Below are 57,671 nucleotides of genomic sequence, written 5' to 3'. Positions count from 1 at the left end.
TTACTGTAATCAATATTGTAGGGACAAAATTAACGATTACAATGAATATGATTTTTTTAGGATTTCAATATTTCGTATTGCTTTTGTTCTGCATCTTATGTGTAACCTCCCTTCTCAATGGGAATGGAGAAGGAACTATACTTTCGTTAAAACCATTCATAAATTCTGACTCATCAATTTTAGCTGCATTTTCTGGCGCTGCAGTTCTTTGTTTATCTTTCTTAGGATTTGATGCTTTAACAACTTTCGCAGAAGAAACGATTAATCCAACAAAGACGATTCCAAAAGCGATATTTTTTGTAATTGCTTGTTCTGGTATTTGCTATATTATTGTTTCTTACCTTGCACACTTAATACATCCGGATTATTCATCTTTTCAAAATCTAGATACAGCAGCTGCTGAAATTGCGAGAATGATAGGCGGAAATTTATTTAATGCTATATTTCTTGCAGGAATGATAGTAACTTCTTTTACTTCAGCTTTGACTTCTCATGCTAGTGTTTCACGTATTTTATATGCAATGGGAAGGGATTCGGTATTGCCGAAAACCTTCTTTGCCTATATACATCCACGCTTTCACACACCTATCAAGAATATTATTTTAGTGAGCATTTTTGCTCTAGCTGCACTATTTACCGATCTTGTTACCATTACTTCTTTCATTAATTTTGGTGCACTAATTGCATTTACGTTTGTAAATCTCTCAGTTATTGCTCATTACTTTGTTAAAGGACGTCAGAGATCTTTAAAATGTACAATTTTATATTTTGTGATCCCGCTAATTGGTGCGAGTATAACACTCAAGTTATGGAGCGACTTGGATAAGATGTCTATGATACTAGGCGGAATATGGGCCTTTGTTGGGATTGTTTACTTACTCTATATAACGAAATTATTTCGAGTTCAACCACCACAAATGAATTTTGATGAATCACAGAAAGAAGATGGACAAGAATTATCGATTTAGGAGGAGAATGATGACGAAAAAAGCAGATGTTATTTTAAGTAGTGACGCTGTATTTACAGGAATGAAAGAAACCTTTATCCCGGCTTCTGTTGTGGTTAAAGATAATAAAATTATTGCTCTTGTTCAAAAAGACAACATTCAAAAGTATGTTGATACTGACACAATGATTTATGATTTTGGAAATCAACTTATTATGCCTGGGTTTCATGACTTTCATATTCATCTTATGTTAGGGAGCTTAGTACATAAGGGAGTACAGCTTATTCATGCACGTTCAGCTAAGGAAGTTGCAAGGCTTGTAAAGAAACATGCTGATACAAATAAAGATGCGCCTTGTGTGATTGGAAGTAGTTGGGAACAGAATTTGTGGGAGTCTCAGGAAGAACCTCATCGGAATATATTAGATGAATGTATTGCAGACAGGCCGGTATTTTTATATCATGCTGAATTTCATTGTGCATGGCTAAATAGTAAGGCTTTAGAAATGGCGGGGATTCATAGAGGAACAAAAAATCCGCCGTATGGAGAAGTTGTGAAAGATCGGAATGGCGAGCCAACAGGAATTTTAAAGGAAAATGCAGTAGGATTGGCAACAAATGTATTACAGTTTAATCTTGAACGAAATCGAGCATTGCTCCAGAGCTTTTTAATAGAAGCTGCAAAATATGGCGTAACATCTGTACATGATTTATTGAGAATACCTGAAATGGGTGTGGAAGAAGTAGAGCTATATGATGAATTTGAGAAGGAAGGTAAGTTAACAACAAGAGTCCATTTTGTGGCTCCTCTAAATGGTAATTTAAAATTAGCAAAACGTTTAAATGAAACGTATCGCTCTAATATGGTTCGATTTTGTGGATTTAAACAATTTATAGATGGTGTTACAACAAGCTATACAGCGTACTTATTAGAACCATACTGTACTCAAGAGACAAATGGCTATACAACTTATCCTCCAGAAATAATAAAAAAATGGACAGTCGATGCGGATAAAGAAGGATTTCGTGTAAGGTTTCATGCGATTGGGGATGGAGCTGTACGTTTAGCATTAGATGCTTTTGAAGAGGCGCAAATGCGAAATGGTAAAAGAGATGCAAGACACGCAATTGAGCATGTTGAAATGATTCACCCAAGTGATATTGAGAGGTTTCAAAAATTAGGGGCACTTGCTTCTATTCAGCCAGAACATATTAATCTTACAAGTAGAGAAGTATATAAGAATTTAATTGGATCAGAAAGAATGCAGCACAATTATTTGATGAAAACATTAATGGATTCAGGTGCAATGCTTGTATTTGGAAGTGATTACCCTGTAGTTACATTAAATCCGTTACCGGAAATTTATAGGGCGGTAACAAGGTTAGATGATGAAGGAATAGAGTGGAATTTACAGGAGAGAGTTTCTTTAGCTGAAGCTTTAAGGGCGTATACATATGCTCCTGCATATGCTTCATTTCGTGAAGATGAACTTGGAACACTGGAAGTAGGAAAATTAGCTGATATTGTTGTATTGGACAGGAATCTATTTGATGTGCCTGTAACAGAAATTAAAGAGGCCTCAGTTATTTTCACAATGGTAGACGGAAATGTTGTCTATCAGGATGAAAAACAAGTTGTCCAAAATTAATATTAGGGGGAAAAGGATAATGAGTACGATTATAATCGGTCTAGTTCAATTAGCATGTGAGGAGGATATCAAGATAAATACAGAAAAAACGATTGAAAAGGTAAGAGAAGCAGCAGATAAAGGTGCCCAAGTCATTTGTTTACAAGAGCTTTATCATGCCGAGTACTTTGCTCAAAATGTTTCGGTTCATAATTATGAATTAGCTATTTCTTTTGAGCATGATGCATTACAAGTGATGCAAAAATTAGCGGAAGAATTACATGTTGTTTTAATTGTTCCTTTTTATGAAAGGGTAGCACAGGGAATTTATTTTAATAGTGCAGCGGTGTTTGATGCGGATGGTAAATATTTAGGGACAACACGTAAAAATCATATCCCAGATGGACCAAATTACCATGAAAAATATTATTTTACACCAGGAAATACGGGTTATCCCGTATATAGTACAAAGTACGGGAAGATAGGAGTTGGGATATGCTGGGATGAATGGTTCCCTGAAGTAGCACGGATTTTGACATTAAAAGGTGCAGAAATATTGTTTTATCCGTCAGCAATCGGTTCTGAGCCGGATCATCCAGAGTTGTCTACAAAACCAGTTTGGACAAAAGCTATTTCAGCTCATAGTATTCATAATGGTGTATTTGTTGCTGCTGTAAATCGAGTAGGGAAAGAGAAGGATATGAGTTTTTATGGAGGGAGTTTTATCAGTAATCCAATGGGGGAAATCATTTGTTCCTTAGAGGAAGAGGAAGGGGTGTTAATTCAAAAAATTGATACGAAAGAAATTAAAGCGGCACGTAATCTATTACAGTTCTTAAGGGATCGTCGTACTGATACGTATTCACCATTGTTAGAACAAGAAGCAATACAGTAAGGAAAATGTTCAAGAAAAAGGACCCTCAATACGAGGGTCCTTTTTCTTGGGTTTATTATTCCATCATACGTGCAATTTTCTTAGAGAACATAAGAAGTACTAAGCCAAGTACAATTACGATAATACCAATGCTTGCGAATACTTCTAGATATCCTAAAGATTGTGTGAAGGCAGCAAGTGCACCAGCTAGATAGTTCGCCATACCAGAACCTGCTAACCATACTCCCATTAATAGAGATGCTAATTTTACAGGAGCAATTGCACTTACCATTGATAGTCCAATTGGTGATAAGAATAATTCACCAATTGTATGGAACAGATATGTGAAAACGATGAATAATAAATTTGCTTTCGTAGCAATGTTTGCTTCATCACTACCAGTTTTCAAAACAGCTAATGTTAAAACAAGATAACCAATTCCTAGTAAAATCATACCAAGTGCCATTTTTGTAGGAACTTTTAAGTCACCATTTTTTGTTTTAGATAGCTTTATCCATAACATAGATATGAATGGTGCTAATAGTACGATAAATGCTGGGTTAACAGATTGGAACCAAGATGTTGGAACTTCCCATCCGAAAATTGTACGATCAACAAAAGTGTTTGTATATAGTGTTAAAGAACTACCGGCTTGTTCAAAACCTGCCCAGAAGAAAACAACGAAGCAAGTTAAAATAACGATTGCCCAAGTACGGTTCTTTTCTTGTTTTGTTAAAGGTTTTTTCTCAATTACTGTTGCGTTTTTGTCTTTTGATTTTTTACCTACAACTGTTGTTCCTGCCTTGCCAAGGTAACGAGGAGCTAATAGATTAAAGAAAATCTGTCCGATGATCATACCGATACAAGCTGCAAGGAACCCGTATTTATAACCCATAACCATAACGCCGTTAGCACTTGTTTTGAAGAAGTCTTCTGCTAGGAAACCACAAATTAATGGTGCAAAGAACGCTCCTACGTTGATACCCATGTAGAAGATTGTAAAAGCACTGTCGCGGCGTGAATCATTTTCGCCGTATAGTTCACCCAAAAGAGTAGAAATATTTGGTTTGAAGAATCCATTACCAATAACTAATAATCCTAATCCTAAAAAGAGTCCAGTTTTTGTATTCATTGAAAATAGTACAAAGTTACCAAGTGCCATAATAATACCACCAAGGGTAATTGCGTGACGTCTTGTAATAAAGTGGTCAGTTAACCATCCACCAATAATTGGTGTGAAATATACTAAAGCTGTGAAAATTCCGTATAATTGCACTGCAAAAGCCTTATCAAATCCAAGACCTCCGCTGACAACAGTTGTTGTTAAATAGAGAACTAAAAGTCCACGCATTCCGTAGTAACTAAATCTTTCCCACATTTCTGTTAAGAACAACAAATATAATCCAGGTGGATGTTTTTTTGGTGATTGTTGTTCCTCAGCTTTTTTTAACTTTAAAGCTGCATCCATTTTTGCTTCCCCCTAATCCTGTATAACGGATATTTATGTAATCATTTTAATTTACAAAATATTTAGAAGTCAATAGAATTATATGGCAATAGAAAGAAAAATTTTGAAATAATCTATTGCAACTTCATCCGTTCCTGTATTTTTCCCTTAAAATTAGATAATAAGCGTTTTCAAATGTTATATTTGAATTCCAAAAGAAAACAAAATAATGATTAATCAGAAAATTTAGATTAAAATAACTCTTCTGATATAGAGAAAATATATTTTATTTACTATTACAATATAACATATTGAGAATAAAAATACAAAATGAAATAATGTGACACTTCTATGAAATAAAAAACAGCTCCCGAAAAGGGAGCTGTTTTAAAGAAAGAATTTATTTTGCAAAGCGTTTTTCAATGTCATCTAGCATTAAGTTTGCAGCCATTGCACCGCCAGCTGTATTCCAAATGATATCATCAACTTGGTATACTTTATTATTTTTTGAAGCATTTAAGTTTTTGAATAGAGGATCATTGATATATTCTTTCTCTAATTCAGAACCTTTTTTCTCATTTCCTTGATTGTAAGTGAAGTAGAAGATGATATCGCCATCCATTGCAGGGATACGCTCTTTAGATACGTTACGTTCTGCAAAGTCATTTTTGTTTTGATCACCAGGACGCTTGAAACCAAGTTCTTTTAAAATAACCCCAGAGAATGTATCTCCGTGATAAATACGAACATCACCAGGCATAAAGCGTACCATAGAAATTTCTTGATTTACTTTATCTCCAAGTTTTCCTTTTAAGTCTTTGATACGTTTGTCGTAATCAGCTAATACCTTTTGACCTTCTTTATCTTTATTCAATGCTTTTGCATAAAATTTAAAGTTATCTTTCCATTCACCACGTAATGTTTCTGCAAAGACAGTAGGAGCGATGCCATTTAGCTGCTCGTACACTTTTTCTTGACGCATTTTGTTGCCGATAATTAAATCAGGTTTTAAAGCAGCAATTGCTTCGACATTGACTTGACTTTCGTTACCGACAGATTTTACATCTTTCATTTTATCTTTCATATGTGGATACCATGAGTCGCTAGTAGGCGGATTTACAGCACCAACTGGTGTAACACCAAGAGTAAGTAAAGCTTCTGCTCCTTCATTTGTTAAAATAACAACACGTTTTGGATTTGCAGGAACTTCTGTCTTACCCATTGCATGTTCTACGGTAACCATTTCTTTCTTTTCTTCTTTTTTAGGCTCCTCAGCCTTGTTATCAGATTTACCACATGCCCCTAAAAGAAGTGAAAATGATAACACAAATACAAATAATACAAATGATTTTTGTTTGATGAAATTCATTATGTATCCCCCTAAATATTGAGAATAATTTTCATTGTCGAAATTGATATTACGGTTTTGAAAATATAATGTCAATAGTAATAATTGACATTAATAATTGTTATCATTGACAACGTAAATTAAGTTGCAATACACTAACAACGTATCATTATACATTGAAGGAGAAACGCTGCATGTTATTAAAAACAAATCAAGCAAAATGGGTTGGATTATTTGTTGGAATCATTGCAGTTATTACTTGTATTTGGGGGAGTATTATTTTTGGATATACAAATACGAGTTGGAAATTAGCATTGGATGCCTTTTTCCATTTTAATGGTTCGAATGAACATATTATTATTCAAAACGTGCGTTTACCACGTGCGCTTATTGCTGCTAGTGTCGGTGCTAGTTTAGCCATCGCTGGTTGCTTTATGCAAACTTTAACAAAAAATCCACTTGCTGCTCCAGATTTTATCGGATTAAACTCAGGTGCTGCCTTTTTCATTGTTGTAGCCATTGTTGTTTTTTCGATTTCATCTTTGTCAGCGTTTACGTGGATCGCTTTTTTAGGTGCAGCAGTTGCTGCGGCACTTGTGTTTGCATCTAGTTCCTTAGGGAAAGAAGGGACAACTCCACTTAAGTTGACTTTGGCAGGGGTAGCAATTAGTGCTTTATTCTCGTCTTTAACACAAGGTTTGCTCGTATTAAATGAGAAAGCATTGGAAGAAGTATTATTTTGGCTAGCTGGTTCTGTACAGGGGAGAAAGTTAGAAATATTACAGTCTGTGTTCCCTTATTTATTAATAGGATGGATTTCCTCTCTTCTAATGGCTGGAAAAGTAAATACATTAATGATGGGAGAAGATGTTGCAAAAGGGTTAGGGCAACGAACCCTTTTGATGAAATCACTGGTGTTACTCATTATTGTATTATTGTCAGGTGGTTCTGTAGCGGTTGCCGGTCCAATTGGATTCGTGGGGATTATTATACCTCATTTTGCAAGAGCGCTTGTTGGCGTAGATCACCGTTGGAGAGTGCCGTATAGTGGTCTATTAGGTGCTATCTTACTATTACTTGCAGATATTGCTGCAAGATATGTGATTATGCCACAAGAAGTACCTGTAGGGGTTATGACAGCATTTATTGGTGCACCATTCTTTATTTATATCGCACGTAAGAGAGGGCTTAGCAAATGAAGAAGTATATTCCGTTTCGTATGGGAAAAGACGGCCTCTCGTTTTTAATGTATAAACGAGCTTGTCTCGTCTTGTTAGGTTTATTAGTTGTTTTAATAGGATTATTCTTTGCAAGTGCAGGTATGGGGGAAATGAAAATCGCCCCATATGATGTATGGCAAGCAATTACTGGAAACGGTGATACGATGTCTAATATGATTGTAAATAAGTTCCGTATGCCGCGTATTTTAATTGCAATCCTTGTAGGAATAGCTCTTGCTGTAGCTGGATGTATTTTACAAGGGCTCGTTCGAAATCCGCTTGCTTCTCCTGATATTATTGGAATTACGGGTGGGGCAAGTGTAGCAGTTGTACTATTTCTTGCATTATTTAGTGATAAAAATAATGCATTAACAGTAAGCATTCATTATATGCCGCTAGCGGCCTTTATTGGTGCAACTATCGTTGCCTTTTTTGTATATTTATTCGCATGGAGAAATGATGGATTATCGGCGATTAGTCTTGTTCTAATAGGTGTTGGGTTTTGGGCACTAACGAAGGCTGCTACAACATTATTCATGCTGTTAGCACCAATCTATCAAGCGAGTCAAGCAAATGTGTGGATCACTGGTACTGTTTATGGATCTTCTTGGCAAAATGTAGGAGTGTTAGCACCTTGGGTTCTTATTTTAACAGTGGTTGCATTTATATCGGCGAGACATTTAAATGCACAAGAACTTGGTGATGATATTGCTGCCGGACTTGGTATTCGTTTAACGAAATCACGCTTTTTCCTCTTGCTCCTTAGTACAGCATTAATTGGTGGAGCAGTTGCTTTTGCAGGTGGAATTGGATTTGTTGGTTTAATGGCACCGCATATTTCAAGAAGATTAGTTGGTTCTTTATATGGTGCGCTACTTCCAGTTGCTGCTGTTGTTGGTGCAATTTTAGTACTTGCTGCCGATTTAATTGGGCGCACAGTCTTTGCGCCGCTTGAAGTCCCAGCAGGTGTATTTACATCAGCAATCGGTGCTCCGTATTTTATTTATTTACTTTATAAAAGTCGAAATTCATAAAGGTAAAGAAGTACATAGACGATTTCTTGTCTACTAAGAAAACGGAGTAAAGGGAGATGAACATGCAAAAAGCATTAGAGACTAAAACGTTAACATTGTCTTATGGAGAAACAATTATTATTAATGAGTTAAATCTAGAGATCCCAAAAGGGAAAATTTCGATTTTTATCGGCTCTAACGGTTGCGGAAAATCAACTTTATTACGTTCGCTTGCTCGTTTATTAAAACCAACAGCAGGTGACATTTTACTAGAGGACAAAGCAATTCAAAATATGCAAACGAAGCAAATAGCTCGGCAAATGGCAATTTTACCGCAAGGTCCTCAAGCTCCAGAAGGCCTAACTGTGCTTCAGCTTGTAAAACAAGGGCGTTATCCATATCAAACATGGCTCAAGCAATGGTCAGAAAAAGATGAGGAAATGGTACAAAAAGCGCTCGCAGCAACAGGTATGACTGAATTTGCTGAGCGTGATGTTCACGCACTTTCAGGTGGACAACGTCAGCGTGCTTGGATTGCGATGACGCTTGCGCAAGATACGGATATTATTTTGTTAGATGAGCCAACTACATATTTAGATATGACTCATCAAATTGAAGTGCTTGATTTATTATTTGAATTAAATGAAACAGAACAAAGAACAATCGTTATGGTACTACATGATTTAAACTTAGCTTGCCGCTATGCAGACAATATTGTAGCCATTCAAGATAAACAAATTTATGCGCAAGGTAAGCCAGAAGAAATTATTGACTGTAAGCTAGTTCGTGATGTATTCCGCATGGAGTGTCAAATTACAACAGATCCTTTATTTGGAACGCCGCTTTGCATTCCGCAGGGAAGAGGAAGATGTTTACTTCCGCAGGTAGCGCAGGCAGTGAAATGAAAAAAGCGATGAAATTTCATCGCTTTTTTATTTTTTACAAGAAAATAAGAGAAAGAGAGGAATACGCAATCTCCGCTTGTATTCTTCTTCATTTTGAAAATGCTTTCGCTTTGGTGTTGCTTCTCGTAAATCTGTAATCGTAAATCCAGCTCGTTGTAAGAGAGTGAAGTATTGTTCAGTGGTGCGGTGATATTTGATTACCTCTTGACCAATCCATGGTTCTATACGTTTTCCACTTTTAAAATAATCGTCAATGAGCCAACTTGTGCGTTTACCACCAGATTGTAAGCTCTCAAAAGAAGAAGTAATAATGGGATGTTGCACACTAAAGGTGAAAATCCCATCTGTTTTTAAGGTTTGATAGATGTTTTGAAAAATAATATCGAGATCTTCAATATAGTGAAGAGCGAGTCTAGATGTAACGAGATCAAAAGTAGAAGAAGGGTACGTATAGTCTTTGAGGTTCATGAAATAGACAGTGCCATTTACGTTTTCTAGTTGCTGTACAGCTTCTGTATACATAAGGTGAGAGCCTTCAATACCTGTGTAAGAAAGACATCCTTTTTGCAATAATTCCACACCAAATTTAGCATCACCGCATCCTAAGTCAAGAATGTTCTTCCCTTTCATATCCCCGATGAGCTGCAATAAGGCAGGTTTTTCAATTGCTTCATTTGGATTATCTTTTCGATATCTGCGCTTCATATACTGTTCAAAAAAAGAGTCATTATTATATACTTCAGATTCTGTAAAGGCCATTTTCTCAGCTCCTAAAAATATTTTTTTCATTCTATCAAACAATTGAAGTAAATCATAGATTTCTTGTATTTAATCCTATATAATTAAAAGTTGTAAGCGTTTTCTTTAAACTATTTTTCTATAACAAATTTCGAAAACGTGTTAAGCTAGTAGAGGGATTATTGGAATTATTGAGATAATAATCCGCTTACATGAACGATGGGGAGGCTTCACGATGTCTAGTAAAACACTTGCAAACTTTTTAGAAGAAAATTTAGAGGATTTAAAAGCAAAGGGGCTTTATAACGTAATTGATCCGCTTGAAGGTCCAAATGGACCAATCATTACAATTGGCGGGAAAGAATATATTAACTTATCTTCAAATAACTATCTTGGTTTAGCAACAGATAATCGTCTGCAAGAAGCAGCAATTGGTGCAATTCATAAATATGGCGTTGGTGCAGGAGCAGTTCGTACAATTAACGGTACTCTTGATTTGCATATCAAATTGGAAGAAACAATTGCCAAGTTTAAACATACAGAAGCAGCAATTGCGTATCAATCAGGATTTAACTGTAATATGGCAGCGATTTCAGCTGTTATGGATAAAAATGATGCAATTCTCTCTGATGAATTAAATCATGCGTCTATTATTGACGGCAGTCGTTTATCAAAAGCAAAAATAATTGTTTATAAACATTCTGATATGGAAGACTTACGCAAAAAAGCAACTGAGGCCAAGGAATCAGGTCTTTACAATAAATTGATGGTTATTACAGATGGCGTCTTCTCAATGGATGGTGATGTTGCGAAACTACCAGAAATTGTTGAGATTGCAGAAGAACTAGATTTAATGACATATGTGGATGATGCGCATGGTTCAGGTGTACTTGGGAAAGGTGCAGGTACTGTAAAACATTTCGGTCTTTCTGATAAAGTAGATTTCCAAATTGGTACATTATCAAAAGCGATTGGGGTAGTCGGTGGATATGTAGCAGGAAAGCAAAACTTAATTGATTGGCTAAAAGTTCGTTCACGTCCATTCTTATTCTCAACAGCGCTAACACCAGCAGATGCAGCGGCTTGTATGAGATCGATTGAAATTTTAATGGAAAGCACGGAATTACATGATCGTTTATGGGAAAATGGTCGCTATTTAAAACAAGGCTTAAAAGAGCTTGGATTCAACATTGGAGAAAGTGAAACACCAATTACGCCTTGTATCATTGGCGATGAAGTATTAACACAAGAGTTCAGTAAACGTCTAAATGAAGAAGGCGTCTATGCGAAATCTATTGTGTTCCCGACTGTAGCAAAAGGTAAAGGTCGTGTTCGTAATATGCCAACAGCGGCTCATACGAAAGAGATGCTTGATGAAGCGATTCGTACGTATGAAAAAGTGGGAAAAGAAATGGGAATCATCTAATATAATTACATCTTTTGAAAGCTTGCAAATGAGGAGTGGGGAAAATGAAAAAAATTCTAGTAACCGGTTCTTTAGGGCAAATTGGTTCTGAACTTGTAATGAAACTTCGTGATGTATACGGCGCATCAAACGTTATTGCAACAGATATTCGCGAGACGGATAGTGATGTCGTAAAATCTGGCCCATTTGAAACGTTAGATGTAACCGATGGTCAGAAACTACACGACATTGCGAAACGTAATGAAGTAGATACAATTATTCATTTAGCAGCTTTACTTTCAGCGACTGCAGAAAAGAATCCGTTATTTGCTTGGAATTTAAATATGGGCGGACTTGTAAATGCATTAGAAGCAGCACGTGAGCTGGAATGTAAATTTTTCACGCCAAGTTCTATTGGTGCATTTGGTCCAACAACGCCAAAAGATAATACACCGCAAGATACTATTCAGCGTCCGACTACGATGTATGGGGTAAACAAAGTAGCAGGAGAATTATTATGTGATTATTATCATCAAAAATTTGGTGTTGATACGCGCGGAGTACGTTTCCCAGGCTTAATTTCTTATGTAGCTCCTCCAGGAGGCGGTACAACGGATTATGCAGTTGAAATTTATTATGAAGCAATTAAAAAAGGTGCTTACACCTCTTACATTGCGGAAGGAACATACATGGATATGATGTATATGCCAGATGCACTGCAAGCGATTGTTTCTTTAATGGAAGCAGACCCAAGTAAGTTAATACATCGAAATGCTTTTAATATTACTGCGATGAGTTTCGAACCAGAGCAAATTGCAGCAGCAATTCGTAAGCACATTCCGACGTTTACAATGGATTACGCTGTAGATTCAGCTCGTCAAACAATCGCAAACAGCTGGCCAAACTCAATTGATGCAACAGCAGCGAAAGAAGAGTGGGGCTTTAAAGCAGAATATGACTTAGATAAAATGACAGCTGATATGTTAGCAAAGTTAAAAAAAAAGTTAACAGCTGAGTTAGTGCTTAGTTAATGAAGGGAACCGATTCAATTGAATCGGTTCTTTTTGTCAGCATATCTAAACGGAGTCTAGGGAAGGAATAAGGTTTCTTGTTATATAGATTTTACTTTATTCGTATCTAGACTTTCTGATTCGGTGCTAGCTTCGGGATATTGTTGCTTTGTTTCTTCATATTGTTTTTCATATTCGTAACTAAATGCTTTATGTGTTTTTTGATCTTTCTCCCAAGGAGTCGACTTTCCTAACTTTCTGTTAGTGGAAGAACCGTAAGGACCCTCGGGAAACTCTTCGGGAATGACATATTCATGTCTTGCTTCAGCAGCTGTAACATCCGTATATTGCTCATCCTTTTTGGGGGACAAATGAAACATCCTTTCAAATATATTTGATAGTAGACTTCTTCCTTAATATACCCAAAAAGATTTCTATAAATTTTTCATTATTCAGAGAGAAATAAGGAAGATAGGTGAGGGTAGTTCAATCTGTGTCAGATTCTTCATAAATTCCTGTGCAACCAATCCTAATTCCTCATTCGCTTCTTGATGAATTTCTTTATGTATTTTCATAATTAGGAGTATAGGGAATTAACATTTTATCGAAATTTGAACCAGGATTAGATACGTAAAAAATACAATAGGAGGAAATACACATGAAAAGAGTCGATGTTGTATATGCATTAATCTATAATCAGGAGAAGGACCAAATATTAATGGTACATAACGTTGAACAAGATGCTTGGTCATTGCCGGGCGGTGCAGTGGAAAAAGGAGAAACATTAGAAGCAGCAGCTGTAAGAGAAGTAAAAGAAGAGACAGGATTAACTGTAGAGATACGGGGGATTGCTGCAATAAATGAAAAGTTTTTTACTGAGGTAGGCAACCATGCATTGTTGATTACTTTTCACGCCAATGTGATAGATGGGGATATTGCTGTGCAAGATGCAGGTGAGATTTCAGTAATAGAATGGGTCGATATGAAAACTGCAAATGAGCGCTTCCCATATTATGATGGAGGGCTTGAATCATTATTAAAGGCATCCATCTCATACAAATTTCAAAGAGAAACAAAATAGTAAATAAAATTTTATCGGCGCTTTTTCAAATATATCGATCGCTCGACAAATAAAGACTAAAAAACAGGAGCCAAAATCAGCCCCTGTTTTTCTATTCGATCGTCTTCAGTAATAATTTCTTCAATAACGGCTTAATCTTCAATCGTAAATCTTCAGCATGATTCGCAACTAAGAAATGATGGTTATAAATATTTTTCATCAGTTGATATGTCGCCTCTTTTGCTTCGCCTTCTTCGATGAAAATCCCGATGACTTCCATGCCGCTTTTACGAGCAAGTTTAACAGCTTCGTGTGTATCTAAAATACCATCTTGTTGGTAGTCTAATGCCGATGGTTCACCGTCTGTAAATACGAGCAGGAATTTGTGCTTCTCTGATCGTTTTGCCAGTTTTTCTGAAACGATGCGGATAATGTAACCGTCACGATTGTCTTCTTCTTCGCGAAGTTGCATAATTTCTGGTCCAACGTTTGGAAGCGTTGAGTTTTTATATGTTACAACTTCATGAATCACGTTTGGTTTATCTTCTGGCTTTGCACTAGAAGCATCTTCCCAAAATCCACTAATCGCATGCGGGATTTTTAAGGATTTTAATGCTTCGTGGAAGAGAACAACGCTTTTCTTTGTTTCTTCCATTTTGTTATACATAGAGCCAGAGCAGTCGACTAATAGTTGAAAGGCAACGTCAAGTTCTTGTGATTCTTGCCCTTTCTTATAAAACATACGAGGTTGTTTCTCTGTATAAATACGCAGAAACTTTTTGCGAAGTCTTCCGTAATATTTATCACTATTCGCGTTTGTTTTGTTCTCAATTGTCTTCTCAATAATTTTCTTTAATTCTTTTACGTCTTTATTAATGACTGATTTGATGGCTTGATAGTCTTTCTTGTCATCAGGATTTGGCTTGCGCGCTTCTTTAAATGTATGAGAGGCACCAACATTATATTTACCGTATATGCCTTCATTTTGACTAGATGCATGGGAAGCTCTTGCTTCTTCTGCATTAGCCCCATCAAAGTTAGATTGCGTACTTTTTTGCGAAGTCCCTTGTACAGAACCAAGTGCTTGATCGCCATCTTCTGATTCACGAGCAGTATCACCCATCATATTTGTTTTTGTTCCGCTTTCTAATTCAAAGCGTAAAAAGTTCTCGTTTTCGTTATTTTTATTTTCACGATGCCATGTCGAGAAGCTTTCATTAATTTTATTTTTATTCTCATCATCTACGATTTGAGTATCATCATTTGCTAATTCTTCGACGCGACAGTTTTTTTCATCTGCAATGACAGATAAGTAGAGTGGGGCATGTCCGAAATAGTTATTGATCATATCATTTTCTAGAAGACCTTCTAGACGATAGCGAATTTTTTCAACGACGTACATAATCTCTTCCGTATTACGTGTTTGGAATGTTTCGTGTAAAATCGTTTCAATTTGCTCGAAATATTCATTGTTGAACATTTCATATTTATCGCTCGTTAATGAAAGATAACATAAACAAAATAGACGATCACCGTGATAATTACGAACGCGGTTTATTTCATTTTGTGAGCCGAAGTAATTACGATACATTTCTTTTCGGCGCTTAAAAATATGTTTTGTGCCAGGGCGTAAGCTTTTTACGATTTCCTCAACACGTAAATCTTCTAATAAAACAAATAATTGTGTTAAAAACTTTTTAAGAGGAGATTCTTGTAATTCAATTGCATAAGAACGAATTAAAGTCATGTCCGAGTAATGTTTATTGCCGAGTGCTTTTAAAAACACTTCGCTTTTTAATCCGATTACGGTATCTTCTTCTTTTCGATCATCCCAAAAGTGACTAATGACAACCTTTTTTTCTATTTCGTCGTAGTATGCTTTATAGCCATACTCAAGGTAGGCATCGTCTTCTTTTAGAAGGGCATACATTAAATTTTCCATTTGAAGAAACAGCGACGCATCAATTTTTTTGTCACTAAAAATTTGTCTCATGAATTATCCCTCAAAAAAGTAGCTTTCTGCTAATTCACGGACAGTCATTTGTTCTGTTTCATCATTTAATTTTGTAATAATGCTGCGCTCAATTGCGCGCATAACAGGAATATATACACCTAAATCACATGCGTCAATAATACCGCGAATACTTGCTGCTTCTTCACTTACGCGTCCGTCACGAGCAAGAGGCATAAGGTCACTTGCGAATGCTACAAATTTTTCAATCGTTGCAACGTCATTTAATTTGGATTCAGCTAGTAATAACTCTTTTAATGTATCACCTTGAATATAAGGAACTTCAATGATAACGAAGCGGTTTTTTAATGCTTCATTTAGCTCGCTTGTTCCAACGTAACCTTCATTAATTGCCGCAATAACGCGGTACTCCTCATCACCATATACAACTTGTTGTGTAAACGGGTTTGTAATCATTTTACGGTAATCTAATGCACCGTGAAGAAGAGGAAGTGTTTCAGGTTTTGCCATATTGATTTCATCGATATATAAGAAATGTCCGTTTTTCATTGCTTTCATAAGAGGACCGTCAACGAAGGAAACTTCAGATGCACCATCTTTTGTTTGTAAAGTGTTGTATCCTAAAATACCTTCGACATCTAAATCGACAGAACAGTTAATGCTGTGCATTGGTTTTTGGAATAAGGAAGATAGCGTTTCAGCAAGAACAGTTTTTCCACTTCCAGTCGGTCCTTTTAGTAAAATATTCTTACCTAGAAGAAGTGCTGTAATCGCATCTTCAATAATGCTATTATCTGATGCTTTATACATTTTTGTTCCGATTAAATGTGCATTTTCACCAGCTGCTTGTTTATTTTTTTCGTGAATTGTTGCTAATTGCTGTTTTAAATCAGCATGTATATGAAATTGTTCTAACATGTATTTCCCACCTAACATTATTTTCATAAAGTAAACAATACATCTTATGATAACGTGTTTTTATATGGTATGCAAAGAAAAGGAGAGAGGGAAAGCATGGCATGATAAAGTGAAACTTTAATCAGTGGGGCTTCATCCCCCACTGATTATTAGCCCTCACCAATCGGGCTTTTACGAGAAGTTTATCTCCCAACTAACTTTTTTGCTTTTGTCGAATTTTGAAGTGGAAGTATTATTGCCCGCAAATAGCGGGGAAAAGAAAAAAGTAATCAAATTTAATTTGATTACTTTTTAGAAATTTATAGCAAAGGTGAAATGAGTCGCATAAGTGATTCGAGCATTCGCTTTCCAATATTTCGTTTTTTGAATGAATTCCATTTAATTTCTGTAGACTCTTTAAAATCTTGTTCGAAATCACGTTTTATATCTAAAACTGTTTTCGATTCATATAGCACCGCAATGATTTCATAGTTAAGCTCAAAGCTACGAATATCCATATTTGCTGTACCAATTGTAGCAATTTCATCATCAACAAGTACAATTTTGGCGTGCATAAAGCCATCTTTATAGCGATAAATGGAAGCCCCTGCTTTTAAGAGCGGAGTAAAGTATGATTGAGACGCTTGATCACTAATGATACTATCGCTTTTGCCTGGATATAGAACGCGGACATCAATTCCAGCAGTGGCGCTTAAACGCAATAATGTTAATGTTTCTTGATCTGGAATAAAGTAGGGCGTTGCGATCCAAATGTATTTTTTCGCAGAGCCTATAGCGGCTAATAAAGCATTACGAATACTTGTATCATCGGAACTTGGACCACTTGCGACAATTTGAACGGCACCTTCTGCTTGGTGAATACCTTGTCCTGGAAAGTATTCTCTATTCATAAATGAATCCCAGGAATAGTTATTTAAACCGCTAGAAGCATAAAGCCAATCTTCTAGAAAAACAGCTTGCAGTTTATATAATGCTTTTCCTTCTATTTTTAAATGACTATCGCGCCAAATAGGGAACTTTTTCGAACGGCCAAGATATTCATCCCCAACGTTGAGTCCGCCTGTAAAACCAATTACGCCATCAACAATAACAATCTTGCGGTGATTTCGATAATTGACTGTTTCAAGTAGCCATGGTGAAAGAATAGAGTCAAATTCTAAGATTTCAATCCCAGCTTCTCTCATAGGACGTAAGAAGCGATTACGCAATGTGTTGCTTCCAAGACCATCATACAGAAAACGTACAGCTACACCATCTTTTGCTTTTTTGATTAATGTATCTCGAACTTTAGTCCCGATTTCATCTGATCGATAAATATAATATTGAATATGAATATGGTGTTTAGCATTTTCAAGAGACTTTATAATTTCATTAAAAGTTTCCTCTCCGTTTGTTAAGAGAGTTGTTGTTGTTTCGTTGGCGACAGGTCCGGCGCCAAATTTTTGTATGGCTTTCGTTAAATAGGTAGATCGTTCACTTAATGAAGAAGGCGGGCTCACGTCTAAACGCTTATTCTCTAAAATTTCACGGAATAACTTTCTTTGCTCTTCTGATCGATGCAAATGCTTCTTTCTTCTCCAGCGACTTCGTCCAAAAAGTGAGTACAAGAGTACACCAATAACCGGAAGAAGCGCTAATACTAAAAACCATGCTAGTGTACTTTGTGGAGAGCGATTTTCGATAAAAATAACGAAGGAAATTCCTATAATCGTAATCGACCACAGTACACCAAGAAATTTATATAAAGATATGACCTCTTTATTTAAGAGCATAAGAACAATTGCTACAAGTGTAAATACAAATAGTAATTGAACGACACGATTTTTCATATGTATACATTTCACCCATTCTTTCTCACGTATTACTTTATAGAAATTTAGTACAATACCTTCATTATAAAACGTTTTGTTTTATCTGTACAAATGTGGATAAAATGCCCATGATTTCCGCACTTGTCCTGCATATGGTGGTAAGAAATAAGGTATAAAGGAGATGGGAAATCACGGCGGACACCATCATGGTGGACATCACGATCATCATCAACATGGTCATTATGGTGGCGGAGGTACATTTTTTTAGGTAGTTTTGCCGGAGGGGTATTAGGAGGACTGACAGCTGGAGCATTAACGAGTGGTGGAGGTTATTATCCGGCGTCATACCCAAAAACATATCCAACGCAATATCCATACGGGAGATATTAATAAATTGGTAACCCAAAACAGACTATTTTAGTCTGTTTTTTAAGTATGTAAGGAACAATATACGTTTAGGGAAAAAATAACAATGGGATTTTATTTGTAATCGTAAACAATAGGAAAGAAGCATTTTAATATGAAATGGAGTTAGAGTTATATATATGCAAAAATATGTGCAATTGTATAAACTACTTTTTGTTTTTACAGTATTATTTGGAAGTTGTTCTCCAGTGAGTAAGAAGCCTTCTTCATCAGTAAAAATGGATGGAAAATCAAGTCAATATAAGATTCAACAAGTGAAACAAGAAACAGCAAAACCTTTACCAGAGAAAATTGTCTTATCACATGTACCGTTTATCAGACAGCTTCCTGAATTAAAAAGGGGTTGTGAAGTAACGAGTTTGGCGATGCTACTTCAGTCAGCCAATGTTCAAATAGATAAAATGAGGCTAGCGAAGGAAATACATAAAGTTCCGTTTTGGATTGGAAATAAACATGGGCATCCAAACGAGGGGTTTGTTGGGAATATTTACACGTATTCTTATCCTGGATATGGGGCATATCATAAGCCAATTTATAAATTGGCACAGCAATATTTAGGAGAGCGAGCAATTGATTTGACGGGAAAAGATATAGAGAGCATCTATACACAGATTCGTTCGGGGATACCAGTTTTAGTAATTACAAATTCTACTTTTCAACGTCTTTCCGATGGTCATTTTCGTAATTGGGAAACGCCGCAAGGAATGGTTCGTATTACGTACTATGAGCATAGTGTGCTCGTAACCGGATATGATAAAGAAAAAGTATATTTTCATAATCCGCTTGGAACAGAACCACATGTGGCTGTTTCCAAAAATGAATTTCAAGCAGCTTGGGAGCAAATGGGTAAGCAAGCGATTAGCTATAAAAAAGAGCTTAAGTAATCGTATTTTACTATTTAGGTTCAAAGTTTGTTGTTTTCTCATTTTAACCAGGAATCCCCCTTCTTCTAAATGAAGTGAAGGTGGGGGAAGTTCAATAGTAAAAAAGAGTTTCATGTGAAACAATATATAGTGAAACTTTAATTAGTGGTGGTTTTCTTCATCCTCACTGATTATTAGTTGGAAGTTTCTTAGGAATACAAGAAGCTGTGGGAAACACTCCAGTATATTTTGGAATGTAGCTCACAGCTTCTGTTGTATTAGCTAGCTTTATTATTAGGCTGTTCTGAAGGAGAAGTAGATGGATTTTTCATCAGAATTGGATAGAGGACGAGTCCTAATACAAATAATCCAATGCCTAAGAAAAATGTTTTTAAGTCAGCTGTTCCGGTTTTAATTACCCAAATAGAGTATAGGAGTGCAAGTACTGTAATGATTCCATCCTTTACTCGAGAGCCTGGTGTTATATCGTATGTTTCTCCTGTTACAACAAGCTTTAATTGGTATAGGGTAGAAACAAGATATGGGATTAAATAAGCTAAAGTCGCAACAACAATGGCAAAATTATAAGCTTCTGAAACAGTGCCAGATATTGTTGAGAACAAGAAAATTTGCGTCATAATATTTGTAACAAGCAGTGACTTTGAAGGACTTCCTTTTTTATTCGTTCTTCCAAAGAATTTTGGGAAAAGTCCGTTCTTTGCTGCTTGATAAGGTACTTCCGAACTAACAACAATCCAGCCAACAGTAGATCCGAATAATGATACAAGTGCAAGTAGTGCCATAATGTAAGCACCTTTATTACCGATGGCTAGGTTTAAAGCATCTACTAAAGGTTTTTGCGACTCTTTTAAAGCGTCTTGCGGAAGAGCACCCATCGTTAGGAGTGTAATTGCCATGTAAATAAGAAGAGCAATAATTAACCCGAAAATTGTTGCTTTTTTTACATCGCGCTGTGATTTTGCGCGATTCGATAGCATAACTGCTGATTCAATTCCTATAAATGCCCAAAGAGTTGCAATAGCAGCGGCATTAACTTGTCCGCCTAATGGAATCGATTTCCCAGCCTCATTCATAAATGTTTGACCATCGCCAAAGTTAGAAGTATTGAAAATAAATAATGTAATGACGATGAACATTGTAAATCCGATAATCTTTGCGATCGTTGCAAGCAGATTCATGTTGCCAGCTCTATCAATGTTTTGAGAAAGAATATATTGAATACCCCATAGCATAATGCTACATACAGTAAATGTTAATCCTTTTCCAAGTTCTAATGAAAATCCGTTTAGTGAAAAAAGAACTTGCTTACTTTGTAAAACTGGGAAGAATGTAGATAGGTATCCTGCAAATGAAATAATAACAGAAGCAGTTGCAGCCCAGTTCGCAGCCCAGTATCCCCATGCTATACTATATCCAGCAACTTTACCTGCCTTTTGAGAAGTAAACATTGCTTGTGCGTAACTTTGTGGCCCAGCTTTTAAATCTGGTTTACGTACGGCAAGGTTTCCAAATACAAGAGCAATCATAAATACACCAAGTCCTGTAATACTCCAAGCAAGTGTAGATCCCATGGGACCCGATACTTGTGCTAAATTTGCTGGAAGCATAAACACGCCACCGCCAACCATATTTCCAACAACAAATGCTGTTAAAATCCATAAACCCCATTTTTTCGTTTCCATGTTTGTTTATCTCCTTTGTAGTAGTTTTGCTTATTCATCATCTTTTTACTAGCCTTTTTGAAAACAAAAAAGAGCCATGTAGATAAAAAATACCTACATGGCTCTTTGCCTAACGTAGGTACAACGGGAATAACCCTTGTACCTACGCGTGAATTTTTCCGCTAGGTTTCAAGGGTTTACGTATGATGATGATGTTTTTGTGCAAATGTAACTACAGTTGTATTCGTAAGCATAGTTCTTTGCTCCCTTTCTCCTCTGATTTTGAAGTTAGTATACTACATGTTTTTTAGAATGAAAAGAGAAATATGAAAAAATTTATAAAAATTCGTATTGGTGACTAAATATTTATATAGATATTTCTTGTGCTGGGAAATATATGAACTCAAATTTGAAAAAGGCATAATCCCTTTCTTTTTAGGTGGGAGAGAGCGTCCGGTTATGCGTAGAAGCAGTCACATCCTTTTTTTACCCCATGCCATGTAAAACATAAGGAGAAAACAAGTGGAGGATAGGTAGGGGATAACTACCCGTAAAAGACCGATTGGTTTAACTAACCATCAGTGGGGGATGAAGACCCTACACTGATGGAAGTTTCACTTTATATATTGAAAAATCAATATAGATTTATACTACTATTTGGAAGCTATCATTATATTTTTACTTGTCTTCCATGCACAGATTTTTGCAAAGGCAAATCATTGGCGTGCTCTAAGTAGTTTTGAATACTTGGTTTGTATTTTCTAAAGAATACATATGTGACAAGATAAAGAAGTAGTATACCGCCAATCCAAAAAGGAGATTTTGATAAAAATGCTAAAAAGATTAGTCCTGTTACAGGTGATGTAAGAATTCCGAAACTTGTAATCAGAAGGACACCTGCCGGAATGGTTACTCCAACTTGTTGTGCAACTTCTGTAAAGATAGGTGCGGTGTACGTTGCCATATAAAGACCTAAGCTAAACCAAATTGCACCAATTAGAATTGATTTAAAAATATTTCCATTTGTAATCGCTACTATTCCTTGAACCATGTAAGGGAGCGCAATTAAATCGACAATAGGAAGGACTTCATTTCCGGGTAAAATTAATGCTAATACAACCATGATTGGAATGAGTAAAATACCAGTTGTTAATGTTGCAGTTTCACCATATCCCATTGCATCATTTACACCTAAATACCAATCTCGGGATTTATTTTTATCTTTGTTAATATTTTTTTTCGCTGACTCTGTAAGGGGTAAAAATGCTTGAGCAAAAATCCCCGAAACCTTTGGGAAAATAGTCATAATAGCGGCAGTTGAGATCCCGACAGTAGTAATTTGTCCCCATGCTTTTAATGTATGAAGAGAATGGAAATTTCCTAATATTCCGATACAAACACCGAGAAATAGTCCTAGAAAAATGGGTTCTCCAAATAATCCTAATTTTTTCTTTAATACTTCGGGGTTAGCATTTACTTTTCCAACACCGAACTTTGTTAGCAGGCTGTTTAGTCCAATCGCAAAGGGAATGCTCCCAACATGATGTAACTGTAAAATCGCACAACGCGGGTATTGAAAATATGTAGACCATCTTTTGGACAATAATTCTGCGAAAAGAAGGCTATACAGATTAAGTGTAATCATGCAAGCTAAAGCTAGCCATAAATTACTTGTAACTAAATAAATCATGGAACCCCATACCATATAGGAATAATTGTTCCATAAATCTCCTGGTTGGAAAATATTCGTCCATTTAAGTAGGAATAATCCAACTTGCAGCAATAGTGCGAGACCTACAAAGATCATCCCGACTTCCGTAGAATAGGCAACAATTGAGCTAGCTTGCCATCCGATATCAAATACAGGGAGGCTGACTCCTGTACTTTTCACCATATTTTGAACAACAGGCATAATAATAGGGATATAAGCATTTAGTAAAAGAGTGAATCCTTGTAAGCCAATACCTGCATATAAAGCAGAATAAAAAGCTTTTTTACGATTTACCTTTAAAGCGATCGCGATTATAAAAATAACAATTGGCACAAAAACGGATGCGCCAAATGTATCAAAAATCTTCTTAAGAAATTCTAGTTCCATTTGTATCAATCCACCCGTCTTATGAATTTATAATGTCTTCTTGTTTTAAAATGTTATGAATAACTTGTTTTACTTCTTCTAAAAAACTTTCTTCATCAAAACCAGTTAAAAATCCAACAGCATTAATCGCTGGAATAGAGAGACCTTGAGGGATAGGTGTAGTATAAGCAATAAAATCATATTGTCTTTCTTCTAAAAATTGTTCGACTTGTGTAGGTTTTACCTCAGTTGTTGTAATTGTAATATGATCCTCACTTAAAGCCTCTTTTAGCTTTTCTGAAACCATAGTTGAGCTTACTGTCCCTGAACCGCAAACTGTTAAAATGTGAAATATTCTCATGTTTTTTCCTCCTTAAATAGTAAGAGTAGAAATAGATTCTATAATCTCTGATTTTGTAGACGCAGTAGCTAGTTGTTGCAGCAGCTGTGGATGTTGAATAAGTTTCATAATTTCTTTAAGTATTTGAATGTGTTGCCTACCATCTTGTAGCGCAAGTAAGAAAAGAACTTGCACATTTGTTGTTTCTTTTTCCAAACTCCCCATAAGAGTAAAAGGGATAGGTGTTTCTAATGTAATTACACTGATGACAGATTGTGTAATATGTGAAGGATCTGTATGAGGGATGGCTACCCCAATTTTTTCAGTAGGAAGACCTGTTGGATGATGCATTTCTCGTTCTAGCACAGCTTGTGAGAAGCTTTCTTTTACAAATCCCTTCATAAGTAAGTCGGTGGAAACCTTTTCTAAAATTTCTTTAAATGTTGTATCTGAAAGTTTTGGGTAAATAAACTGTTCGTGGAAAATATCCAAATAACTTCGTCTCCTCCCTAGTTGTAATTTAGTGTGTAGTAATAAAAAAATCACCCCTTTCTATGCGAAGAAAGGGATGATTACTTTGATTAGAAAATCATCACCTTATCTGTCGCCTTTAAACGCAGGAATTAGCACCTTCCTAATAAAATAGGGGTTGCCGAGGTTTCGTAGGGCCGGTCCCTCCACCTCTCTTGATAAGGAGTAAAAGTATGAAAATAATAAAAAAGCCTACTTTACAAGAAGAAGGCTTTGAAATATACAATATCGCTTCTTCTTATCTTTTAGAATTTAGATTCTAAAGGAATTGGCACCTACCTAAATAAAATAGGGGTTGCCGAGGTTTCATAGGGCCGATCCCTCCACCTCTCTTGATAAGAGTTTATAAATTATGATTTTTGTGAAATATGTAAATATTATAGGGTTAATGTGTAAAATAATCAAGAGGAAAAACTAATTTTCTGTCATGCTATAATACAAGTAGAAATAGAAGGTGACAAGGGGATATTCAAAATGATGAGTAAGTATGAGCAGATTTATACGGAGATAAGTGATTCCATTGATAATCGTAAGTTAACAGAGGGATGTAAAATTCCATCTGAAACAGAATTGATGAAGCAGTATGAAGCGAGCCGTGGGACGGTAAGAAAAGCTGTTGATTTATTACAGGAACGTGGATATGTACAGAAAATTCATGGTAAAGGCGTTTTCGTTTTAAAACGAAAAAACATTGAATTTAATTTTGGTGGTATTGTGAGTTTTCAAGAGGAGAATGAACGATTAGGGCGTCAATGTATAACAAATGTGGTAGAGATGGAGCAATTGTCAGCACCGAAAGAAATAGCAAAATTATTAAATGTGAAGGCGAAAACGCAGGTAGATCATATTAAACGTGTTCGAAATATTGATGGGGAAAATGTAATTTTAGATGTAAACTATTTTGTATCTGAATATATCCCTGAATTAACAAAAGACATTGCTGAGAAGTCGATTTATAAATACATTGAGAAAGTATTAGAATTACATATTAGTTATTCACATCGCGTTATCGAAGTGCAACCTTGCACAGATGATGATCGGAAGTATTTAGATTTAAATGGAACAGATTATGTTGTTGTTGTGAAAAACTTTACTCATCTTTATGATGGTAGTCAGTTTGAATATACAGAATCACGCCACCGACTTGATATTTTTCATTTTTCAGATGTGGCGCGGAGAAAATAAAGAGATGAAACGATAGATGTTTCATCTCTTTTTGTGTATTTCGATAAAAAATAATACAAACTCGTACATACGAGTGTTGACTAACTTATATATACGAGTTAATATGTAATTGTAAACGGTATCAAAAAAAGAAAAGAGGGACGGGATATGGGGAAAGATTATCGTCAAACAGCACAAGAAGTGCTGAATTATATTGGTGGTAAAGAAAATATTGAACAAGCAGCACATTGTGTAACAAGGCTTCGTATCGCTTTAAAGGATGAAAGTAAAATAGATAACGATAAATTACAAGCGGTTTCATTAGTAAAAGGAGCGTTTCATAACGCTGGTATATTTCAAATTGTTATTGGTCCAGGAGATGTAGATCGAGTATATGCAGAATTGATAACGCTTGCAGATATGAAGGAATCGACAGTAGCGGATGTGAAGGATTCGGGAAATCAAAAATTAAATCCGATGCAAAAATTTGTAAAGGTATTTTCTGATGTATTTATGCCGATTTTACCAGCAATTGTTACAGCCGGTTTACTTATGGGGATTAATAATTTATTAGGAGCGAAAGATTTATTTTTTGAAGGGAAGAATTTATTAGAAGTATATCCAAACTTAGGCGGGCTATGGGATTTAATTAATATGATGGCAAATACCGCATTTGTATTCTTACCAGCACTTGTTGGTTGGTCTGCGACAAAACGTTTCGGCGGCAGTCCAATACTCGGGATTGTAATGGGGTTAATGCTTGTACATCCTGATTTATTAAATGCATGGAATTATGGAAAAGCATCGGCAGGACTAGATGGACAAAAAATTGAGTACTTTAATATTTTAGGATTGTTCCAAATTGAAAAAGTAGGATACCAAGGACAAATTTTACCGATTTTAGCAGCAGCATTTGTATTAAGTAAAGTTGAAATTTTCCTTAAGAAACGTGTGCCAAATGCAATTCAATTATTAGTCGTACCGATTACAACAGTCGTTGTGACTGGTGTATTAGCGTTAGGAGTTATCGGTCCAGTTACACGTCATATTGGTGATTTATTAACAGCTGGTTTAGTTGGTGTATATGAAACAGTTCCTGCACTTGGCGCAGTATTATTTGGCGCATTATATGCACCACTCGTAATTACAGGTATGCATCATATGTTTATTGCGATTGATTTACAGTTAATCGCGCAAAATGGCGGCACATTCATTTGGCCAATGATTGCACTTTCTAATATCGCGCAAGGTAGCGCAGCGCTGGCAATGTTTTGGATTTCAAAAAATCAAAATGATAAAAGTATGGCATCAACATCAGCTATTTCAGCGTACTTCGGTATTACAGAACCAGCAATGTTTGGTGTGAATTTAAGAAATAAATTTCCGTTTTATGCAGCTATTACGGGATCGGCAATTGCTGCAGTATTTATCACGTTAAATGGTGTATTAGCACCAGCGATTGGAATTGGTGGTTTACCAGCCTTTATTTCTATCATTCCGAAATCGATTCCAATGTTTGTGGTTGGGATGATAATCGCAGTAGTAGTTCCATTTGTTTTAACGTGGTTATTTGCAAAGCGAGTAAAACAGAAGTAGGAGGCAGTTTAGCATGAAAGATTGGCATAAAAGTGTTGTCTATCAAATTTATCCGAAAAGCTTTAATAGCTATTACAATACAGAGACAGGCGATATAAAAGGTGTAACAGAGAAATTAGATTATTTACAAAAACTTGGTGTTGATTATATTTGGCTTACTCCCATTTATCGTTCACCGCAAAATGATAATGGTTATGATGTTAGCGATTATTATTCTATAGATCCATCTTATGGAACGATGGAAGAGTTTGAAGAACTGTTAGCAGAAGCGAAGAAGCGTGAAATTGATATTATGCTTGATATCGTTGTGAACCATAGTTCAACGGAGCATAAGTGGTTTCAGGAAGCGCGCCATGATAAAAATAGCCCGTATCGTGATTTTTATATTTGGCGTGATGAAAAGAATAATTGGCAGTCTAAGTTTGGCGGCTCCGCTTGGGAATACGATGAGAAAACAAAGCAATATTATTTGCATCTATTTGATAAAACACAAGCTGATTTAAACTGGGAGAATGAAAAACTTCGTGAAGAAGTATACGAAATGATGCGCTTTTGGCTTGAAAAAGGTGTAACAGGATTCAGGCTGGATGTTATTAACTTAATTTCAAAAGAACAGCATTTTTTAGATGATGAAGGAACACTAGCTACTAGTGATGGACGTAAATACTATACAGATGGACCGCGTGTTCATGAATATTTACAGGAGATGAACCAAGAAGTATTTGCGGGGAAAGATGTAATTACAGTTGGAGAAATGTCATCTACAACAATTGATAATTGTATTAAGTATTCGAACCCAGAGCGGAAGGAATTAAGTATGACATTTAGCTTTCATCATTTAAAGGTAGATTATCCAAATGGTGATAAATGGACAAAATCTGATTTTGACTTTACACAGTTGAAAGAAATTATGTCGAAATGGCAAATTGAGATGCAAGAAGGCGGGGGATGGAATGCTCTGTTCTGGTGTAACCATGATCAACCGCGCATTGTATCCCGTTTTGGTGATGATAAGCGGTATCGAAATGAATCAGCAAAAATGTTAGCAACGGCGATGCATATGTTACAAGGGACACCTTATATTTACCAAGGTGAAGAAATTGGAATGACGAATCCTGGTTTTGACAATATCGATTTGTATCGTGACGTAGAATCTTTAAATATTTATAAAATGAAACAAGAAGAAGGTATGTCGAACGAAGAAATCATTGAAATCTTACAACAAAAATCTCGTGATAATTCACGTACACCGATGCAGTGGAACGTAGAAGAAAATGCTGGTTTTACAACAAATACACCTTGGATTTCTGTTGCAGAGAATTACAAGGAAATTAATGTAGAAAAGGCGATAGAAGATAAACATTCTATCTTCTATTACTATAAAAAACTGATTGGACTTAGAAAGAAATATGATGTCATTACAGATGGTAAATATGAAATTGTAGACATGAAAAATCCTTACATTTGGATATACACACGCAAGCTAGAAGATGAAGTGCTACTCGTTGTAAATAATTTTTATGAAGAAACAATTATGTATTCTGTACCAGAAGAAGGAGTTACAGACAATGAGATGAAGCAAGAAATATTAATATCAAATTATGAGGATTCAGGTGAAGATATTAGAAATCTTGTACTTAGACCGTATGAATCCATTGTGTATCGACTTACTAAATAATTGAAATAAGAGGTTGTATGCTCATAGCATACAACCTCTTATTAATTTAAAACACCGCTATATACATTTTTACTTCTACTTTAGGAGTAAACTGCACCTTTGGATAATCTTTTTTTTAATTTTTTTTCTTCCATAGGTCTGGGTGATAAGCAATAAGTTGTCTTCCGATACCAAAGGCATCACAATGAGATTTTTGTAACGTTGCAATAATTTTTTTTGATTCTTTTGTGAGCTGCTCGGATAATTCCTTATTCAATTTCTCTCTCTCTTTTGTTTTATGTAAATGATTTTTTGGATATTCGAGGACAATGATTCGCAAGTTAAGTTTAATATTTACATGAACGTTACCGTTTTTGTCTGTTGTCACTTTTAATTTTCTTTTTACCCTTCGATTACTTACTTCGAATGTCACATAATCAGATAGATTAGCCGAATCTTTATTCGTTAATTTTTGCTTATTATGAAAAATTTATGCTTAGATTTATTGGTGGGAATCTGTATAGTCGCAAACAATTGGAAATGTAATGATAGATAGTGTTTGTCTATTGGTATTAATGGTTTTATGGGGAATGTATAACATTAACAATTGAATGTACATATAAATTTACAAATGAATTATATCTATACTAGATTAACGATATGAATATATATCTTTTGTACTATAAAGATTACGTCCAATGGTATGTACAATTACATCATTTGATGAATAGGAAATTTATAAAAATCGACTTATACTAATATTGTGTCTTGCCTGTTTAGGTGTAGTACACAGCCGGTGATTGGCTAGTGGAAGTTCTTCCATTTTGCCAGTGCCGGTTTTTTGTTGGATAATAGAGAAAATATATTTTTATAAAGAAAGAAGGGGCTGTTTTGAAAGATGTAGATTCTATTTCTATGAGAGAAAAAGTTGCTAGTTATTATCTTTATTTCATTTCTTTTCTTGGTTTGATTACTATAACTATATCTTTACTTGAAATTAAAATCCCTTCTCATCCAACAATACTAGTATTGCTAGTAATATTTATGGGGATTGCGGAGTATTTTCCTGTACGATTCTGGAGAGGAACTAGCTCGCTTACCTTTCCGATTATTTACGCTATGAGTTGGCAGTTCGGAATACATATAACTATTATTGCAATTGTATTTGTTACGCTAATTATTCATCTGCATCGTCGTTCACCGATACAAAGAATGCTATTTAATAGTACCCAGCATGCTCTTAGTTTGATCTTGGCAGAATGGTTTTCCAATGAATGTCTGTCTTTATTGATTAGCAGAATGGATATGTCATTCCTGTATGAGAAATTAATATTCTTGTTATTGTTTTGCGTGTTTTTTTGTTTTTTCAACAACCGTTTTTACGATTTGTTAATGGTACTCCTTCCTCAGCCGTATTCGATACATCAATGGTATAAAAAAACCATAACGGTATTTCTTTGTGAAACTTTTGGTTTATCTTATGCTGCTCTGATGCATTTATTAATTAGTACATATAGTGTGGAAATAAACGAGATTACAGTATTGTTTTTCTTTTTTCCACTTGTAGCAATTTCAGTTATCAGCTCTTTTTCTGTGCGAATTAGGATGGAGAAGGAACGATTATACGAACTGTTTCTTATTACAACAGAAATTAGTCGTGGGCTAACCGGAGGAAACTTGAAGCATATCAAACAAGCACTTAAAGGTTTTTTTGGAATACAAGCATATGTAATATGGACAAAAGATGAAGGAAACTGGAATCTTTTATTAAAAGATGGGAAAGTTCGATTTGATATTTCTGATCATTCAGATAAAACAGAGGCATTTGAGGAAATCTCTAAAAATCTTGTTTTTAATGATTGGAAAACTGGTACGGCTCCTGGAGATGAAATATTTGATGATGTCATACGCTCGCTTGTATATTTTCCTCTTATTGTAAATGATGAATTAGTTGGAATGTTTGTTGCAGGAAAAAGTAGAAATGCGGGTTTTTTTCCTGAGGATGTACAGTCTTTGGCTACGTTTTCTAACCAATTAGCTAACGTAGTTAAAACAAGGATATTAATTTCTGAACAGGAAAAAAGAATGATTTTAGAAGAAAGAAATAGAATTGCACGTGAAATTCACGATGGTATCGCACAAGCATTGGCCGGAGTGATATTCCAACTAGAATCCGCTCAGAAAAAATATCGTGATAAACCAACTGATATGCAGCAAGTAGTGGAGAAAAGTATAAGGAAATTAAGGGGAAGCTTAGGCGAAGTTCGTTATTCTATTTATGCTTTAAAGCCGTATCCAACGCAACAATTAGGACTTAAGCAAGCGATAGCAAGTAAAATAAAATCTGTAAAACAAGAATATGAAATAGACATTACATACCATGAAAGAGGTCATTCTCGCACAATCAGTTTTTCTAAAGAAAGAGTTCTTTTTGATACATTTCAAGAGAGTTTGCAGAACATTGTTAAACATGCACAAGCAGAAAAAGTTGATATTCTGTTAAGCTATCAGCGTGAGCACGTACTTTTAAAGGTGAAGGATAATGGAATTGGTTTTTCACTATTTGAGTCTATGGTTAAAACAAAGTGTGAGCCGCATTATGGTATATTACATATGAATGAACAAGCTGAACAGCTAGGGGCTACTTTACAGATTGATAGTTCTGTAGGGAAGGGGACAGAAATTACATTGTTAATTCCAGATTCACAAACAAGGGGTGCGTAAAATGATTAAAATATTAGTAGTGGATGATCATGCTTTTTTACGAGATGCAATTCGTAGCATACTAGAGGTTGAATCTGATATAAGAGTAGTTGGGGAAGCGATTTCTGGGGATGAGGTACTAGAGAAAGTTGAAGAATGCAGGCCGGATTGTATTTTAATGGATATTAATCTTCCTGGGAAAAATGGAATTGAAGCTACGGCGTTAGTGAAAAAACAGTATCCTGCTTGCCGAGTGCTTGCTTTTACTATGTATGAGCATGATGAGTATTTAATGGATGCACTTCAGGCGGGTGCTGATGGCTATTTGTTGAAAGATTCATCATCGGAGCAAGTAGTAGCAGCAATTCGAATGTTATATCAAGGTGATTCAGTTATTCATCCGCGCATGACGAAAAAATTAATTACGTATCATCAGCAACAAATGAAAGTAGAACCAAACGAAAATGAACTGACAGAGCGTGAAAAAGAAATTCTCTTTGAATTGGTCAAGGGACTTAGTAATAAAGAAATTGCTGAAGCTCTATATATTAGTGACAAGACAGTTAAAATTCACATCAATAAAATCTTTAAAAAGCTCAATGTAAAGAGTCGTTCGCAAGCGGTAATTTATGCTGTCCGAAATCAGCTGGTTCCGCTCGACTAAATAAGAGGTGGCTAAAAGAACTATCATGTTTCTTTATTCTATATTCCAAAGAATAAAGAGCAAGATAGTTCTTTTGTACTATTTAGACGTAGAATCATTAGAACAAAAATTACTCCTTTTGTTCAATATTCAGAAAAATCAAAATGTGGAATAATAAAAATAGAATTATAGTTTCATTCTATTAATAATTCATTTTGTGAAAATTTGTTATTAGAAATAAAATGTGGGGGGCTTTTATAGAAAAAATTAAAATGAGCGGTCAGCTAGATGAAATGTGGGGATGGTAGCAGTGTTGGTTATTCTCAATCATACGAAATAAAGGTTCAAGATTGATAGAATTGCCAATGCTGAACAAGGTTTTGAGAATCAATTCGTTTCGAAAAAATAACTTTGTAATTATAAGGGGATGCCATATGAAGAAAAGAAAATTTGGAAAGATTCTTATTGGAACGTTGACTGTTGGTATGTTATTGTCTCAAGGAATTCCATATAACGTATTGGCAGAAGAGGTAAATACATCTACTTTAACTGGTATTGATGATGCAAATTCTGTATTGAAAGGACTTACAAAGGAACAACGTAATGCTTTAAAAACATTAGATACAAAACCGGGTTTTGTTATTTCACCAGGTATCAATACAGCAAGTCCTGATAATGTAAATGTAATTGTAGAGTTCAAGCAAGCTCCTGCCAAAATTGAGGTGCTAAAGCAAGCAGCTAAAGGGAAAAAACTAGCTCTTTCTAATGCAGAGCAAAAGGTAGAAGCATCTCATAAAGGATTTAAATCTGAGCTCGAACAGCTTCGAAAAAAGAAAGATAAAGGGGAAAATTTCAAATCCGCCAAAATAACAAGAGAATATAAGAATGCTTTTAATGGTGTGGCAATGACCTTACCTGGGAATATGATTGAAGACTTAGTTCGCACTGGTATCGTTAAGCGCGTATGGGAAGATCAGGAGGTCAAAATTGATCTGCCGAAAGAAACAGCTAAGACTGCTGCCCAGCCAAAAATGGCAGATAGTGTACCACAAATCGGTGTGGACAAGCTTCATGATGAAAAAATAACAGGTAAAGGAATTAAGGTGGGGGTACTAGATACAGGGATCGATTATAACCACCCTGATTTAAAAGATGCATATAAAGGATATCGTGCAACACAAGGGGAAGATCCAACAAAGGTAGATCCAAACTCTATAAAAGGATGGGACTTCGTTAATAACGATGCTGATCCAATGGAAACAACATATAAAGATTGGCAAAATTCTGGAGGTTATCCTGAGATTTATAATGGAAATGCATATTATACATCTCACGGTACTCATGTAGCTGGAACTATTGCTGCAGACAAAAAAAATAACGTAGATTATGCGGTTAAGGGAGTCGCTCCTGATGTAGATTTATATTCGTATCGTGTATTAGGACCATATGGAAGCGGACAAGTAAATGGTATTCTTGCTGCGATTGATAAAGCAGTGAAAGATGATATGGATGTTATCAATTTATCACTAGGTGCAGCTATTAATGATCCTTTATATCCTACTTCTGTGGCAGTGAACAATGCTATGTTAGCTGGTGTTGTCGCAGTTGTAGCGGCAGGAAATAGTGGTCCAGAAGAAGGGACTCTTGGATCACCTAGTGCGGCGGCACTTCCGATTACAGTTGGAGCGAGTGACGCTGCGATGACTATTCCAACGTTTTCTGCTGATGCGGGTGATTTACATGTAGATAAGATGATGCTACTTGGAAAAAGCTTTGCTGATAAGCTTGAGGACTTAAAAGGACAATCCTTATCTGTTGTATATACAGGCCTTGGAAAATCAGATGATTTTTCAGGGAAAGATGTAAAAGGAAAGCTAGCGCTCATCCAGCGCGGTGAGATTACATTTGATGAAAAAATTAAAAATGCTAAGGAAGCAGGCGCGAAAGCTGTAATTGTGTACAACAATGTGGAGGGTGAAATTACAAGTTATCTTGGAGAAAGTACTTCATCTATTCCATCTTTCCGCTTAACAAAAGCAGATGGTGAGAAATTACAAGCAAAAGCTGCCCAAGGAGATGCGTCCTTAGCATTTGGAGAATTGAGTAACACAAAAACAGAGGGAGATCACCTAGCTGATTTCAGTTCACGAGGTCCTGCAAGTAAAACAGATGATATTAAACCAGATATTGTAGCGCCAGGTGTGTCTATTTTCTCTACTGTTCCTGAATATATTAATGATCCAAAGGATGGCGAAAATTATCCGGTAGCGTATGGACGTATGTCGGGTACATCTATGGCAACTCCTCATACTGCGGGGGTAGCAGCATTAATTTTACAAGAACATCCAAACTATAGTCCATTTGAAGTAAAAGAGGCGCTTATGAATACAGCGGTAGATTTAAAAGAAGAGCGCTCCGTATTTGAGGTGGGATCAGGACGAATTGATGCGTATCGTGCAGTTCATACAGATACAGCGATTGAGGTTATCGATAAAACGACAAACGTGGTAAATGATGAAGAAGTAGAAATTGAAGAAAAAACTGGTTCTATTGCATTCGGTTATAAAACGCAATTAGCGAATGGACCAATTAAAGATAAGCGAAATGTTCTTATTAAAAACAACAATAAAACAGAAGAAAAAGAGTTCAAATTAGAAGTAGAGTTTTCACCAACGAGTGTAGGTGTGCAAGATGCAGCGAAGAATGGTGTGAAGCTGAACGTACAAGATTCTATTAAAGTAGCTCCTGGTGCATCAGGGGAAATTAGTCCTGAAATTATCATTCCAGAAAACGCAGAATTCGGTAGATATGAAGGGTATATTCATATTTCAAATAAAAATAATGAAAAAGAAGTATATCAAGTGCCATTCGCAGTTAAATTCACAGAAAAAGGGATTGCATCTGTAGATTTGCTTAGAGATGCAATGGCGACAGATACATCTAACTTCCATCCATTTATGGGAAGACCGAGCTCACCGTTGACATTTAAATTAAATAGTCCAATTGAAACCATTGATGCAGTTGTGAAGGATCGAAAAACAGGAAAGGCGTTAGGAATTGTTGGCACACTTAATGCTAGTAGTCTAACACCGAATACTGAATATATCATGTTCGATGGTATGGGAGGATACGTGTTCCCGTTTACAGGAGATCCGAATCATCCAATTGGAGATAAACGAGTTACGCTACCTGATGGAGATTACCAACTGGATTTCGTTGGATATGATAAAGAAGGAAAACCTTATACAAAAGGAGATAGCGTAATTATTGATAATGTCAAACCTGAAGTGAAGTTTGCTGATGTACAACCTGGTGTTCATGAGGTAAATGAATCTATGTTCACAGAAGAAGATGGTCAAAGGGCATTGTGGGTCCATGGTAATATTTATGATTCTACGATAGATGCATTAAAGGCAAAAGGCCTTCAGTATGACCAAAAGGCTAATGAAATTGTATATTACCAAAACTCTGCCTTTCCGTCAGGTTGGTTGAATACAATTCAAGCCAATGGTGATTTTAAATTTGGCGTACTTCCAGAGGAAATAAATGAACCGCTTAATTTAAGATTATTTGGATATGACCTTGCAACTGCAGCGAATATGGCGAATGGATTTAAAGATTACGTCTTTGTCAAAGAAGGAACAGAATACGCTGTTCCAAGCTATGATAAAGATAAAATAAAATTAGGAGAAAAAATTACGTTAACTTTAAATCTCAATAATGTGAAACAACTTATGGCAGGTACATTTGAGATCCCTTATAGTAAACAGCTATTTAAATTTACAGATGTGAAACCAAATCCAGCGCTTACGGAATATGCAAAACAGCATGGATTGAATATCAAGTTAGAAGATCCGGTGATAAATGAAGAAGGAGCTTGGGAAAATAAAGTAAAAGTTGGTGCATCTGTAGAAGGAGCGGAATTTAAGGGGTTAGATGGAGATACACCATTTTTAGATGTTACATTCGAGATGACGAGCGATGAATATTATAGTGATTTAACTGCATTCGGAGCGGATAAATTCTCTTATATAAAAGCTGGTGCATCAGAAGGTGTTGAGATTCCTATTTTTAAAGAAAAAGCCTTTTCGATTATTGCAAAGCATTCAACGGTTACAGGGTATATTGGTCCGGAAGCATTCTTGAATGAAGAGGGATATCTAAATAAGAAAGACTACACAAAACTAGGAGCAAAAGTGTACGTGGTTGGCAAGGATGGAAAGAAATACACTGGAAAGATTGATGATAACGGCCAATTTGAAATTCACAATGTTCCTGTGAGCGATAAAGAATACGATATTTTTGTAGAAATGCCGGGTCATTTAAACAGTAAATTAACAACAAAAATAGGTAAAACGCAGGATGGGGAATTAGTAGGTCAATATTTTAGAGCTTATATGGATGATAACCTTGCAGGTGATGTAAACGGCGATAAAATGGTGGATATTCAAGATGCTAGAATAGCAGCTCTATCATATGAAAAAGGAAAAACTGTTAAAGATGGTGACATCAATCAAGACGGTGTTGTGAACGAAACAGATATTCGTTTTATCGAGAAGAACTTCTTGAAAAAAGGTCCAGATGCTAAAGAAAATCAAAAACCAAAAGAAAATGTGGGACCAGTGACGTTAGAGAAAATCTTACGCTCGATTGGATTAGAACCGAAAAAATAAGTAGGTATAATTTGGGAGTACGGCATGCTATTAAACAACTATTATAAAATCAATACGGATGTGCTTCCATGACTATTGAAGACCGGTAATGCTTCACTGTAACGTTACCGGTTTTTCTTAAAGTAGTTCAATAGTGAAATGTGTTTTGGTAATTGAATTTCTACATTAAGTAATTAGAATTGATTAGTTTTCAACATGGGACAAGTTACTTGTTTATTATGTTTCGTGGAATTGATACGTTATCTATAATTTGAATTTTAAAAATAGGGGGATTATTGAAATGGGTCTTAAGAAAAAGCTTGGTATGAGTGCTATGACTGCGGTTCTTGGTTTATCTTTAATTGGGGGAGGAACGTATGCGTATTTCAGTGATAAAGAAGTGTCAAATAACACGTTTGCAGCTGGTACTTTAGACTTGAGTGTTGATCCTAAAGTTGTTATTGATGTAGATAATCTTAAACCAGGTGACGAAATGGAGCGTGGGTTTCAACTAGTTAACAAAGGTACATTAGCGATAGGAGATGTGAAGCTTCTTACTGATTACACTGTAATTGATGCTAAAGGAGATAATGGAAATACTGATTTTGGGGATCATATCCGCGTTGATTTCTTGTGGAACTTGGACAAAAATACAGTACCTGTATGGTCTACTACATTATCTGAATTGAAGGAAGCTACACAAAATGGAAATATTCCTGATCTTGTGCAAAAAGGTATTGTAGATCGAGAAGAAAACGGACTTGCTCCTGGTGATGATGACACTTTTTATGTAATGTTCACGTTTGTAGATAATGGTGAAGATCAAAATGTATTCCAGGGAGATGCATTGAATTTGAATTGGACATTTAATTCGATGCAAACAGAAGGTGAAGAGAAGTAAATGAATGTGTGAGCCAAAAATAAAATCTGATTAAAAGAATCCCTTATATTTTGAACAAAGATTGATCGAAATATAAGGGATTTATAAATTACGGCTTCTTTATAGATTTAGAAATTTGTTTTCTATACTATTTTGTTCGAAACGAATGGTAGTAGGTCGCCATTAATGTCATTAACATTGGAACAGTAATGACAAGTGAACATAAAAAAATTGTTGAAAATATTGTACTTAATAACCCTGAACTTACCGAATGAACTATATAGCTTACAATAAGCAGAGCCATACTAATTGCGACTGTTAATAGAACTGGTTTTCTAAGGTTTTTTATTTTTTCCTGCTTTGTTTCTTTATCTGTATAAATTGGTTTCGTACCAGGTTTTGCTTTAAATAGGTGCATAGTATAACTCGAGCAAATATATTCCCAACCTGCCAGTTCAAACATTTCGATATATTCTTCTAGTTCGTTTTCTGCTAATTCTCTTATATCAAGATTAAAAATAACATCTTCAGCAACACCTTTTTCCAATTCATATCCCATTTTTTTGAAGCGTTTCACAATCCAGCCTTTTGTGGCATACTTTCTTAGCTTTTGTAAGTCTTTTCTTTCTGAAAAAGCAATTCCATTTGACATTATGTATTTTGTTTTCCCCATTTTAGTTCTCCCCTTTTAATCCACTTTCAGCGAAATCAACCATCGTTTTACGTCTCAAAATATCTTGTTTCAACACTTCTCTACCTTTATCTGTTAAAACATATACTTTTCTACGTGAATTTGAATCATCAAATAATTCAATGTAAGATTCGGTTATTAACTTTTTAATAATTGTGTACAGTGATGCAGGTCCAATTACTACTTGACCTTCTGTTAATTCTTCAATCAAACTCATCACTGCATAGCCATGCCTTGGTTTTGTGAATCCTGCCATAATATAAAATACAGAATCAGTTAACTGCTCTAATGATTTCATTTTCTCCCTACCCTCTTTATATCACTTTATGATATATCTGAAAATAATATATCATAAAGTGATATAAATGACAATAAGAAGATGGAGTGAATATTGAATTTTATCCCATATTTAAAGGATATTATTGTAAAATTTAGTTTAAATTAATATTTAGGCATAGGTTTCTTATTTTACAGAATGCCGAGAGGTTCTGAAGGATTTCCCAACCCCCTGAACAAAAAAGGTTGATGTGATAATCAATCTTTTTGTTTTTAGATCCCTTCTATTTATAAAAATTAGCTCGTTCATTCTATTCATAGCAGTACTTTTCACGTTTATGGCGAATTAAATAAGGGATACATAAAGGGGGATTAAATATGGAAATAGCTGTAGAGAGAGTTTTCACCAATGAAATTTTGGAAGAAGCGGCAAACTTATTTAACGTTACAGTGGAGAAAAATCCGCTTGGAGATTTTGAAAACTATATTTTTCATGCAAAGGATGAAAAAGGCGCATCTTACGTATTAAGATTAACGCACTCTTCTCATCGATCTGAAAAACAAGTAGAAGCAGAATTAGATTTTTTACAGTATCTTGGGGAGCATGGAGCTAAGGTTGCTAGACCATATTATTCAAAATCTAGAAAACTTGTAGAAGGGATACAAGCAGTAGACGGCACCTTCTTTTATACTTCTCTTTTCTTATATGCAAAAGGAGAAAGAGTAAAAGATTCAACATCAATTTATTGGGGAGATGATTTTTTTGAAGCGTGGGGAAAAGCGATTGGCCAACTTCATCGTCTTACAATAAGTTATCCTAAAACAGAATATCGTGATACATGGGAGATAGAAGAGAAAGCGATTATTGATCAGTTAGAGGATAAACAAGTAAAAAAGATTGCATACGCATTAATTGATAAAATAAAGATGCTTCCAATAGAAGAGGGAACTTTTGGCCTTATACATGGTGATATTCATCAAGGGAATTTTCATTATGATGGTAAAGAATTGACAATTTTTGATTTTGATGATGCTACGTATAACTACTTTAGTCACGATTTGGCGATGGTTATCTATTATTCTGTTCTTTCAAACACATGGACTGAACAAGAAAAAACATTGTTTGCACGTAGCCAACTACAAGTATTACGAAAAGGATACGAATCAGAACATCAATTAGAGGAAATGTGGTATGAATCACTACCATTATTTTTACGCCTACGTGATATCGGTTTGTATGGTACGATTCAGAAAAAGTTCAAAGGAAAAGAAATGCCAGTATACTTTCAAAAATTAGCAGATTCACTTTATGTAAGGATTATAAAGCAGGAAGCCATTGTGAATATATAATACACATGCAACGTAACAAAGTATATATCTTGAATATATACTTTGTTTTTTTATACAAAAATATGTTTGTTTTATCAAAATAATATTGTCATAGACTTTAGATGCCTTTATAATTTTATATATTCTGAATATTCTTTATAAAGAGAGGGAGGGGAAATAGATTGGAAGCTTTCGTTACTTGGCTAAACAATATTGTATGGAGTCCCGCACTTGTTTATTTATGTTTAGGAGTAGGTTTATATTTTTCAATACGAACGAGATTTTTACAAGTTAGGCATGTAGGGGAGATGGTGAAGCTTACATTTCAAGGAGAAAAATCAGAAGCGGGTGTTTCTTCATTCCAAGCGTTAGCACTTTCATTATCTGGGCGCGTCGGAACAGGAAATATCGCCGGCGTTGCAACAGCTATTGCTTTTGGCGGCCCGGGAGCTGTGTTTTGGATGTGGGCGGTAGCTTTTTTAGGAGCAGGATCTGCTTATGTGGAATCAACACTTGCTCAAATATATAAAACGAAGCACCAAGGTCAATTTCGTGGTGGCCCAGCTTATTACATTGAAAAGGGTTTAGGTGTTAAATGGTACGCTCTTGTGTTTGTTGCAGCGACAATTCTTGCAACAGGGATGTTACTTCCAGGTGTTCAGGCAAATAGTATCGCCTTGAGTTTGGAAACGGCTTTTGGTATTAATACTTCTGTCTCAGGAGCAGTATTAGTCGTAGTGTTAGCACTTATTATTTTTGGGGGGGTTAAGCGCATTGTTAACGTAGCGCAAGTTGTTGTACCGTTTATGGCGGTTGGATATATACTTGTTGCTTGCGTAATTGTGTTTATGAATATTGAAAAGTTGCCTGAAGCATTTATGTTAATTATAAAAAGTGCATTTGCATTAGAAGCGGCTTTTGGAGGGATTATCGGTTTAGCCATTTCTTGGGGAGTAAAACGTGGTATTTATTCAAATGAAGCTGGTCAAGGAACTGGGGCACATGCTGCTGCTGCTGCGGAAGTATCGCATCCAGCAAAGCAAGGCCTTGTGCAAGCATTTTCCGTTTACATTGATACATTATTTGTTTGTTCAGCAACAGCGTTTATGATGATTATTACAGGCATGTATAACGTATTTGATGCAAGCGGAAAAAACTTCATTGTAAACAAATTGAATGGTGCAGAACCGGGGCCAGGGTATACACAATCAGCAGTAGAATCTGTATTCCCTGGATTTGGAAACGGTTTCGTTGCGATTTCTCTATTATTCTTCGCTTTTACAACAATTATGGCGTATTACTACATTGCAGAAACGAATATTGCCTATTTAAATCGTGATAAAGATCGTCCATGGATGTCGCTTGTTTTAAAAATTGTTTTCTTAGGTGTTGTATTCTACGGCTGTGTAAAAACAGCGGCAACAGCTTGGGCTCTTGGAGATATCGGGGTAGGGATTATGGCATGGGTTAACATTATTGCGATTTTACTCTTACAGAAGCCAGCACTCCTTGCATTAAAGGATTATGAAAAACAGAAAAAAGAGGGGAAAGATCCTGTATTTGATCCAACAGAGTTAGGAATCAAAAATGCTGACTTCTGGGAGTATGAATACAGAAAAGATAAGAAAGAAGAAGTGTCATAATCGAGTATTTGTAAAACAATAACGGCAGTATATCTGTCCGTTATTGTTCAAATAATGGGTATTTCTATTTGCATGGCCGAATAAAATTTGAATCAGGTAAGCCTCACTTTATTAAGAATTGGGCCAAGTTTAAATAAGATGGAAATAGAGGAGAAAGGGGGAAAAAGATTGATTGCTTTTCGTAATGTAAATAAGTTTTATGGTAGCTTTCAAGTCTTAAAAAATATTAACTTACAAGTTCAAAAAGGAGAAGTAGTTGTAATTGTGGGACCATCAGGATCTGGAAAAAGTACATTATTGCGCTGCATTAATCAATTGGAGACAATTACAGAAGGAGAATTGGTTGTGCAAGATGTGGAAGTACATAATCCGAAAACAGATATGAATGGATTACGCCGGAATATTGGGATGGTATTTCAGCATTTTTATTTATATCCACATAAAACAGTACTTCAAAATATTACACTTGCACCGATAAAAGTAAGTAATGTCTCAAAAGAAGAAGCAGAAAAAACAGCAAAGTACTATTTAGAAAAAGTAGGAATTCCAGAGAAGGCGAATGTGTATCCGCAGCAATTATCTGGAGGGCAACAACAACGGGTAGCAATTGCAAGGGGATTAGCAATGAAACCAGAAATTATGTTATTTGATGAACCAACTTCTGCACTTGATCCAGAGATGATAGGAGAAGTGCTTGATGTAATGAAAACTTTAGCAAAAGAAGGAATGACGATGGTTGTCGTGACTCATGAGATGGGATTTGCACGTGAAGTAGCAGATCGCATCATATTCATGGATGAAGGACAAATCATTGAAGATACAAAACCAGTAGACTTTTTTGCAAATCCAGAGCAAGAGAGAGCACGATTGTTCTTAAGTAGGGTGTTAAATCATTAGAGGAGGGATTTTATGTTAAAAGCGAAAAAATTGTTTATTTTCATTGTATTTTCATGTTTATTTACTCTTATCATAGCAGGTTGCGGGAATAAGCAGGAAACGTCCAAAGAAGTATCTAAAGAATCTTCTGGTGGAAATGTAGTAGAGAAAATTAAAAAACGTGGAAAACTAGTGGTTGGGGTTAAGAATGATACAAACTTATTTGGATTGAAAGACCCTGCAACAGGGAAGGTAGAGGGGTTTGATGTTGATATAGCAAAAGCACTTGCGAAAAAAATTCTAGGTGATGAAAGTAAATTAGAATTAAAAGAAGTGACTTCTAAAACGCGTATTCCGATGTTGAAAAACGGTGATATTGATGCGATTATCGCAACGATGACAATTACAGAAGAGCGTAAAAAAGAAGTTGATTTTTCAGATGTATATTTTAAAGCGGGGCAGTCGTTACTTGTGAAAAAAGGAAGCAAGATTAAGAGTATTGATGATGTAAAAAGTGGTGTGAAGGTATTGGCGGTAAAAGGGTCAACTTCTACACAAAATGTTCGTAAAAAGTCACCAGAAGCAACAGTACTAGAATTTGAAAATTATAGCGAAGCATTTACAGCATTAAAAGCAGGAAAAGGTGATGTTCTTACAACTGATAATGCCATTTTATACGGTATGGCAAAGCAAGATGCAAATTATCAAGTTGTTGGAAAAATCTTTACAGATGAGCCGTACGGAATTGCTGTTCAAAAAGGAGGAACAGATTTAACAAAGGCAATTAATGATTTGTTAAAAGACATGAAAGCAAATGGAGAGTACGATAAATTATATGAAAAATGGATTGGTGAAAAGCCAGAGAAGTAAAGTATAGAAAGAGTAAGAGGATGAGAGATACTCATCCTCTTCTTGTAAAGAAAGAGGGGGAGCATTTGCCGGATTTTTCTATTCTTACAAACAATCTTGATTTGTATTTAGAAGGGTTTAAATATACAGTGATGTCTAGTATTGTCGCACTGATTGGGAGTTTCATTCTTGGCATTATTATGGCAGTGATGCGAATTGCACCCATTCGAGTCTTGAATTGGTTTGGCGCAGCTTATGTAGAGTTTGTTAGAAATATTCCGCTCGTTTTAATTGCATTTGTATTTTATTTTGCTTTTCCGGTAATGGGCGTTACATTAAATGGATTTGTTGCTGGTACGGCTGCACTTACAGTTTATACAGCAGCATTTATTGCAGAAGCAATTCGAGCTGGAATCTTGTCAGTTCCGAAAGGACAGATGGAAGCTGCGCGTTCTTCTGGCTTAACGTACGTGCAAGCTATGTATTATGTCGTTTTACCACAAGCTATTAAAATAGTAATTCCACCATTAGGTAATCAATTTCTTAATTTGGTAAAAAACTCCTCTATTCTTGGCATTATTGCTGGAGCAGATTTGATGTATCAAGGGGATTTAATTTCAACAAGAACATTTGTTACATTTGATGTATATATATTTGTTGGCATGTTTTATTTACTGTTAACTGTACCGCTTAGCATGCTTGTGCGTTACTTTGAGAAACGCTTAGCGAAAGGAGCGGTGTAAATGGACTTTCGAGGTGCTTATACAGGCGATCATGTTCTATTTTTATTAAAAGGACTACTTGTTACGTTAGAAATAGCTGTTATAGCAATTTTGCTTAGTTTTATTATTGGTAGTGTAGTCGGGACGCTACGCTATACAAAAATACCAGTCATATCACAGTTACTAGCTTTTATCGTTGAAATTATTCGTAATTTACCACTACTTTTAATTATTTTCTTTACGTATTTCGCACTCCCAGAAGCTGGACTGAAATTAGAGATTACCACGGCAGCTATTGTTGCTTTAACGATATTTGAAGCAGCGATGATATCAGAAATTGTGCGAAGTGGCTTATTATCGATTGAAAAAGGACAAATTGAAGCAGCGCGTGCCTCTGGACTATCATACGTACAAACACTTTGGCATATTATTTTACCACAAGCATTGAGACGCATGGTGCCACCACTTGTTAGTCAATTTATCTCTTTATTAAAAGATACGTCACTAGCGGTTGTTATTTCCTTGCCAGAACTCATGCATAACGCTCAAATTATTAATGGACAAAACGTAAACTATATGATTCCTACATTACTACTTGTTGCTTGTATGTATTTTGTTGTTAACTACAGTTTATCGCTTGTGTCTAGGAAATTGGAAAGCCGTTAACTCTTACATGGAATAGGATGTAAGAGTTTTTTTATGTTGTTTTACATATATAAATGGCGTAAAGTCTTTCCTTTTAGGTGGGTGAGAGCATCCGAGGTTAGATCCTCTTCCTGCTCTACGTCAATTAAAAACGGAGAAAACTTCTTCATAGTAGTGATTTGGAAGATATTTGTTTTTTTAGTAGTGTAATTGTCAGATAGATAAAAAAATATGATATTTTATCAGAAAAGTTTTAATTTTATATAGAAATTGTAACCGCTTTCGTGTATATTTTTATTATCAGAAAATTTTAAAAAGAGATAGAGGGTTTTTATAGGGGAGGATTACGATGCAGCAAACAACGAACGAGAAATTACATCGTACGATGAAGAGTAGACATTTATTTATGATTGCACTTGGAGGTGTAATCGGAACAGGCTTTTTTCTTGGATCAGGATATACCATTAACCAAGCAGGACCAGGGGGAGCGATTCTTTCTTATTTAGTCGGTGGATTTATTATGTATTTAACAATGCTTTGCCTTGGGGAGCTAACGGTAGCGATGCCAGTTTCAGGTTCCTTCCAAAAATATGCGACGAAGTTTATTGGTCCTGGAACAGGATTTATGATCGGTTGGTTATATTGGCTTGGCTGGGCGGTTACAGTTGGTTTAGAGTTAACATCTATCGGTTTAATGATGAAAAGATGGTTTCCACATGTCGATGTCTGGGTATGGTGTCTTGTATTTGGGGTGATTTTATATATGTCAAATGCTATCTCAGCAAAGAGTTATGCTGAATTAGAATTTTGGTTCTCAAGTATTAAAGTTATTACGATTATCGCATTTGTTGTTCTTGGTGGTAGTGCATTATTTGGATTTTTACCGTATGACGGAAAAGAAGCAGCACCTCTTTTTTCTAACTTTGTAAGCGATGGTGGGCTGTTCCCGAACGGACTTGCTGCGGTACTTCTTACGATGATTACAGTTAACTTTTCGTTCCAAGGTACAGAGCTAATTGGAATTGCAGCAGGGGAGAGCCAAGAGCCGGAAAAAACAATCCCGCGTGCAATTCGTAATACAGTATGGCGCATTATGTTGTTCTTTATTTTAACAATGACGATTTTAGTAGGTTTAATTTCATGGAAAGACGCAGGAGTTATTGAAAGTCCATTCGTTGTTGTATTCGATAAAATAGGTATTCCATATGCAGCAGATATTATGAACTTTGTTATTATTACTGCATTATTATCTGTAGCAAATTCAGGATTATATGCAGCAACTCGTATATTATGGTCACTTGCAAATGAAGGAATGGCACCGGCTTCTTTCAAAAAAGTAAATAAACGTGGTATTCCGATTACAGCATTAGTAGTTACAATTGCAGTAGCAGCATTATCTTTACTAACAAGCTTTTTGGCAGAAGATACAGTATATATGTACTTATTATCTATTGCTGGCTTATCGGCTGTTTCAAGTTGGATTATCATTGCATTGTCACAACTTCGCTTTAGAAGCCAGTACATAAAGGGTGGCGGGAAATTAGAAGACTTAAAATATAGAACACCGCTATATCCAATTGTTCCAATTTTAGCGTTAATTACAAATAGTATTGTTGTGATTAGTTTAGCGTTTATTCCAGAACAACGTATGGCACTTTATTGCGGCATTCCATTTATCATTTTCTGCTACGTGTATTATTATATAAATAGAAAGCGGCAGCAAATTACGAAAGTGGAGATGGGAACAACATATGAAACTAACAATCAAGCATGATGATATTGAAGCAGAATTTTCAAATGGTCAATTGTCTATCGGGAAAGAAAGTGGACATACACCGTTAGAATTACTGGTTTCCTCTATTGCAGGATGCAGTGCAATTGTATTTCGGACAATTTTAGAAAAGAAGCGTATTACATATGATACGTTTACAATTGAAACTGAAATTGGAAGAAGTGAAGTTTTACCGAGGCCGGTAGAAAGTCTTCATTTGCACTATAAAATAACAGCAGAGGGGATTACACAAGTACAGTTAGAAAAAGCGTTAGAACTTGCGGTGAAGAATTGTACGATTGCTCAATCTGTGAAAGATAGTATAAAAATTACGGAAACAGTTGAATTAATTGGCTCATAAGCTTTTGCGAGAGTAAGATCATAGAGATTTTACTCTCGCATTTTTATTTTTTGTTATGCTTAAAAAGGGGTGGTTAGATGAATCGCAATATTGAATGTCTAGGATGTAAATTAGCAAATCATGAGGAGTTTGTATACCAGATATATGAAAATGATTATGTGACTTGTTTTTTGGATCATGCTCCATTTAACATAGGACATACTTTAATCGTTCCAAAGAAACACTTTCTAGAATTGGATGAGCTGGATACGGATACTCAAAATGCGATTATGGATGCGTCTAAACTTATTTCAAAGGCTATTAAGTTAATCTATAAACCGGATGGAATTACAATTTGTCAAAATGGTGGTATCTTTAATGAATTAACGCATTATCATATGCATGTTGTACCAAGATTTAAAGAACAATCATTTGCTGAATTTTATATGGAACAGTCGATGGATAGTGAAGATAAGAATTATAATTTTGAAGAGACGAGGAAATTGTTAAAAGAAGCGATAGAGTGGCAAGTTGAAAAAATCTGTAGTGTCGAATGAATTGGGCAATCAATTCCCTGGCATGAAAAATTCTAAAAACAACAGCGTCAGCAAAATCAATAACGTGGGTTTGGAATAGATAGTTTGCTTCCAGTACCAGTAGCGTATAGTTAGGAAAAGGGCAGAGAATAAAGATTTACTGAATGGGAGTGATGTTGCATGCCCAAAAAAGGAATAATTATGATGTTAGTCGGGTTAATTATGTTGATGGTTGGTATTGGTTTATCACTAAATTCAGTAGTTTTAGGAATGATTTTAAGTATAGTAGGCGGTACTCTTACAGGAATTAGTTCGCATTTTTTTATTCAACAAAAGAAGCGATATAGCAAATAGTATGTAAAAAAGCTTAAGAGCATTTCTCTTAAGCTTTTTTACATACTGATTGGCAATGAAATAGTAAAGCAAGATCCACGATTTATTTCACTTGTAACAGTAATTGCTCCGCCATGTAGTTCGACTATTTCTTTGACAATGGCGAGTCCTAATCCAGTGCCGCCAGTAGAACGAGATCTTGCTTTATCAACGCGATAAAATCGTTCGAAAATATGTGGGATATCTCCTTCTGGAATTCCTTCTCCTGTATCTTGAATTGAGAGTTTAATGTGTGTTTTATACTCTGTAACAGAAATTATAATTCGAGAATATTCAGGTGAGTGTGTATACGCATTATTTAAAATATTGATGATCACTTGTTCAAACCTTTGTTCATCAAGAGCTATAGAAAGTGAAGAAGGGCATGTTGAAGAAACATTGATGTGCTTTGCTTCATACATTATATTCACTTTCGTAACAATTCGAGAAAGAAAAGTTTGTAAGTGTACTTCCTTTGTTTGAATAGAAAAGTTATGCTTTTCCATTTGTGCGAGTAAAAATAAGTCTTGTACTAAATTTGTAATGTAATCAGCTTCATCTTTTATAATTGATAAATATTTTTGGCGCTGCTCAGGAAGCGTGCCATTTTTCATGGCGATATCCGCGTACCCTCTTACATAAGTTAGGGGTGTTCTTAGTTCATGGGCGACACTTGCTAGAAATTCACTGCGCTCTTTTTTCATATAATGTAAATCATTCGCAAGTGTTTGAATAGACTGTGCAAGTTCACCAATTTCATCATTTCGAGTACTCGTTAAAGAGACGGATAAATCACCATGACTCATTTTTTCAGTAGCATGCTTCATACGAAGAAGCGGTTTGGTTAACAGACGTGATAGAAGAAATATTGTAATGACTGTTAAAATAAATGTAATGACACCAGCAACAAGAAATTGTTTTGTAAGACCTGCAATCATTTGTTTAATAGAACTTGTGCCGAGAAACATATAAACATAACCTTGTATTTTTCCTTCTATTATTATTGGGCTAACTGTGCATATATAATTAGATGTTTTCCAGTGGTTTTCTATGATTGTTCCGTTATGATCTGAACTTGTTATCATTTCGACAATGTGTCTTTTTATAGTGGAATCTATATCATTAGATTTTGCTAATATTTCTTTATGAGCGTTTGTAATAACAACCTTTGTTTCAGCTTCTGACTCCATTAAAGCGACATGAGAGATTGTTTGGGAATCGAAATGTTTTTCAAGTACATCTCGGTGGCTATTTCCTCGCTTTAATAATGCTGTCATTTCTTCATTTACTCTCGTATTGACAAGGCTGTAATGGAGCAGTGCAAACAGGACGGTTTCGATTAAAAGCGTAACAATTAAAAAATAAAATCCGAGTTGAACAGAAATTCGTTTCATCGCGTAGCTCCTTGATTTTCAGTGTCCATCCATCGATAGCCAACACCATACACGGTTTTTAAATGTTCATCAATTGGAAAATTATTCTTTCGCAATTTATCACGTAAATTACGAATATGGGAGTCCACTGTGCGATCCTCTGTATTTGTATCTAGCCCCCAAATTCGCTCAATAAGCTGATCGCGGCTCAGTACATAGTTTACGTGACGTAAAAATAATCCAAGTAAAGAGAATTCAATTGGTGTAAGCAAAACCTCTTGTCCATGAACGGAAATAAAGTGCTTTGCTTCATCCCACAAAATCCCTCTATATTTTAGTTGCTCATGCTGATTGCTACGTCGCAATACAGCTTCAATTCGTGCTAACAGTTCATCTTCATGAAAAGGTTTTGTTATATAATCATCAGCCCCAATTTTTAAACCTTGAACAACATCTATCGTTTGATCACGAGCGGTTACCATAATGATAGGAACGTTACTAAATGAACGGATCCTTTTACATATTTCCCATCCATCCATTTTTGGCATCATAATATCGAGAAGAACAAACTTAAAACTTTGATTTTCTATATAGGAAATAGCTTCTTGTCCTGAATTCGCAGAAATGCAGTTATATCCTCTAGGAGTAAGATAAAGGGTTAACAATTCTAACATTCTTGGTTCATCATCTACGAGTAGGATATCAATCATAGAATACCTCCGTATTTGTATTCGTTATATAAAGTGTAATGCAAAATCATCAAGAAATGGTGCAGATTATCATGCATCTGCATAATTTCTTCAGAATTGCTTGTTATCTTATAGTTGAAATTTATATTTTAGGTAAAGAATGTAGGCTCAAACGATAAAAATGGGGAGGCGTTTTTTTTGAAAAAAACAGCTCGGATTTTGAGTGTAACAATAGTTGCTGCGCTTGGATTAGCAGCGTGTGGTCAAACGAATACAGAAACAAAGAAAAACGAAGAAGTAAAAGAAAAAAAGAATGAGAATCAAAAAGATATGAAAATGAATCATGAAGCGATGGCGCCGAAAGAAATGAATGCAAATGCATCTAGTGATGTAGTAACAACAAGTTTAAAAAATATAACAAGATTAAACACAAATGACCCTGTTCAAATGGCAGTATTAACATCACAAACGATATGGCCAGCAACTCATAAAGAAAATCAGCCAGGAGCAGTGATTTTGGTGCCAGCTAATCAGTGGCAACTTGGAATTGCTAGTGCAGATCTTATCCACCATCCAAACAATGGACCTATTTTATTTATGAATAAAGAAAATATTCCAGAGGCGACGTTAAAAGAAATTAAACGATTAAATCCGCTTGGAACAAAAGAGGGAACGCAAATTATGGTGATGGGGGATGTAGAACCTTCTACATTAGATCAATTAAAAGAATATAAAGTAAAACAAATAAAAGAAACAGATCCAGCTGTATTTGCGAAAAATGTTGATAAAGAATATGCGGATATAACAGGAAAGTATCCGGAAAGCGTCATTATTGGTTCTTCTGAAGAAGAAGGACGTTTATATACAACACCTGCTGTGAACTGGATTGCTCATATGCCAGAATCTCTTTTATATGTAATAAAAGATAAGGTACCAGAGGCTACAATTGAGGCATTAAAAGCAAGAAAAGGTAAGGCGAATATATATGTTTTAGGGCCAGAAATAATCATTTCAAAAGAGGTAGAAGAGCAGTTAAGTAAGCATGGTAAAGTAACACGCATTAGTGGAGAGACTCCAACTGAAAACTCTATCGCCTTTGCAAAGTTTAAAGATGAAAAAACAAAATTTGGTTGGGGATTCAAAAAACCAGGGCATGGAGTGTCCTTTGTTTCAACAGAAACGCCTGATTTAGCAATTGCTGGGGCGCCATTCTCGCATATGGGGAAACACGCACCGGTTCTGTTATTAGGTAAAGGAAAGGTTTCACAACCAGTGTATGATTTATTGGCAACAATCCAGCCAAAGTTTAAGGATGATCCAACATTAGGACCATATAATCATGGTTTTTTATTAGGGAATACGGAGGATATTTCGTTTGAAACACAAGGAATACTGGACGAGAAGTTAGAGATTGTTCAAGAAAATGGTGGGGGACATGGTGGACATTAAATAAAAAGGCGCTGCGTGAGCAGCGTCTTTTTATATTTGGGAAACTTTTTCATAGCAGAAAATCTGACATTTATTATATAATAGCTCTCGTGCAGTCGGTCCGATTTTCTTATGGAGGAAATCAAAAGAATAAGACGAATAGAGGGGTGTTATTTTGTTACAAACAGTAAAAACTGAATGGTTTTCCAATGTGAAAGGTGATGTACTCTCAGGAATGGTCGTTGCATTAGCATTAATTCCTGAAGCGATTGCCTTTTCCGTTATTGCAGGTGTAGATCCAATGGTTGGACTATACGCTGCATTTTGTATTGCTGTAACAATTTCGTTTGTGGGCGGAAGACCGGGAATGATTTCTGCGGCAACAGGTGCGATGGCATTGTTGATGGTGACAATTGTAAAAGATCATGGACTCCAGTATTTGTTTGCTACAACGATTTTAACGGGTATTGTTCAAATTATCTTTGGAGTGTTAAAGCTAAGTTCATTCATGAAATTTATTCCGCGTTCTGTTATGAGTGGATTTGTAAATTCGTTAGGGATTTTAGTTTTTACAGCACAATTGCCACACTTTAAAGGTGCAAACTGGCAAATGTATGCGTTAGTAGCATTAGGACTCGCAATTATTTATCTATTTCCACGTATTACAACAGCAGTGCCTTCTACGCTTATTGCTATTATTGTTGTGACAAGTATTGCGTTATTAGGAGGTTTTCAGTTACGTACAGTTGGTGATATGGGCAGTTTACCAACTGAATTACCGTTTTTCAGTATTCCAGATGTGCCATTTACGTTAGAAACATTAGCTATTATTTTACCGTATTCGATTATGTTAGCTGTTATAGGTTTACTAGAATCACTATTAACAGCATCTCTTTTAGATGATATGACAGATACATCAAGTAATAAGCATAAAGAGGCACGTGGACAAGGAATTTCGAATATTGTTGCTGGTTTCTTTGGTGGAATGGCAGGGTGTGCGATGATCGGACAATCTATTATTAATATGAAATCAGGTGGTCGAGGTCGCTTATCCACATTTGTAGCGGGTGGATTTTTAATTGTATTGCTCTTCGTTCTTGGTGACTATGTTGTTCATATTCCAATTGCGGCATTAGTTGCGATTATGATTATGGTTTCTATTGGAACATTCGATTGGAATTCTGTATTTACTCTTCATAAAGTTCCAAAAGGTGACGCGTTTGTTATGATTGTAACGGTTGCAATTGTTCTTGTAACACATAATTTAGGGCTCGGTGTGATTATCGGTACGGTAATAAGTGCCGTATTATTTGCAGCAAATATGGCAAAGATTCACGTGAAACATTCTTCTGTTGGAGAGAAAAAGATATATACTGTTCAGGGACAACTTTTCTTTGCATCTACTACAGCATTTATAAATGCGTTTCAGTTCAAAGAAGATGTAAAAGAAGTAGAAATTGATTTTACACACGCCCATGTATGGGATGATTCAGCTGTAGCAGCAGTTGATAAAGTTGCTATGAAGTATGAGAAAAATAATGTGAAAGTAAATATAGTTGGACTAAATGAGCGCAGTTTACAACTTGTTAAGAAACTAGCTACTTACAAACAGAAAGAAGCAGCGAATAAAGTTGCTATATAAATCCAAATGAAAACACCGACACACCCCTTTCTTTTTAGGTGGGAGAGAGGATCTGGCCATGCATAGAAGCGGTCAGATCCTCTTTCCTCTTCCTGCCCCATACCAAGTGAAGACAGAGAGAGAAAACGAGTGTAGGTTACCTTTTGTTTTTCCTAGCAGCGACTTATATACCTGCAAATCAAAATGAATTTATCTAGCTAGTTATGAATCTCCCTTTCGAATGAACGAAAGGGAGGTTTTTGTACTATAATACGAGTATGACTACGAAAGGGGTTTCGGCATATGTACAAGCAAATTATACTAGCATGTGATGGTTCAGAACACGCAATGCGCGCAGCAAAGCATGCAACGCACATCGCTACATTAAGTAAGGAAATAAACGTTGAAGTTGTATACGTAGTAGATAATAGAACGGCAAAATCAGATATTATACAGGGACAAACAAATATAGAAACAATTTCAGCTAGTCGAAAAGATAGATTAAAAGAAATTGAAACTTTATTACAACGAGAAGGAGTTTCTTATAAAATTACGATTTTACATGGTGATCCAGGCGATACACTGATTCAATACGTAAATACAGGAGACATTGATCTCGTAATTGTAGGGAGCAGGGGATTAAATACATTGCAAGAAATGGTGCTTGGTAGCGTGAGTCATAAAATAGCAAAACGAGTGAAATGCCCGGTGATGATTGTGAAGTAACAGACAGCAGAAATGTTGTCTGTTTTTTATAGGATTAAATCTTACAATTTTGTAAGACAGTTGTTAGCGAAATCGATGTTATAAAATTGCCTCCATGGATAAAATAAAGATATCAAATACATACATGAGAGGATGAAAGAAATGAAAGGATTTCAAAATCTGTCATATAGTCAAGGAGTAAGTCTTATTTGTTTAGGGGGCTTTGCTACTTCAGTGATATTGGCGATTGCTGTGAAAATGTTTCAGCAAATGTTTTAATAAAAGTAATGTTGTAAATAGAAGGGAAATGATTGTTATAGTTTGCCATGTAATATCATTAGACAGAAATAAAAAATAGCTCTTAGCATTAAGGTATATGCTAAGAGCTATTTTATTTCTTTACTTCATCATAGAAGTTTTTAAGAAAAAGACTCGTTTAAGCTTGCTGTGATTTTGATGATCCTGTATTTAAAGTTAGAGCAAGGAAGACAATCGCAAGCACACAAGATGCAAGTAATAGAATGAAACCACCGTTCCAGCCGAAAGCATCTACAATAAAGCCCATTGCCGCACTAGCAAATGCAGCACCACCAAGATAACCGAAGAAACCTGTTAAACCAGCAGCCGTTCCGGCAGCTTTCTTTGGTGCTAAGTCAAGGGCATGTAATCCAATTAACATAACTGGTCCATAAATTAAGAAACCAATTGCAACAAGCGCGATGCTGTCAATGATTGGATGACCAGCTGGATTTAACCAATAAACAAGAACGGCAATGAATACACCAACCATAAATAAAATACCAGCAGGTGCACGGCGTCCCTTAAAGAGTTTATCACTCATCCATCCACAAAGGAGTGTACCTGGAATACCAGCAAATTCGTATAAGGCGTATGCTGTACGAGAGCTACTATGAGTAAAGCTTTTTTCTTCTACTAAATAAGTGGGTGCCCAGTCTACAACGCCGTAGCGTACGAAATATACGAATACGTTAGCGATAGCGATGTACCATAAAAATTTATTGTTTAATACATACGTGAATAAAATTTCCTTTACTGAAAGCTCACGTTCACGATCTTCTACTTTTTCACCTGAAGGATATTCTCCTTTATATTCCTCAATAGGTGGTAATCCACAAGATTGTGGTGTATCGCGCATTACAATTAATACATAGATCCCAACTAAAATTGCAAAAATACCTGGGAAGTAGAAAGTACTTTGCCAGCTACCAGCAAATAAGAATAGCCCTAGTGTTACAAGTGGTCCCATAAGTCCACCGCCAACATTGTGGGCAACGTTCCAAATGGACATTTTTGTACCGCGTTCACTAATAGAGAACCAATGAACCATTGTGCGACCACATGGAGGCCAGCCCATACCTTGTACCCAGCCATTTAAAAATTGAAGAACAAACATAAGTAAAATACTTGTTGTAATAAATGAGAACGAACCAAAAATAATATTAATGATACCGGATAAAAATAGCCCTGCTGCTAAGAAATAGCGGGGGTTACAACGATCGGATACAATCCCCATTATAAATTTACTTAAGCCATATGCAATGGATACGGCAGAAAGGATAACCCCAAGTTCTCCTTTACTAAATCCTTGTTCAACAAGATAAGGCATTGCGAGTGAAAAGTTTTTGCGAACAAGATAGTAACCTGCATAACCAATGAAAATTCCTAAAAACACTTGCAAGCGCAGTTTGCGGTATTCGCTATCAACACGATCAGCAGGCAAGCGATCTGTATGTGGCGCAGGTTTAAATAAATTAGTTAAAAACATCGCCTAAAATCCTCCTCTATTATTGTAAGCATTTAACACCATGGCAAACAAAAAAGACCATGAAATATAGAAAGGTGTTCTTTCCATGTTCCATAGTCGTATACTCTAATTCTCCATGACCTTCGCTATTAACTTCGTCACAAAGTATACAACTTTGTGACAAAATTGTAAACGTTTTTATGAAATAAAATTATTGACGAAATTAATTATAAGGTTTAATATTTAAAAACGTTAAATATTTATTTGTTTAAATAAGAGGTGGATAACATGCAAAATGATATGACTCATATTGATAAAATTCAAGCTCTAGCATTTTCGATAGGAAAGAAAATGCAAACGGAGTTACTAGAACAAATGCAAAAATCAGGACTTACACCACCGCAATTTTATATTTTAAAAATTTTAGATCATTACGGTGCAGCAAGAGCTACAGAGCTGGCGAAAAAAATGTACGTGAAACCAAGTGCAATTACAGTGATGATTGATCGTTTAATTGATCAAGAATTGGTGCTTCGCTATCACGACAAAGATGATCGCCGTGTTGTTATCATTGAGTTAACGAAGAAGGGGAAAGCTACATTAGAAGAGGCAATGGCTGCTCGTAATCAGCATATTGCAAAGTATTTCTCACAATTAGAATTACAAGAGCGAGAAGATTTATTACGTTTATTTGAAAAGTTAGAAATGATTATTTGCAAATCATCTGAGAATCAAGAGACAAACTAAAGAGAATAGAGGAGATTACATGGAACAACAAGACAATCAAAATAGACAGCTGTTGTTAATCGGTCTAGTCATTGCGATGGTATTCGCTGCATTAGACGGAACAATTGTCGGTACAGCGATGCCTCGCATTGTTGGGGAATTAGGCGGATTAAGCTTAATGACATGGTTAACAACAGCATATATGCTAACGTCAACGACAGTTGTACCAATTGCAGGGAAGTTAGCTGACTTATTAGGACGTCGTAACGTGTATATAACAGGATTAGTTATTTTCATGGTTGGTTCAGCCCTTTGTGGTATGGCAAACGGTATGACCGAGTTAATTATTTTCCGCGGTATTCAAGGCCTTGGTGGCGGTATTATGATGCCAATGGCAATGATTATTATCGGGGATATGTTTACAGGAAAAGAACGTGCGAAATGGCAAGGGATTTTCGGAGCTCTTTATGGTCTTGCATCTGTAATTGGACCGCAAGTAGGTGGTTGGATTGTTGATGCTGTGAACTGGAGATGGGTATTCTACATTAACTTACCAGTTGGTATTTTAGCGACAATCTTTATTGCAATGGGATTAAAATCACATAAACAAACAGGACCAATTAAAATTGATATTGCTGGTATTTTCACAATGATTCTCGGTGTTGTAAGTTTATTACTTGCATTAACATTCGGCGGGAAAGACTATGCTTGGGATTCTTGGCAAATCATTGGATTATTTGCACTTGCTATCATTGGTATCGTAAGCTTCGTTATTATTGAAACGAAGGCAGAAGAGCCAATTTTACCAATGCATTTCTTTAAGAACCGTACATTTACACTATTGAATGCGATTGGTTTCTTTATGAGTATTGGAATGTTTGGAGCAATTATGTTCGTACCATTCTTTATGCAAGGGATTGTCGGCGTAAGTGCTGCTGAATCTGGAACAATTATGACACCAATGATGATTACAATGATTGTGATGAGTATTATCGGTGGTCAGCTCGTATTAAAGGTTGGCGTGAAACCACAAATTATTACAGGGATGCTCATTATGGCTGGTGGTTTTTGGCTGCTAACGACAATGGATATGCATACAAGTAAGCTCGTTGCAACTTCTTATATGAGTATTATCGGTTTAGGAATGGGGCTTGTAATGCCAACATTAACATTAGCATTACAAGAAAGTTTTCCAAAAAAAGATCTTGGCGTTGTAACATCTTCTAGTCAATTCTTCCGTCAAATCGGGGGAACATTCGGGATTACGATTTTAGGCTCTATTATGAATAATACTTCAGGTACAACATTAACAAATAAATTAGTGCCTGTCTTAAATACATTCCCAGCAGAAGCAGGGCAGATGGTAACGAAGTTTAAAGATATGATTCATACAGATCCGCAAGGTCTATATTCAATGCTGTTTAGTCCAGAAGCGTTAAAACAAATGCCAGAAGCATTCTCTAATAGCATTGTACCTATTTTAAAAACATCGTTAGTAGATTCACTTCATAGCGTATTCCTAACAGGATTAGTCTTTATTGTGGTCGGTGCCGTATTTACGATTTTCTTGCAGAAAATCAAGCTTTCTGATCGTAAAAAAGGTGCAGAAGAGTCTGCTGTGGTAGAAGAAAAAGATACAAATGTATCTTACTCATAATGAGAAAAAAGCATCGCCATAATGAACTGCACCCCAATTGTTAGACACAGTCTAACAATTGGAGGTGTAGTTTTTTATGACGAAATACTCTTTAGAAACCAAGTTATCTGCCGTTGCCGATTATCTTAACAGTGTAGAATCCTTTAAA

At 35.7% G+C, this 57,671-nt stretch carries 49 protein-coding genes, 2 pseudogenes and 2 riboswitches (1 of these 53 running past the window's edge); of the genes and pseudogenes, 34 read left to right on the top strand and 17 right to left on the bottom strand.

Annotated elements, in window-relative coordinates:
- The 3 genes in view from AAIE21_RS19420 to AAIE21_RS19410 are tightly spaced (at most 19 nt apart) and all read left to right on the top strand, a layout consistent with a single transcriptional unit that may run on beyond the window.
- A protein-coding gene (locus AAIE21_RS19420; protein WP_481858696.1) for an APC family permease crosses the window boundary here: on the top strand, positions 1 to 968 show its 3' portion. 388 nt of this gene lie to the left of the window's left edge; only the last 968 of its 1,356 coding nucleotides appear in the window; its start codon lies off the left edge, out of view; it ends in the stop codon at positions 966 to 968.
- 10 nt (positions 969 to 978) lie between these two features.
- Positions 979 to 2,595 carry an amidohydrolase gene (locus tag AAIE21_RS19415; protein ID WP_343268290.1) on the top strand — a complete coding sequence of 539 codons (1,617 nt, stop codon included), beginning with the start codon at positions 979 to 981 and terminating at the stop codon, positions 2,593 to 2,595.
- Positions 2,596 to 2,614: 19 nt separating this feature from the next.
- Positions 2,615 to 3,469: a carbon-nitrogen hydrolase gene (locus tag AAIE21_RS19410; protein ID WP_343268289.1), complete on the top strand. Its 855-nt coding sequence runs from the start codon at positions 2,615 to 2,617 to the stop codon at positions 3,467 to 3,469.
- A gap of 55 nt (positions 3,470 to 3,524) precedes the next feature.
- On the opposite strand, the gene AAIE21_RS19405 is transcribed toward AAIE21_RS19410, so the two are convergent.
- Together AAIE21_RS19405 and AAIE21_RS19400 are read right to left on the bottom strand one after the other, a co-directional pair.
- Positions 3,525 to 4,916, bottom strand: coding sequence for a peptide MFS transporter (locus AAIE21_RS19405; protein ID WP_343268288.1), 1,392 nt, complete (start codon positions 4,914 to 4,916; stop codon positions 3,525 to 3,527).
- Positions 4,917 to 5,295: 379 nt separating this feature from the next.
- Positions 5,296 to 6,264 (bottom strand): ABC transporter substrate-binding protein, encoded by a 969-nt coding sequence (locus tag AAIE21_RS19400; RefSeq protein ID WP_343268287.1) that lies wholly within the window; start codon positions 6,262 to 6,264, stop codon positions 5,296 to 5,298.
- Between the two features lie 173 nt (positions 6,265 to 6,437).
- On the opposite strand from AAIE21_RS19400, the gene AAIE21_RS19395 reads away from it, so the two are divergent.
- The 3 genes from AAIE21_RS19395 to AAIE21_RS19385 are packed head-to-tail and all read left to right on the top strand — an operon-like array spanning position 6,438 to position 9,381.
- Positions 6,438 to 7,442: a FecCD family ABC transporter permease gene (locus AAIE21_RS19395; RefSeq protein WP_343268286.1), complete on the top strand. Its 1,005-nt coding sequence runs from the start codon at positions 6,438 to 6,440 to the stop codon at positions 7,440 to 7,442.
- Complete coding sequence (locus AAIE21_RS19390; RefSeq protein WP_343268285.1) at positions 7,439 to 8,497, top strand: FecCD family ABC transporter permease; 1,059 nt, start codon at positions 7,439 to 7,441, stop codon at positions 8,495 to 8,497. The genes AAIE21_RS19395 and AAIE21_RS19390 overlap by 4 nt, the downstream gene beginning before the upstream one ends.
- A 56-nt stretch (positions 8,498 to 8,553) precedes the next feature.
- Positions 8,554 to 9,381: an ABC transporter ATP-binding protein gene (locus tag AAIE21_RS19385; protein WP_343268284.1), complete on the top strand. Its 828-nt coding sequence runs from the start codon at positions 8,554 to 8,556 to the stop codon at positions 9,379 to 9,381.
- Between the two features lie 27 nt (positions 9,382 to 9,408).
- Here AAIE21_RS19385 and AAIE21_RS19380 read toward each other — a convergent pair whose 3' ends face one another.
- On the bottom strand, positions 9,409 to 10,140 hold the full coding sequence (locus AAIE21_RS19380; protein ID WP_343268283.1) for a methyltransferase domain-containing protein: 732 nt from the start codon (positions 10,138 to 10,140) through the stop codon (positions 9,409 to 9,411).
- 214 nt (positions 10,141 to 10,354) lie between these two features.
- Between AAIE21_RS19380 and AAIE21_RS19375 the strand changes: the two genes are divergently transcribed.
- Together AAIE21_RS19375 and AAIE21_RS19370 are read left to right on the top strand one after the other, a co-directional pair.
- Positions 10,355 to 11,545 carry a glycine C-acetyltransferase gene (locus AAIE21_RS19375; RefSeq protein WP_343268282.1) on the top strand — a complete coding sequence of 397 codons (1,191 nt, stop codon included), beginning with the start codon at positions 10,355 to 10,357 and terminating at the stop codon, positions 11,543 to 11,545.
- A 35-nt stretch (positions 11,546 to 11,580) separates the two neighbouring features.
- Positions 11,581 to 12,555 carry an L-threonine 3-dehydrogenase gene (locus AAIE21_RS19370; protein ID WP_343268281.1) on the top strand — a complete coding sequence of 325 codons (975 nt, stop codon included), beginning with the start codon at positions 11,581 to 11,583 and terminating at the stop codon, positions 12,553 to 12,555.
- Between the two features lie 80 nt (positions 12,556 to 12,635).
- Here AAIE21_RS19370 and AAIE21_RS19365 read toward each other — a convergent pair whose 3' ends face one another.
- Positions 12,636 to 12,914: a hypothetical protein gene (locus AAIE21_RS19365; protein WP_343268280.1), complete on the bottom strand. Its 279-nt coding sequence runs from the start codon at positions 12,912 to 12,914 to the stop codon at positions 12,636 to 12,638.
- Positions 12,915 to 13,192: 278 nt separating this feature from the next.
- Here AAIE21_RS19365 and AAIE21_RS19360 point away from each other — a divergent pair, with 278 nt between their 5' ends.
- On the top strand, positions 13,193 to 13,615 hold the full coding sequence (locus tag AAIE21_RS19360) for an NUDIX hydrolase (RefSeq protein WP_343268279.1): 423 nt from the start codon (positions 13,193 to 13,195) through the stop codon (positions 13,613 to 13,615).
- Positions 13,616 to 13,706: 91 nt separating this feature from the next.
- Here AAIE21_RS19360 and AAIE21_RS19355 read toward each other — a convergent pair whose 3' ends face one another.
- The 3 genes from AAIE21_RS19355 to AAIE21_RS19345 form a co-directional block, all read right to left on the bottom strand.
- The gene (locus tag AAIE21_RS19355) at positions 13,707 to 15,587 is read right to left on the bottom strand and encodes a vWA domain-containing protein (protein WP_343268278.1); all 1,881 of its coding nucleotides are present in this window, start codon (positions 15,585 to 15,587) and stop codon (positions 13,707 to 13,709) included.
- Between the two features lie 3 nt (positions 15,588 to 15,590).
- Entirely contained in the window at positions 15,591 to 16,484 is an 894-nt protein-coding gene (locus AAIE21_RS19350; RefSeq protein ID WP_343268277.1) for an ATP-binding protein, read from the bottom strand.
- A 299-nt stretch (positions 16,485 to 16,783) separates the two neighbouring features.
- Complete coding sequence (locus tag AAIE21_RS19345) at positions 16,784 to 18,313, bottom strand: cardiolipin synthase (RefSeq protein ID WP_343268276.1); 1,530 nt, start codon at positions 18,311 to 18,313, stop codon at positions 16,784 to 16,786.
- A gap of 163 nt (positions 18,314 to 18,476) precedes the next feature.
- Here AAIE21_RS19345 and AAIE21_RS19340 point away from each other — a divergent pair.
- Both AAIE21_RS19340 and AAIE21_RS19335 read left to right on the top strand, forming a co-directional pair.
- Positions 18,477 to 18,685: pseudogene (locus AAIE21_RS19340) on the top strand (hypothetical protein).
- A gap of 155 nt (positions 18,686 to 18,840) precedes the next feature.
- Positions 18,841 to 19,605: a C39 family peptidase gene (locus AAIE21_RS19335; protein ID WP_343268275.1), complete on the top strand. Its 765-nt coding sequence runs from the start codon at positions 18,841 to 18,843 to the stop codon at positions 19,603 to 19,605.
- 257 nt (positions 19,606 to 19,862) lie between these two features.
- Here the strand turns inward: AAIE21_RS19335 and AAIE21_RS19330 are convergent, their stop codons facing one another.
- The 4 genes from AAIE21_RS19330 to AAIE21_RS19315 all read right to left on the bottom strand — a co-directional run bounded on the left by AAIE21_RS19330 (position 19,863) and on the right by AAIE21_RS19315 (position 24,175).
- Complete coding sequence (locus tag AAIE21_RS19330) at positions 19,863 to 21,287, bottom strand: amino acid permease (RefSeq protein ID WP_343268274.1); 1,425 nt, start codon at positions 21,285 to 21,287, stop codon at positions 19,863 to 19,865.
- Positions 21,288 to 21,936: 649 nt separating this feature from the next.
- Positions 21,937 to 23,364, bottom strand: a complete 1,428-nt coding sequence (locus AAIE21_RS19325) for a PTS galactitol transporter subunit IIC (protein WP_343268273.1) — start codon at positions 23,362 to 23,364, stop codon at positions 21,937 to 21,939.
- 19 nt (positions 23,365 to 23,383) lie between these two features.
- Complete coding sequence (locus tag AAIE21_RS19320) at positions 23,384 to 23,704, bottom strand: PTS sugar transporter subunit IIB (protein ID WP_343268272.1); 321 nt, start codon at positions 23,702 to 23,704, stop codon at positions 23,384 to 23,386.
- Between the two features lie 12 nt (positions 23,705 to 23,716).
- A complete protein-coding gene (locus AAIE21_RS19315) occupies positions 23,717 to 24,175 on the bottom strand; it encodes a PTS sugar transporter subunit IIA (RefSeq protein ID WP_343268271.1) in 459 nt (152 codons plus the stop codon).
- Between the two features lie 102 nt (positions 24,176 to 24,277).
- Positions 24,278 to 24,379: riboswitch (SAM riboswitch) on the bottom strand.
- A gap of 70 nt (positions 24,380 to 24,449) precedes the next feature.
- Positions 24,450 to 24,556, bottom strand: a riboswitch (SAM riboswitch).
- Positions 24,557 to 24,688: 132 nt separating this feature from the next.
- Here AAIE21_RS19315 and treR point away from each other — a divergent pair.
- From treR to treC, 3 genes are all read left to right on the top strand, one after another.
- The gene (gene treR / locus AAIE21_RS19310; protein WP_343268270.1) at positions 24,689 to 25,399 is read left to right on the top strand and encodes a trehalose operon repressor; all 711 of its coding nucleotides are present in this window, start codon (positions 24,689 to 24,691) and stop codon (positions 25,397 to 25,399) included.
- A 147-nt stretch (positions 25,400 to 25,546) separates the two neighbouring features.
- Positions 25,547 to 26,974, top strand: a complete 1,428-nt coding sequence (gene treP / locus AAIE21_RS19305) for a PTS system trehalose-specific EIIBC component (protein WP_343268269.1) — start codon at positions 25,547 to 25,549, stop codon at positions 26,972 to 26,974.
- A gap of 13 nt (positions 26,975 to 26,987) precedes the next feature.
- A complete protein-coding gene (treC, locus tag AAIE21_RS19300) occupies positions 26,988 to 28,652 on the top strand; it encodes an alpha,alpha-phosphotrehalase (RefSeq protein ID WP_343268268.1) in 1,665 nt (554 codons plus the stop codon).
- 41 nt (positions 28,653 to 28,693) lie between these two features.
- On the opposite strand, the pseudogene AAIE21_RS19295 reads toward treC, so the two are convergent.
- A pseudogene (locus tag AAIE21_RS19295) lies at positions 28,694 to 29,106 on the bottom strand (Ger(x)C family spore germination C-terminal domain-containing protein); the annotation flags it as partial.
- A gap of 416 nt (positions 29,107 to 29,522) precedes the next feature.
- Here AAIE21_RS19295 and AAIE21_RS19290 point away from each other — a divergent pair.
- From AAIE21_RS19290 to AAIE21_RS19275, 4 genes are all read left to right on the top strand, one after another.
- Positions 29,523 to 31,355: a GAF domain-containing sensor histidine kinase gene (locus AAIE21_RS19290; RefSeq protein ID WP_343268267.1), complete on the top strand. Its 1,833-nt coding sequence runs from the start codon at positions 29,523 to 29,525 to the stop codon at positions 31,353 to 31,355.
- Position 31,356: 1 nt separating this feature from the next.
- Complete coding sequence (locus AAIE21_RS19285; protein WP_343268266.1) at positions 31,357 to 31,998, top strand: response regulator; 642 nt, start codon at positions 31,357 to 31,359, stop codon at positions 31,996 to 31,998.
- A 413-nt stretch (positions 31,999 to 32,411) separates the two neighbouring features.
- On the top strand, positions 32,412 to 36,650 hold the full coding sequence (locus AAIE21_RS19280) for a S8 family serine peptidase (RefSeq protein WP_343268265.1): 4,239 nt from the start codon (positions 32,412 to 32,414) through the stop codon (positions 36,648 to 36,650).
- A gap of 280 nt (positions 36,651 to 36,930) precedes the next feature.
- Positions 36,931 to 37,530, top strand: coding sequence for a TasA family protein (locus AAIE21_RS19275; protein ID WP_343268264.1), 600 nt, complete (start codon positions 36,931 to 36,933; stop codon positions 37,528 to 37,530).
- A gap of 127 nt (positions 37,531 to 37,657) precedes the next feature.
- Here the strand turns inward: AAIE21_RS19275 and AAIE21_RS19270 are convergent, their stop codons facing one another.
- Together AAIE21_RS19270 and AAIE21_RS19265 are read right to left on the bottom strand one after the other, a co-directional pair.
- Positions 37,658 to 38,182: a DUF2812 domain-containing protein gene (locus tag AAIE21_RS19270; RefSeq protein ID WP_343268263.1), complete on the bottom strand. Its 525-nt coding sequence runs from the start codon at positions 38,180 to 38,182 to the stop codon at positions 37,658 to 37,660.
- Between the two features lies 1 nt (position 38,183).
- Positions 38,184 to 38,498 (bottom strand): PadR family transcriptional regulator, encoded by a 315-nt coding sequence (locus tag AAIE21_RS19265; RefSeq protein ID WP_343268262.1) that lies wholly within the window; start codon positions 38,496 to 38,498, stop codon positions 38,184 to 38,186.
- A gap of 356 nt (positions 38,499 to 38,854) precedes the next feature.
- Between AAIE21_RS19265 and AAIE21_RS19260 the strand changes: the two genes are divergently transcribed.
- The 10 genes from AAIE21_RS19260 (at position 38,855) to AAIE21_RS19215 (ending at position 47,541) form a co-directional block, all read left to right on the top strand.
- Positions 38,855 to 39,826, top strand: a complete 972-nt coding sequence (locus tag AAIE21_RS19260) for a phosphotransferase enzyme family protein (RefSeq protein ID WP_343268261.1) — start codon at positions 38,855 to 38,857, stop codon at positions 39,824 to 39,826.
- Positions 39,827 to 39,987: 161 nt separating this feature from the next.
- On the top strand, positions 39,988 to 41,448 hold the full coding sequence (locus AAIE21_RS19255) for an alanine/glycine:cation symporter family protein (protein WP_343268260.1): 1,461 nt from the start codon (positions 39,988 to 39,990) through the stop codon (positions 41,446 to 41,448).
- Between the two features lie 138 nt (positions 41,449 to 41,586).
- A complete protein-coding gene (locus tag AAIE21_RS19250; RefSeq protein WP_343268375.1) occupies positions 41,587 to 42,345 on the top strand; it encodes an amino acid ABC transporter ATP-binding protein in 759 nt (252 codons plus the stop codon).
- 12 nt (positions 42,346 to 42,357) lie between these two features.
- The gene (locus tag AAIE21_RS19245) at positions 42,358 to 43,194 is read left to right on the top strand and encodes a glutamate ABC transporter substrate-binding protein (RefSeq protein ID WP_343268259.1); all 837 of its coding nucleotides are present in this window, start codon (positions 42,358 to 42,360) and stop codon (positions 43,192 to 43,194) included.
- Positions 43,195 to 43,259: 65 nt separating this feature from the next.
- Positions 43,260 to 43,916: an amino acid ABC transporter permease gene (locus AAIE21_RS19240; protein ID WP_207993817.1), complete on the top strand. Its 657-nt coding sequence runs from the start codon at positions 43,260 to 43,262 to the stop codon at positions 43,914 to 43,916.
- Entirely contained in the window at positions 43,917 to 44,561 is a 645-nt protein-coding gene (locus AAIE21_RS19235; protein ID WP_343268258.1) for an amino acid ABC transporter permease, read from the top strand.
- A 328-nt stretch (positions 44,562 to 44,889) separates the two neighbouring features.
- Entirely contained in the window at positions 44,890 to 46,314 is a 1,425-nt protein-coding gene (locus AAIE21_RS19230; protein ID WP_343268257.1) for an amino acid permease, read from the top strand.
- On the top strand, positions 46,292 to 46,672 hold the full coding sequence (locus tag AAIE21_RS19225; RefSeq protein ID WP_343268256.1) for an OsmC family protein: 381 nt from the start codon (positions 46,292 to 46,294) through the stop codon (positions 46,670 to 46,672). Before AAIE21_RS19230 ends, AAIE21_RS19225 begins: the two co-directional genes overlap by 23 nt.
- A gap of 89 nt (positions 46,673 to 46,761) precedes the next feature.
- On the top strand, positions 46,762 to 47,208 hold the full coding sequence (locus tag AAIE21_RS19220) for an HIT family protein (RefSeq protein ID WP_343268374.1): 447 nt from the start codon (positions 46,762 to 46,764) through the stop codon (positions 47,206 to 47,208).
- Positions 47,209 to 47,391: 183 nt separating this feature from the next.
- Positions 47,392 to 47,541, top strand: coding sequence for a TRADD-N-associated membrane domain-containing protein (locus AAIE21_RS19215; protein WP_343268255.1), 150 nt, complete (start codon positions 47,392 to 47,394; stop codon positions 47,539 to 47,541).
- A gap of 38 nt (positions 47,542 to 47,579) precedes the next feature.
- Here AAIE21_RS19215 and AAIE21_RS19210 read toward each other — a convergent pair whose 3' ends face one another.
- Positions 47,580 to 48,953, bottom strand: coding sequence for a sensor histidine kinase (locus AAIE21_RS19210; RefSeq protein ID WP_343268254.1), 1,374 nt, complete (start codon positions 48,951 to 48,953; stop codon positions 47,580 to 47,582).
- Complete coding sequence (locus tag AAIE21_RS19205) at positions 48,950 to 49,642, bottom strand: response regulator transcription factor (RefSeq protein WP_343268253.1); 693 nt, start codon at positions 49,640 to 49,642, stop codon at positions 48,950 to 48,952. The genes AAIE21_RS19210 and AAIE21_RS19205 overlap by 4 nt, the downstream gene beginning before the upstream one ends.
- 177 nt (positions 49,643 to 49,819) lie before the next feature.
- On the opposite strand from AAIE21_RS19205, the gene AAIE21_RS19200 reads away from it, so the two are divergent.
- From AAIE21_RS19200 to AAIE21_RS19185, 4 genes are all read left to right on the top strand, one after another.
- Positions 49,820 to 51,070 carry a cell wall-binding repeat-containing protein gene (locus AAIE21_RS19200; protein WP_343268252.1) on the top strand — a complete coding sequence of 417 codons (1,251 nt, stop codon included), beginning with the start codon at positions 49,820 to 49,822 and terminating at the stop codon, positions 51,068 to 51,070.
- Positions 51,071 to 51,224: 154 nt separating this feature from the next.
- The gene (locus AAIE21_RS19195) at positions 51,225 to 52,691 is read left to right on the top strand and encodes a SulP family inorganic anion transporter (RefSeq protein WP_343268251.1); all 1,467 of its coding nucleotides are present in this window, start codon (positions 51,225 to 51,227) and stop codon (positions 52,689 to 52,691) included.
- 282 nt (positions 52,692 to 52,973) lie between these two features.
- Entirely contained in the window at positions 52,974 to 53,396 is a 423-nt protein-coding gene (locus AAIE21_RS19190) for a universal stress protein (protein ID WP_343268250.1), read from the top strand.
- Between the two features lie 132 nt (positions 53,397 to 53,528).
- Entirely contained in the window at positions 53,529 to 53,654 is a 126-nt protein-coding gene (locus AAIE21_RS19185) for a DUF4027 family protein (protein WP_343268249.1), read from the top strand.
- A 157-nt stretch (positions 53,655 to 53,811) separates the two neighbouring features.
- Here the strand turns inward: AAIE21_RS19185 and glpT are convergent, their stop codons facing one another.
- Positions 53,812 to 55,161, bottom strand: a complete 1,350-nt coding sequence (glpT, locus tag AAIE21_RS19180; protein WP_343268247.1) for a glycerol-3-phosphate transporter — start codon at positions 55,159 to 55,161, stop codon at positions 53,812 to 53,814.
- A gap of 267 nt (positions 55,162 to 55,428) precedes the next feature.
- Between glpT and AAIE21_RS19175 the strand changes: the two genes are divergently transcribed.
- Together AAIE21_RS19175 and AAIE21_RS19170 are read left to right on the top strand one after the other, a co-directional pair.
- On the top strand, positions 55,429 to 55,887 hold the full coding sequence (locus AAIE21_RS19175; protein WP_343268246.1) for a MarR family winged helix-turn-helix transcriptional regulator: 459 nt from the start codon (positions 55,429 to 55,431) through the stop codon (positions 55,885 to 55,887).
- A gap of 19 nt (positions 55,888 to 55,906) precedes the next feature.
- Positions 55,907 to 57,523: an MDR family MFS transporter gene (locus AAIE21_RS19170; RefSeq protein ID WP_343268245.1), complete on the top strand. Its 1,617-nt coding sequence runs from the start codon at positions 55,907 to 55,909 to the stop codon at positions 57,521 to 57,523.
- Positions 57,524 to 57,671: the final 148 nt, after the last annotated feature.

This window comes from Paenibacillus sp. 102 (genome assembly GCF_039549175.1).
In the GTDB taxonomy this organism is placed as follows: domain Bacteria; phylum Bacillota; class Bacilli; order Bacillales; family Bacillaceae_G; genus Bacillus_A.
The sequence above is the reverse complement of the archived record's forward strand: the minus strand, read 5'-3'. Positions and strand labels throughout refer to the sequence as shown.

What these genes read in the sequence shown, in the direction of transcription:
- AAIE21_RS19365 (WP_343268280.1), bottom strand. Translation starts at nt 12,914, where the DNA reads ATGTTTCATTTGTCCCCCAAAAAGGATGAGCAATATACGGATGTTACA.
- AAIE21_RS19360 (WP_343268279.1), top strand. Translation starts at nt 13,193, where the DNA reads ATGAAAAGAGTCGATGTTGTATATGCATTAATCTATAATCAGGAGAAG.
- AAIE21_RS19275 (WP_343268264.1), top strand. Translation starts at nt 36,931, where the DNA reads ATGGGTCTTAAGAAAAAGCTTGGTATGAGTGCTATGACTGCGGTTCTT.
- AAIE21_RS19335 (WP_343268275.1), top strand. Translation starts at nt 18,841, where the DNA reads ATGCAAAAATATGTGCAATTGTATAAACTACTTTTTGTTTTTACAGTA.
- AAIE21_RS19265 (WP_343268262.1), bottom strand. Translation starts at nt 38,498, where the DNA reads ATGAAATCATTAGAGCAGTTAACTGATTCTGTATTTTATATTATGGCA.
- AAIE21_RS19215 (WP_343268255.1), top strand. Translation starts at nt 47,392, where the DNA reads ATGTTAGTCGGGTTAATTATGTTGATGGTTGGTATTGGTTTATCACTA.
- AAIE21_RS19280 (WP_343268265.1), top strand. Translation starts at nt 32,412, where the DNA reads ATGAAGAAAAGAAAATTTGGAAAGATTCTTATTGGAACGTTGACTGTT.
- AAIE21_RS19330 (WP_343268274.1), bottom strand. Translation starts at nt 21,287, where the DNA reads ATGGAAACGAAAAAATGGGGTTTATGGATTTTAACAGCATTTGTTGTT.
- AAIE21_RS19320 (WP_343268272.1), bottom strand. Translation starts at nt 23,704, where the DNA reads ATGAGAATATTTCACATTTTAACAGTTTGCGGTTCAGGGACAGTAAGC.
- AAIE21_RS19395 (WP_343268286.1), top strand. Translation starts at nt 6,438, where the DNA reads ATGTTATTAAAAACAAATCAAGCAAAATGGGTTGGATTATTTGTTGGA.
- AAIE21_RS19225 (WP_343268256.1), top strand. Translation starts at nt 46,292, where the DNA reads ATGAAACTAACAATCAAGCATGATGATATTGAAGCAGAATTTTCAAAT.
- AAIE21_RS19285 (WP_343268266.1), top strand. Translation starts at nt 31,357, where the DNA reads ATGATTAAAATATTAGTAGTGGATGATCATGCTTTTTTACGAGATGCA.
- treC (WP_343268268.1), top strand. Translation starts at nt 26,988, where the DNA reads ATGAAAGATTGGCATAAAAGTGTTGTCTATCAAATTTATCCGAAAAGC.
- AAIE21_RS19175 (WP_343268246.1), top strand. Translation starts at nt 55,429, where the DNA reads ATGCAAAATGATATGACTCATATTGATAAAATTCAAGCTCTAGCATTT.
- AAIE21_RS19355 (WP_343268278.1), bottom strand. Translation starts at nt 15,587, where the DNA reads ATGAGACAAATTTTTAGTGACAAAAAAATTGATGCGTCGCTGTTTCTT.
- AAIE21_RS19380 (WP_343268283.1), bottom strand. Translation starts at nt 10,140, where the DNA reads ATGGCCTTTACAGAATCTGAAGTATATAATAATGACTCTTTTTTTGAA.
- AAIE21_RS19250 (WP_343268375.1), top strand. Translation starts at nt 41,587, where the DNA reads ATGGAAATAGAGGAGAAAGGGGGAAAAAGATTGATTGCTTTTCGTAAT.
- glpT (WP_343268247.1), bottom strand. Translation starts at nt 55,161, where the DNA reads ATGTTTTTAACTAATTTATTTAAACCTGCGCCACATACAGATCGCTTG.
- AAIE21_RS19410 (WP_343268289.1), top strand. Translation starts at nt 2,615, where the DNA reads ATGAGTACGATTATAATCGGTCTAGTTCAATTAGCATGTGAGGAGGAT.
- AAIE21_RS19190 (WP_343268250.1), top strand. Translation starts at nt 52,974, where the DNA reads ATGTACAAGCAAATTATACTAGCATGTGATGGTTCAGAACACGCAATG.
- treR (WP_343268270.1), top strand. Translation starts at nt 24,689, where the DNA reads ATGATGAGTAAGTATGAGCAGATTTATACGGAGATAAGTGATTCCATT.
- AAIE21_RS19400 (WP_343268287.1), bottom strand. Translation starts at nt 6,264, where the DNA reads ATGAATTTCATCAAACAAAAATCATTTGTATTATTTGTATTTGTGTTA.
- AAIE21_RS19260 (WP_343268261.1), top strand. Translation starts at nt 38,855, where the DNA reads ATGGAAATAGCTGTAGAGAGAGTTTTCACCAATGAAATTTTGGAAGAA.
- AAIE21_RS19270 (WP_343268263.1), bottom strand. Translation starts at nt 38,182, where the DNA reads ATGGGGAAAACAAAATACATAATGTCAAATGGAATTGCTTTTTCAGAA.
- AAIE21_RS19170 (WP_343268245.1), top strand. Translation starts at nt 55,907, where the DNA reads ATGGAACAACAAGACAATCAAAATAGACAGCTGTTGTTAATCGGTCTA.
- AAIE21_RS19350 (WP_343268277.1), bottom strand. Translation starts at nt 16,484, where the DNA reads ATGTTAGAACAATTTCATATACATGCTGATTTAAAACAGCAATTAGCA.
- treP (WP_343268269.1), top strand. Translation starts at nt 25,547, where the DNA reads ATGGGGAAAGATTATCGTCAAACAGCACAAGAAGTGCTGAATTATATT.
- AAIE21_RS19405 (WP_343268288.1), bottom strand. Translation starts at nt 4,916, where the DNA reads ATGGATGCAGCTTTAAAGTTAAAAAAAGCTGAGGAACAACAATCACCA.
- AAIE21_RS19325 (WP_343268273.1), bottom strand. Translation starts at nt 23,364, where the DNA reads ATGGAACTAGAATTTCTTAAGAAGATTTTTGATACATTTGGCGCATCC.
- AAIE21_RS19385 (WP_343268284.1), top strand. Translation starts at nt 8,554, where the DNA reads ATGAACATGCAAAAAGCATTAGAGACTAAAACGTTAACATTGTCTTAT.
- AAIE21_RS19185 (WP_343268249.1), top strand. Translation starts at nt 53,529, where the DNA reads ATGAAAGAAATGAAAGGATTTCAAAATCTGTCATATAGTCAAGGAGTA.
- AAIE21_RS19390 (WP_343268285.1), top strand. Translation starts at nt 7,439, where the DNA reads ATGAAGAAGTATATTCCGTTTCGTATGGGAAAAGACGGCCTCTCGTTT.
- AAIE21_RS19235 (WP_343268258.1), top strand. Translation starts at nt 43,917, where the DNA reads ATGGACTTTCGAGGTGCTTATACAGGCGATCATGTTCTATTTTTATTA.
- AAIE21_RS19230 (WP_343268257.1), top strand. Translation starts at nt 44,890, where the DNA reads ATGCAGCAAACAACGAACGAGAAATTACATCGTACGATGAAGAGTAGA.
- AAIE21_RS19210 (WP_343268254.1), bottom strand. Translation starts at nt 48,953, where the DNA reads ATGAAACGAATTTCTGTTCAACTCGGATTTTATTTTTTAATTGTTACG.
- AAIE21_RS19375 (WP_343268282.1), top strand. Translation starts at nt 10,355, where the DNA reads ATGTCTAGTAAAACACTTGCAAACTTTTTAGAAGAAAATTTAGAGGAT.
- AAIE21_RS19245 (WP_343268259.1), top strand. Translation starts at nt 42,358, where the DNA reads ATGTTAAAAGCGAAAAAATTGTTTATTTTCATTGTATTTTCATGTTTA.
- AAIE21_RS19205 (WP_343268253.1), bottom strand. Translation starts at nt 49,642, where the DNA reads ATGATTGATATCCTACTCGTAGATGATGAACCAAGAATGTTAGAATTG.
- AAIE21_RS19345 (WP_343268276.1), bottom strand. Translation starts at nt 18,313, where the DNA reads ATGAAAAATCGTGTCGTTCAATTACTATTTGTATTTACACTTGTAGCA.
- AAIE21_RS19415 (WP_343268290.1), top strand. Translation starts at nt 979, where the DNA reads ATGACGAAAAAAGCAGATGTTATTTTAAGTAGTGACGCTGTATTTACA.